This window comes from Tritonibacter horizontis (genome assembly GCF_001518015.1).
Classification (GTDB): domain Bacteria; phylum Pseudomonadota; class Alphaproteobacteria; order Rhodobacterales; family Rhodobacteraceae; genus Epibacterium; species Epibacterium horizontis.
In genome coordinates this window covers 1-56,930 of record NZ_LPUY01000095.1, presented here as the reverse complement: position 1 = coordinate 56,930, position 56,930 = coordinate 1, and the positions used below count along the sequence as shown (strand labels likewise).

At 62.3% G+C, this 56,930-nt stretch carries 49 protein-coding genes (1 of these 49 running past the window's edge); 20 read left to right on the top strand and 29 right to left on the bottom strand.

Annotation, left to right across the window (positions count from 1 at the left end):
* From TRIHO_RS18160 to TRIHO_RS18145, 4 genes are all read right to left on the bottom strand, one after another.
* Positions 1 to 619: the 5' portion of an AbrB family transcriptional regulator gene (locus tag TRIHO_RS18160; protein ID WP_068247032.1), read on the bottom strand. 410 nt of this gene lie to the left of the window's left edge; only the first 619 of its 1,029 coding nucleotides appear in the window; its start codon is at positions 617 to 619; the stop codon falls past the left edge of the window.
* A 100-nt stretch (positions 620 to 719) separates the two neighbouring features.
* Positions 720 to 2,240, bottom strand: a complete 1,521-nt coding sequence (locus TRIHO_RS18155; RefSeq protein WP_068247029.1) for a tripartite tricarboxylate transporter permease — start codon at positions 2,238 to 2,240, stop codon at positions 720 to 722.
* Positions 2,241 to 2,252: 12 nt separating this feature from the next.
* Positions 2,253 to 2,738, bottom strand: a complete 486-nt coding sequence (locus TRIHO_RS18150) for a tripartite tricarboxylate transporter TctB family protein (RefSeq protein WP_068247026.1) — start codon at positions 2,736 to 2,738, stop codon at positions 2,253 to 2,255.
* 89 nt (positions 2,739 to 2,827) lie between these two features.
* Positions 2,828 to 3,814 (bottom strand): tripartite tricarboxylate transporter substrate binding protein, encoded by a 987-nt coding sequence (locus TRIHO_RS18145; RefSeq protein WP_068247023.1) that lies wholly within the window; start codon positions 3,812 to 3,814, stop codon positions 2,828 to 2,830.
* A 102-nt stretch (positions 3,815 to 3,916) separates the two neighbouring features.
* Between TRIHO_RS18145 and TRIHO_RS18140 the strand changes: the two genes are divergently transcribed.
* Genes TRIHO_RS18140 through TRIHO_RS18130 form a run of 3 tightly spaced genes read left to right on the top strand, consistent with a single transcriptional unit; the run spans position 3,917 to position 6,962 of the window.
* Positions 3,917 to 4,582: a response regulator transcription factor gene (locus TRIHO_RS18140; protein WP_068247020.1), complete on the top strand. Its 666-nt coding sequence runs from the start codon at positions 3,917 to 3,919 to the stop codon at positions 4,580 to 4,582.
* Positions 4,579 to 5,964 (top strand): sensor histidine kinase, encoded by a 1,386-nt coding sequence (locus TRIHO_RS18135; protein WP_068247017.1) that lies wholly within the window; start codon positions 4,579 to 4,581, stop codon positions 5,962 to 5,964. Before TRIHO_RS18140 ends, TRIHO_RS18135 begins: the two co-directional genes overlap by 4 nt.
* Positions 5,934 to 6,962, top strand: coding sequence for an ABC transporter substrate-binding protein (locus TRIHO_RS18130; RefSeq protein WP_068247014.1), 1,029 nt, complete (start codon positions 5,934 to 5,936; stop codon positions 6,960 to 6,962). Before TRIHO_RS18135 ends, TRIHO_RS18130 begins: the two co-directional genes overlap by 31 nt.
* A 75-nt stretch (positions 6,963 to 7,037) precedes the next feature.
* Here the strand turns inward: TRIHO_RS18130 and TRIHO_RS18125 are convergent, their stop codons facing one another.
* The 7 genes from TRIHO_RS18125 to TRIHO_RS18095 all read right to left on the bottom strand — a co-directional run bounded on the left by TRIHO_RS18125 (position 7,038) and on the right by TRIHO_RS18095 (position 14,783).
* On the bottom strand, positions 7,038 to 8,921 hold the full coding sequence (locus TRIHO_RS18125) for a beta-N-acetylhexosaminidase (protein ID WP_068247011.1): 1,884 nt from the start codon (positions 8,919 to 8,921) through the stop codon (positions 7,038 to 7,040).
* Between the two features lie 27 nt (positions 8,922 to 8,948).
* On the bottom strand, positions 8,949 to 9,404 hold the full coding sequence (locus tag TRIHO_RS18120) for a GNAT family N-acetyltransferase (RefSeq protein ID WP_068247221.1): 456 nt from the start codon (positions 9,402 to 9,404) through the stop codon (positions 8,949 to 8,951).
* Positions 9,397 to 10,353, bottom strand: a complete 957-nt coding sequence (locus TRIHO_RS18115) for an ABC transporter ATP-binding protein (protein WP_068247008.1) — start codon at positions 10,351 to 10,353, stop codon at positions 9,397 to 9,399. Before TRIHO_RS18115 ends, TRIHO_RS18120 begins: the two co-directional genes overlap by 8 nt.
* Positions 10,343 to 11,158 (bottom strand): ABC transporter ATP-binding protein, encoded by an 816-nt coding sequence (locus TRIHO_RS18110; RefSeq protein WP_068247006.1) that lies wholly within the window; start codon positions 11,156 to 11,158, stop codon positions 10,343 to 10,345. Before TRIHO_RS18110 ends, TRIHO_RS18115 begins: the two co-directional genes overlap by 11 nt.
* Positions 11,155 to 12,063, bottom strand: coding sequence for an ABC transporter permease (locus tag TRIHO_RS18105; protein ID WP_068247004.1), 909 nt, complete (start codon positions 12,061 to 12,063; stop codon positions 11,155 to 11,157). The genes TRIHO_RS18110 and TRIHO_RS18105 overlap by 4 nt, the downstream gene beginning before the upstream one ends.
* Entirely contained in the window at positions 12,063 to 13,040 is a 978-nt protein-coding gene (locus TRIHO_RS18100) for an ABC transporter permease (protein WP_068247001.1), read from the bottom strand. The genes TRIHO_RS18105 and TRIHO_RS18100 overlap by 1 nt, the downstream gene beginning before the upstream one ends.
* Before the next feature lie 81 nt (positions 13,041 to 13,121).
* On the bottom strand, positions 13,122 to 14,783 hold the full coding sequence (locus TRIHO_RS18095) for an ABC transporter substrate-binding protein (protein WP_068246999.1): 1,662 nt from the start codon (positions 14,781 to 14,783) through the stop codon (positions 13,122 to 13,124).
* 344 nt (positions 14,784 to 15,127) lie between these two features.
* Between TRIHO_RS18095 and TRIHO_RS18090 the strand changes: the two genes are divergently transcribed.
* Complete coding sequence (locus tag TRIHO_RS18090) at positions 15,128 to 18,430, top strand: response regulator (RefSeq protein ID WP_068246996.1); 3,303 nt, start codon at positions 15,128 to 15,130, stop codon at positions 18,428 to 18,430.
* A gap of 15 nt (positions 18,431 to 18,445) precedes the next feature.
* Here TRIHO_RS18090 and TRIHO_RS18085 read toward each other — a convergent pair whose 3' ends face one another.
* Positions 18,446 to 19,351, bottom strand: a complete 906-nt coding sequence (locus TRIHO_RS18085; protein ID WP_068246993.1) for a MurR/RpiR family transcriptional regulator — start codon at positions 19,349 to 19,351, stop codon at positions 18,446 to 18,448.
* Positions 19,352 to 19,527: 176 nt separating this feature from the next.
* Between TRIHO_RS18085 and TRIHO_RS18080 the strand changes: the two genes are divergently transcribed.
* The 6 genes from TRIHO_RS18080 (at position 19,528) to TRIHO_RS18055 (ending at position 25,496) form a co-directional block, all read left to right on the top strand.
* Positions 19,528 to 20,043, top strand: coding sequence for a TRAP transporter small permease (locus TRIHO_RS18080; protein WP_068246991.1), 516 nt, complete (start codon positions 19,528 to 19,530; stop codon positions 20,041 to 20,043).
* Entirely contained in the window at positions 20,040 to 21,326 is a 1,287-nt protein-coding gene (locus tag TRIHO_RS18075) for a TRAP transporter large permease (protein ID WP_068246989.1), read from the top strand. Before TRIHO_RS18080 ends, TRIHO_RS18075 begins: the two co-directional genes overlap by 4 nt.
* 42 nt (positions 21,327 to 21,368) lie before the next feature.
* On the top strand, positions 21,369 to 22,412 hold the full coding sequence (locus TRIHO_RS18070; RefSeq protein WP_068246986.1) for a TRAP transporter substrate-binding protein: 1,044 nt from the start codon (positions 21,369 to 21,371) through the stop codon (positions 22,410 to 22,412).
* A gap of 64 nt (positions 22,413 to 22,476) precedes the next feature.
* The gene (locus TRIHO_RS18065; protein ID WP_068246983.1) at positions 22,477 to 23,946 is read left to right on the top strand and encodes a M81 family metallopeptidase; all 1,470 of its coding nucleotides are present in this window, start codon (positions 22,477 to 22,479) and stop codon (positions 23,944 to 23,946) included.
* Entirely contained in the window at positions 23,946 to 25,004 is a 1,059-nt protein-coding gene (locus tag TRIHO_RS18060; protein WP_068246980.1) for a D-TA family PLP-dependent enzyme, read from the top strand. The genes TRIHO_RS18065 and TRIHO_RS18060 overlap by 1 nt, the downstream gene beginning before the upstream one ends.
* Before the next feature lie 102 nt (positions 25,005 to 25,106).
* Positions 25,107 to 25,496 (top strand): RidA family protein, encoded by a 390-nt coding sequence (locus tag TRIHO_RS18055; RefSeq protein ID WP_068246977.1) that lies wholly within the window; start codon positions 25,107 to 25,109, stop codon positions 25,494 to 25,496.
* Between the two features lie 36 nt (positions 25,497 to 25,532).
* Here the strand turns inward: TRIHO_RS18055 and TRIHO_RS18050 are convergent, their stop codons facing one another.
* From TRIHO_RS18050 to TRIHO_RS18030, 5 genes are all read right to left on the bottom strand, one after another.
* Positions 25,533 to 26,273: a proteasome-type protease gene (locus TRIHO_RS18050; protein WP_068246974.1), complete on the bottom strand. Its 741-nt coding sequence runs from the start codon at positions 26,271 to 26,273 to the stop codon at positions 25,533 to 25,535.
* A 34-nt stretch (positions 26,274 to 26,307) separates the two neighbouring features.
* A complete protein-coding gene (locus TRIHO_RS18045) occupies positions 26,308 to 27,126 on the bottom strand; it encodes a transglutaminase family protein (RefSeq protein WP_068246971.1) in 819 nt (272 codons plus the stop codon).
* Positions 27,119 to 28,060 carry an alpha-E domain-containing protein gene (locus TRIHO_RS18040; RefSeq protein ID WP_068247218.1) on the bottom strand — a complete coding sequence of 314 codons (942 nt, stop codon included), beginning with the start codon at positions 28,058 to 28,060 and terminating at the stop codon, positions 27,119 to 27,121. Before TRIHO_RS18040 ends, TRIHO_RS18045 begins: the two co-directional genes overlap by 8 nt.
* A 4-nt stretch (positions 28,061 to 28,064) precedes the next feature.
* Positions 28,065 to 29,492: a circularly permuted type 2 ATP-grasp protein gene (locus tag TRIHO_RS18035; protein ID WP_068247215.1), complete on the bottom strand. Its 1,428-nt coding sequence runs from the start codon at positions 29,490 to 29,492 to the stop codon at positions 28,065 to 28,067.
* Positions 29,493 to 29,774: 282 nt separating this feature from the next.
* Positions 29,775 to 30,620 (bottom strand): flagellin N-terminal helical domain-containing protein, encoded by an 846-nt coding sequence (locus tag TRIHO_RS18030; protein WP_068246968.1) that lies wholly within the window; start codon positions 30,618 to 30,620, stop codon positions 29,775 to 29,777.
* Between the two features lie 572 nt (positions 30,621 to 31,192).
* On the opposite strand from TRIHO_RS18030, the gene TRIHO_RS18025 reads away from it, so the two are divergent.
* Positions 31,193 to 32,203 (top strand): cytochrome-c peroxidase, encoded by a 1,011-nt coding sequence (locus TRIHO_RS18025; RefSeq protein WP_068246965.1) that lies wholly within the window; start codon positions 31,193 to 31,195, stop codon positions 32,201 to 32,203.
* Positions 32,204 to 32,212: 9 nt separating this feature from the next.
* Entirely contained in the window at positions 32,213 to 34,315 is a 2,103-nt protein-coding gene (locus TRIHO_RS18020; protein WP_068246962.1) for a putative bifunctional diguanylate cyclase/phosphodiesterase, read from the top strand.
* A 62-nt stretch (positions 34,316 to 34,377) separates the two neighbouring features.
* On the opposite strand, the gene TRIHO_RS18015 is transcribed toward TRIHO_RS18020, so the two are convergent.
* Positions 34,378 to 36,423: an NADH:flavin oxidoreductase gene (locus TRIHO_RS18015; protein ID WP_068246959.1), complete on the bottom strand. Its 2,046-nt coding sequence runs from the start codon at positions 36,421 to 36,423 to the stop codon at positions 34,378 to 34,380.
* 92 nt (positions 36,424 to 36,515) lie between these two features.
* Between TRIHO_RS18015 and TRIHO_RS18010 the strand changes: the two genes are divergently transcribed.
* Positions 36,516 to 37,157 carry a TetR/AcrR family transcriptional regulator gene (locus tag TRIHO_RS18010; RefSeq protein WP_068246956.1) on the top strand — a complete coding sequence of 214 codons (642 nt, stop codon included), beginning with the start codon at positions 36,516 to 36,518 and terminating at the stop codon, positions 37,155 to 37,157.
* Here TRIHO_RS18010 and TRIHO_RS18005 read toward each other — a convergent pair.
* The 11 genes from TRIHO_RS18005 to TRIHO_RS17955 all read right to left on the bottom strand — a co-directional run bounded on the left by TRIHO_RS18005 (position 37,154) and on the right by TRIHO_RS17955 (position 49,350).
* Entirely contained in the window at positions 37,154 to 37,945 is a 792-nt protein-coding gene (locus TRIHO_RS18005) for a pyrroline-5-carboxylate reductase family protein (RefSeq protein WP_068246954.1), read from the bottom strand. The genes TRIHO_RS18010 and TRIHO_RS18005 overlap by 4 nt on opposite strands.
* 23 nt (positions 37,946 to 37,968) lie before the next feature.
* Positions 37,969 to 38,934, bottom strand: coding sequence for an ABC transporter ATP-binding protein (locus TRIHO_RS18000; protein WP_068246951.1), 966 nt, complete (start codon positions 38,932 to 38,934; stop codon positions 37,969 to 37,971).
* On the bottom strand, positions 38,934 to 39,908 hold the full coding sequence (locus TRIHO_RS17995; protein ID WP_068246949.1) for an ABC transporter ATP-binding protein: 975 nt from the start codon (positions 39,906 to 39,908) through the stop codon (positions 38,934 to 38,936). Before TRIHO_RS17995 ends, TRIHO_RS18000 begins: the two co-directional genes overlap by 1 nt.
* Positions 39,908 to 40,849: an ABC transporter permease gene (locus tag TRIHO_RS17990; RefSeq protein WP_068246946.1), complete on the bottom strand. Its 942-nt coding sequence runs from the start codon at positions 40,847 to 40,849 to the stop codon at positions 39,908 to 39,910. The genes TRIHO_RS17995 and TRIHO_RS17990 overlap by 1 nt, the downstream gene beginning before the upstream one ends.
* Positions 40,850 to 41,830: an ABC transporter permease gene (locus tag TRIHO_RS17985; protein ID WP_068246944.1), complete on the bottom strand. Its 981-nt coding sequence runs from the start codon at positions 41,828 to 41,830 to the stop codon at positions 40,850 to 40,852. It abuts the gene before it with no gap.
* A gap of 63 nt (positions 41,831 to 41,893) precedes the next feature.
* Positions 41,894 to 43,471: an ABC transporter substrate-binding protein gene (locus TRIHO_RS17980; protein ID WP_068246941.1), complete on the bottom strand. Its 1,578-nt coding sequence runs from the start codon at positions 43,469 to 43,471 to the stop codon at positions 41,894 to 41,896.
* A 103-nt stretch (positions 43,472 to 43,574) separates the two neighbouring features.
* Positions 43,575 to 45,155 carry an ABC transporter substrate-binding protein gene (locus TRIHO_RS17975; protein WP_068246938.1) on the bottom strand — a complete coding sequence of 527 codons (1,581 nt, stop codon included), beginning with the start codon at positions 45,153 to 45,155 and terminating at the stop codon, positions 43,575 to 43,577.
* 384 nt (positions 45,156 to 45,539) lie between these two features.
* Positions 45,540 to 46,682 carry an N-acetylglucosamine-6-phosphate deacetylase gene (gene nagA / locus TRIHO_RS17970; RefSeq protein WP_068246935.1) on the bottom strand — a complete coding sequence of 381 codons (1,143 nt, stop codon included), beginning with the start codon at positions 46,680 to 46,682 and terminating at the stop codon, positions 45,540 to 45,542.
* On the bottom strand, positions 46,679 to 47,707 hold the full coding sequence (locus TRIHO_RS17965) for an SIS domain-containing protein (RefSeq protein ID WP_068246932.1): 1,029 nt from the start codon (positions 47,705 to 47,707) through the stop codon (positions 46,679 to 46,681). The genes nagA and TRIHO_RS17965 overlap by 4 nt, the downstream gene beginning before the upstream one ends.
* Before the next feature lie 13 nt (positions 47,708 to 47,720).
* The gene (locus TRIHO_RS17960; RefSeq protein WP_068246929.1) at positions 47,721 to 48,476 is read right to left on the bottom strand and encodes a GntR family transcriptional regulator; all 756 of its coding nucleotides are present in this window, start codon (positions 48,474 to 48,476) and stop codon (positions 47,721 to 47,723) included.
* Entirely contained in the window at positions 48,463 to 49,350 is an 888-nt protein-coding gene (locus tag TRIHO_RS17955) for a BadF/BadG/BcrA/BcrD ATPase family protein (protein WP_068246926.1), read from the bottom strand. The genes TRIHO_RS17960 and TRIHO_RS17955 overlap by 14 nt, the downstream gene beginning before the upstream one ends.
* A 181-nt stretch (positions 49,351 to 49,531) precedes the next feature.
* On the opposite strand from TRIHO_RS17955, the gene TRIHO_RS17950 reads away from it, so the two are divergent.
* The 7 genes from TRIHO_RS17950 (at position 49,532) to betI (ending at position 56,491) form a co-directional block, all read left to right on the top strand.
* Positions 49,532 to 50,422, top strand: coding sequence for an N-acetylmuramic acid 6-phosphate etherase (locus TRIHO_RS17950; protein ID WP_068246923.1), 891 nt, complete (start codon positions 49,532 to 49,534; stop codon positions 50,420 to 50,422).
* 43 nt (positions 50,423 to 50,465) lie between these two features.
* Positions 50,466 to 51,719 carry an ABC transporter substrate-binding protein gene (locus TRIHO_RS17945; protein ID WP_068246920.1) on the top strand — a complete coding sequence of 418 codons (1,254 nt, stop codon included), beginning with the start codon at positions 50,466 to 50,468 and terminating at the stop codon, positions 51,717 to 51,719.
* An 83-nt stretch (positions 51,720 to 51,802) separates the two neighbouring features.
* The gene (locus TRIHO_RS17940; protein WP_068246917.1) at positions 51,803 to 52,717 is read left to right on the top strand and encodes a carbohydrate ABC transporter permease; all 915 of its coding nucleotides are present in this window, start codon (positions 51,803 to 51,805) and stop codon (positions 52,715 to 52,717) included.
* Positions 52,718 to 52,730: 13 nt separating this feature from the next.
* Entirely contained in the window at positions 52,731 to 53,570 is an 840-nt protein-coding gene (locus TRIHO_RS17935; protein WP_068247212.1) for a carbohydrate ABC transporter permease, read from the top strand.
* A gap of 136 nt (positions 53,571 to 53,706) precedes the next feature.
* Positions 53,707 to 54,741 carry a Gfo/Idh/MocA family protein gene (locus TRIHO_RS17930; RefSeq protein WP_068246914.1) on the top strand — a complete coding sequence of 345 codons (1,035 nt, stop codon included), beginning with the start codon at positions 53,707 to 53,709 and terminating at the stop codon, positions 54,739 to 54,741.
* The gene (locus TRIHO_RS17925) at positions 54,738 to 55,733 is read left to right on the top strand and encodes an ABC transporter ATP-binding protein (RefSeq protein WP_068246911.1); all 996 of its coding nucleotides are present in this window, start codon (positions 54,738 to 54,740) and stop codon (positions 55,731 to 55,733) included. Before TRIHO_RS17930 ends, TRIHO_RS17925 begins: the two co-directional genes overlap by 4 nt.
* A gap of 179 nt (positions 55,734 to 55,912) precedes the next feature.
* Complete coding sequence (betI, locus tag TRIHO_RS17920) at positions 55,913 to 56,491, top strand: choline-binding transcriptional repressor BetI (RefSeq protein WP_068246908.1); 579 nt, start codon at positions 55,913 to 55,915, stop codon at positions 56,489 to 56,491.
* Positions 56,492 to 56,930 lie beyond the last annotated feature (439 nt).

Sequence of the window (56,930 nt, the reverse complement as noted above, 5' to 3'; positions counted from 1 at the left end):
GATAGGCCGCCGGAACCTTCAGCCGAGTGAACACCAGGCCCACGGCCAGCGTCACGCCGATCAGGACAAAGAGCTGCCACAGCGGCAGCGGTGCCTCGGCCAACAGCACGAGGCCGCTCGCGCCAAAGACCTTGGCCACCAGCACCGGCACACAGAGGGTCAGAAACAACACGCGAATGCTCTGCACCACCGCGACGCGCGCCGTCTCCCCGCGCGCGCTGAGCGACAGGGCGAGGACATAGCTCAGATGCCCCGGTGCCGCCGCCAGCACCGCATCCCGGCCGCTGAAACCCATCCAGCGCCGCAACCCACTCGCCGAGACCTTCAGCGATACAAACAGTGACAGCGACAGGATCGCGATGGTGACGGGCCAGGTCAGCGCCGTTTGCAGCATCTCATAGGTGACGCTGCTGCCGATATTGATGCCCAGCAGCACAAATGCAGTGGTCCGCAGCCAGACCGGGACATGCACTGGCACCCCGGCCACCGCCGCCAGCGACACCGCCGCCGCAGAACCGGTCAAGGGCGCCGATGGAAATCCGATCGCGTCAAATATCACCGTTCCCAGCAACGCCACTGCAAATGCTGCGACCAGACCTAGACCTTCACGTGCCGTCATGAACCCATCTGCTGTTTGGCGCGTCTGGCTCTGTGTGGCCGCACGCCCGGTTGTTCCTGTTGTGTTGCGTGGGCAAAGCGCCGCCTGCCCACGCAATCGCTCAATCGCCGTCGGCCACACCGGCGGCCCGCGCCCGGGCGCGGCGGGCACGATAGCTTGGCACGATGACCAGCAAAAGCGCCAGCAAAAGCAGCCCCAGGGTCATCGGACGATCCAGAATGAAGGCCGCGCCATCATAGATCTGCATCGAACGGGAGAAGTTGTCCTCCAGCATGCGCCCCAGAATGAACCCGATCAGCAAGGGCGCCAGCGGGTAGTCGGCAAACCGCAGCACCGTGGCGCAAACACCGAAACCCACAAGGATCAGCAGCTCGGTGGCGTTGTTCTGGCCGATGTAGGACCCCATCAGGGTAAAGAACAGGATGAACGGGATCAGATAGGTGCGCGGGATCGTCAGAACCTTGGCGATATAGGGGATCAGCGGCAGGTTCAGCACCAGCAGCACCAGGTTGCCGATATACATCGAAATGATCACCGCCCAGAAGATATCCGGATTGTCGACCATCAGACGCGGCCCCGGCGTCACATTGAGCGCGATCAGCGCGCCCAGCAGGATCGCCGTGGTCCCGGACCCCGGAATGCCCAACGTCAGCAGCGGCACAAACGACCCGGTGCAGGCGGCGTTATTGGCCGTCTCGGGCGCGGCCAGCCCCTTGATAGAGCCTTTGCCGAACTCTTTTTGCTCCTCCTGCGTGGCGATATTGCGCTCCACCGCATATCCAAGGAAGGAGGCGATGGTCGCCCCCGCGCCCGGCAGCACCCCGATGAAAAAGCCCTGAATGGACTGCCGTCCGATCACGGGCGCGATCTGGCGGGCCTCTGCGCGGGTGATCCGAAGACCGGTGATCTTGCCGCCGTCCTCGCCCGCCTGCGCCGACCGGGCCGGGTTCATTACCAGAAAGATCGCTTCTGGCAGGGCAAACATCGCCATCGCCAGAGTGATGAAGCTGAACCCAGATTGCAGATCCATCATCCCCATGGTGAACCGCGGCATGTTGAACAGCGCGCCCTCGCCCACCGTGGCCATCATCAGGCCCAGCAGGGTCATCATCAGCGCCTTGGCCACATTGCCGGTCCCCGCAAAGGCGGCAATGGCCGACAGGCCCACCACCATCAGTGCGAAATATTCGGCCGAATGGAACAGCAGCGCCACCTTCGACAGCATCGGCGCAAAGACCATCAACAGCACCGCCCCGATGGTGCCCCCCATGAAGGACGAGATCGCGGCAATGGTCAGCGCCTTGCCGGCCTTGCCCGCACGCGCCATCGGATAGCCGTCGAAACTGGTGGCCACCGTCCCGGCCACCCCCGGCGCATTCAGCAGGATCGACGAGGTCGACCCGCCGAAGATCGCGCCGTAATAGACCCCGGCCAGCAGGATCAGCGCGGCAGAGGGATCGCCCAGCGTGATGGCAACCGGGATCATGATGGCGATGATCGACATCGGCCCCAGCCCCGGCAGCATGCCGATGAAGGTGCCGATCAGGCAGCCGCCAATCACCATCAGGATATTCGTAATCGAAAAGGCCGTGGACAGGCCGATCATCAAACCGTCAAGCATCGTAGGCTCCGCTTATCCAAGGAAAAATGGCAGGGGCCGCAAGAAGATGCCCAGCACCCCTTCGACCAGATACCAGACAATACCCGTCGCAAGCGCAGCGACAGGAAACAGGACCCAGAGCTTTCGCTCGCCCAGGACCATCGCCCCGATGGTCAGGAACCCGGCGGTGGACACCAAAAACCCCGCCGGTCGCAGCAACAGTGCGTAGGCGACCATCAGCCCGAGCAACACACCCGCCTGACCGATCTTGTAATCGCCAAGACGGCGGTAATCGATATCGGGTGCACGGGAATCGCCGCTCGGCTTTTCCAGTCCCAGAACAATGACCAGCGATGTCAGAATTGCCAGAACGGACAGAACCTTGGGAAAGGTGCTCGGCCAGATTGGGTTGCGCTGCATGAACGGCGGCAAGAGCTGATCCATCGTGAAATACGCCGCATAGCCATAGGCCAGCGCGATCCCGAGGATGATCAGCGCGATCCAGCGGTCAAGTGCCATGATCGCCTCCTGTTTGAAATGGGGACAGTGAAAGAGGGGTCCGGTCCCAATCTATGGCACCGGACCCGCTCGGAAACGGTCGTCAGACCTCAGAGGAAGCCAAGCTGCTTCATCAGGCTGCCGATGGCCTCTTCCTGTTTTTCCAGAAAGGCGCGGAAATCCTCGCCAGAGTTATGGATGTTGACCCAACCGTTGCGCGCACGCACCTCTTCCCATTCCGGGGTGTCGTACATCTTGGCAATCGCGTCCTGATAGGCGGTCAGTTTTTCCTCGCTCAGGCCCGGTGCCGCGAAGAACCCGCGCCAGTTGACAAAGGTCGTGTCCAGACCCTGCTCCGCCATGGTCGGGGCGGTGTCATAGGCCGGAACGCGCTCGTCCGCAGTGACGCCGAGGATCTTGACTTCGCCCGCATCGGCCAGCGCGATGGCTTCGGAAAACCCGGTGGAGAGCGCCTTGATCTCGCCCGAGAGCAACGCCGCCATGGCCTTGCCGCCCGCGTCATAGGGGATGTATTTCAGCGCTGTCGGGTCTTCGCCCGCCGACTGCATCACCATCGCGGCAACCAGGTGATCCATGCCGCCTGGCACCGATCCACCGCCAACTGCGGTGCCACGGGGGTCTTCGCGATAGGCCGCGAGGAACTCTTCCATCGTGTTGATCGGGCTGTCCTTGGACACCACCAGCGCCGCATAGTCGCCGATTGTCCCGGCCACCAATGTCAGGTCCCGGAAACTCTGCGGGAAAACCCCGGTCAGCGAGCGGATCACGATGGGGGTCGAATTGACCATCAGCGTGTCTTCAAGGCTGTCGGCATTCTCGATCAGATAGCCAATCGCCTTGCCGCCGCCACCGCCGGACATGTTTTCATAAGAGGCGCTGCCGACCAGACCGGCCTTGCTCAGCGCCTCGCCGGTGCCGCGTGCAGTGCCGTCCCAGCCGCCACCGGCGCCGCCGGGGATCAGGAAGTGGACCTTTTCAAGAACCTGATGATCGTCCGCCAGAACCGGCGTGCCGAGGGTCAGTGCGGCCGCAGCCGCAGCCATCAGGGCGCGACGGCCCAGTGCAAAAGATGTCATAATGTTCCTCCCATTTGACAAACGCGCCGTTGCGCGCTCATGACTGGGGGTATTCCGGCCCAAGCTGACACAAACCTGACACGGAGCTGAAGTTTCGCCCCAATGCGGTATTTACTTGTCGAAGATAACGATCAGCTCGCCAATGCCGTGGTGGATCGGCTGACGCTGGATGGCCATGTGGTTGACCGGGCAGGCGACCTTGGCACCGCCGAGGATTTCATCGCGACCACCGAATACGACCTCATTCTGTTGGACATCATGCTGCCCGACGGCGATGGCCGCCACTTTCTGCAATCCCATCGCGCGGCACAGCGCGACACGCCGGTGATCGTCCTTACCGCTCGGTCAGAGGTCTCTGATCGCGTCGGTGTGCTGGACCTTGGTGCCGACGATTATATCGTCAAACCCTTTGATTTCTCTGAACTAGAGGCCCGATGCCGGGCGGTGCTGCGGCGGCGCAGCGGCGGCGCCAGCAATGTGCATCGCTATAGTGATGTGGTCTTTGATCCCCTGGCTTGCACCCTCACCGTCGGCGCGCGCGAAATCCACCTGCGCAACCGCGAACTGCGGCTGTTTGAAATCTTCATCTGCGCCCCGGATCAGGTGTTTTCAAAATCCAAACTGGTGGACCGGCTGTTTTCCTACGATGTCGATGCCTCGGAAAACGCGATCGAGGTCTATGTTGGCCGTTTGCGCAAACACCTGGAGGGCGCGGCGGTCCAGATTGTGACCGTCCGGGGGCTCGGCTACCGGCTGAGCCAGTCATGAGCCATCCGATTCTCCTGCGCGGCTCCATCCAGCGGCGGCTCATTGTGCAATTGCTGTCCGGTGCGGCGCTGCTGGCCGGGTTGATGTTCTTTGTGGTGCAGAACTACGCCCGCGACCTCGCCGGTCAAAGCCAGGACGAGATCCTCGCCGCCTCCGTTACCGCAATTCTGGATTCCGCCTCGGTGCGCGATGGCGATCTGACGGTGGACATCCCCTATTTCTCCTTTTCGATGCTGGGCAATATCAGCGAGGATCGGGTGTTTTATGCCATCACCCGCAACGGATCCTTTCTGACCGGATACCCCGACCTGCCGAAACCCGCAGCCGCCACCAGCACCGGGCCGCGCTTTCGCACCGCCACCTATGACGGCGAAAGCATCCGGCTGGTGACCGCCACCCGCCGGATGTCGGTCGGCAACCAGCCGGATTTCATCGAGGTCACCGTGGCCCAGACCCGCTATGGGCTGCGGCGGCAACTGGCCGGGATTTCGCGCACCGTCGCCGGCTTCGGTCTTGGTTTCTTTGCTCTCGCGGCGGTGTTTGGCATCTTTGCCGCGCAATCCGCGATCCAGCCGCTGCGCCAGCTCGCCGGCTCCGTGTCGCGCCGCGGCCTGTCGGATCTGCGCCCGGTCTCGGCCCCGGTTCCGGCGGAAATGGAATCGCTCGTCGGGGCGCTCAACGGGTTCATGAGCCGCCTGAAGACCTCGCTGTCGCGGTCCGAGGATCTGATCGCCGAGGCCGCGCATCGGGTGCGCACCCCGCTGACAACGGTCCGCACCCAGGCCGAAATCACCCTGCGCCGCGTCGACAAGCCGGAAAACCGCCAGGCCGTGCGCGAAATGATCCGCGCCATCGACGAAAGCAGCCGCGCGGCGGGGCAGTTGCTGGATCATGCCATGGTCTCGTTTCGCTCGGACCATCTGGAAACCGAGGAGGTCGAACTGGGCCGCCTGACGCGGGATGCGGTGGCGCGGCTGGTGCCGATGGCGGATCTGCGCGACATCGACATGGACCTGACGATCCCGGAAGAGGCGCTGCAGGTGCGGGGCGACCCGATCCTGATGCAAAGCGCGCTGTTGAATCTCATGGACAATGCGATCAAATATTCGCCCCCCGACAGCCGCGTCCATGTCGCCCTGCGGCGGGTCGGGACCAGCGCCGAAGTTTCAGTCCGGGACGAAGGCGCCGGCTTTCCCAAAGCCGACATGGGGCGGCTGACGCGCCGCTTTGTGCGCGGGGGCAATACCGATACCGTGGTCGGCTCCGGCCTGGGGCTGACCATCGCTCATGAGGTTGCCCGCGCCCATGGCGGCCAGCTCTTTCTGACCAACCACAGCGAGGAAGGTGGCGCATGCGCAAGTTTGTCTTTTCCCTTGTCCTGATCCTCCTGGGCGGTCTGGCCCCTTTGCCGGGGCAGACCTTTGAGATCGAGGACCATATCAGCGTCGGTCCGGGCAACGCCCGGCAGGTGCTGCGGGTGATTTCCAATGGCGACGCTGTGTTCTTTGAACCCACCATTCGCGAATTTCTGGCCGACCGCCCGGACGTGCGGGTGGAGTATACCGTCGCCAGTTCCGCCGAGCTGATGACCGCCATGGGCGACGAAGGGCTGGAGGTCGATCTGGCCATTTCCAGCGCCACCGATCTGCAAACCAAACTGGTGAATGATGGATACTCGCTTGGCTATAGTTCCGAGATCACCCAGCGGATGCCGGAATGGGCGCGCTGGCGCAACCACCTCTTTGCCTTCACGCAGGAACCCGCTGCCATCGTCCTGTCCCGCCGGGCGCTGGTGGGCCTGCCCGTCCCGCAAAGCCGACAGGAGCTGATCGCCCTGATGCGCGACCATCCCGACCGGTTCGAGGGCAAGGTCGGCACCTACGATCTGCGCACCTCCGGCCTCGGGTATCTGTTTGCCACCCAGGACGCGCGCACCTCGGAAACCTACTGGCGCCTGAGCGAGGTCATGGGGTCATTCGGCGTCCGGCTCTATTGCTGTTCCAGCCAGATGATCGACGATGTCTCCTCAGGGGATCTGACCGTCGCCTATAACGTGCTCGGCAGCTATGCCCGCGCCAAGGGCAATCCGAAGGATGTGATCGTCATCCTGCCGCAGGACTACACGATCATCATGTTGCGCACCGCCTTCATTCCCAAAACCAGCAAGGCTCCGACGCTTGCCGGGTCCTTCATCGACCACCTGATTTCACGGGGATGGGAGGCCGCCCCAGGTGCAGTCTCTGTCGCCGAGGAAAACGCCTGGACGCAAGAAGCCCAGGCCCTGCGACGCATTCGCATGGGGCCTGGGTTGCTGGTCTATCTGGACGCGTTGAAAAAGGCCGCGTTTCTCAAGGAATGGAGCAGCGCGGTCCTGCAATGATCGGCCTGTGGCACCGGGCGTCGCCCGCTCCGGCGGACAGCGCCCGGCGCCAGGGTATGTGTCACGGGTTACAAGTCACAGGTCCGGCATCAGCGGTGCCAGCGCCTTGAACCGGTCGAAATCCTTGCGCTCTGCCGCGCTCCAGCCTGCTTCGGCAATGGCGCTGAGCCGCGGAAAGATCATGTGGTTCTTGCGCGCCATCGTGGTCAGATGCTCGCTCCAGACGCAGGCCTGAACCCCCTTCAGCCGCCCCGCCAGCGCCGCCGCGCCATTGTCCGCCTCAAAGCCATAGGTCTTGTCCAGCGGCGTAAACCCGGCCCAGCTCGCCCCCGGTGCATACCAATCGTCCGACAGGGCCATATCAAGGTAATAGGCCTGCCCCGGCGTGCTCACCACGTCATAGCCCTCATCCGCCAGCTCTGCGGTTTTCTCGATGGTGGTCCAGGCGAACAGCAGGCAATGCGCCGGGTTCAGGCCACCGCCGTGGGCGACCTCTTCCCAGCCGCCGAGCCTGCGCCCGAGGCCGATCAGGAACTCCTGAATGTGACGCAGGAAATAGGCCTGCATCTCGTGGGTGTCCTTCAGTCCCGTTTCCCGCATCATCGCCTGCGCCTTGGGCGATTGCATCCAGGCGCCTTCGGCCACCTCGTCGCCGCCGACATGGATGATCTCAAACGGAAAGATCTCGCAGACCTCGGCCAGCACCGTCTCGGCAAAAGTATAAGACCCCTCGATCGCCGGGTTCAGCGCGTTGTTGCCAAATCCCTGCACCGACCAGTAGCTTTCCGGCTCCTCCGCATCGACCAGCTCCGGCAGGGCCCCAAGGACGCAGGCGCAATGGCCCGGCACGTCGATCTCCGGCATCACCTCGACACCGAGACCGGCGGCATGTTTGACCACTTGCCGCGCCTCGGCCTGGGTATAAAACCCGCTCTGCCCGGTGATGTCAGGGCCAAGCTGCGGCAGCACCGGCAGCGCCATCCCGGTATGGGCCGCAACCTCGGTCAGCTGCGGATAGGCCTTGATTTCCAGCCGCCAGCCTTCGTCATCGGTCAGGTGCCAATGGAACCGGTTCATCTTGTGCCAGGCGAGGATATCGACGTAGCGCAGCACCTGGTCCAACGGATAAAACTGGCGTGACACATCCAAATGCGCCCCCCGCCAGCCGTGGCGCGGGGCGTCTTCGACCACACCGGTCAGCGGCACGCCGTATCGGCCGGGGGCGTCATGGGCATGGGTCATCAGCTGCGCCAGCGTGACCAGCCCGTAAAACAGTCCCTGCCCCGTCCCATGGTGCAATCTGGCCTCGCCGTCGTGCCAGACGATGCGATAGGCGTCCTCGCCCAGCGCCGGATCGGCCACCACCACCAGCGGCGACACATCCGCCTTTGCCGTCAGCACGAAGGGCACCGGCGCAAGGGGATGCAGCCGACGGGTCAGTGCCGCCACACGCGACACGGTTTGCAGCACCGCCAGATCCCGACCCTGCAGCGCCAGATGCACCGGTGCCTTTGCCTGCCAGTCCGTGACCGCGACCCGTCGGGGTTCGGGCAGGACACCGCAGGTCAGATCGGCGCGCCCTGCCGGCGCCGCCCGCCCCACGGCCGTGGCGGCCTGCAGATCGCTGGCAAAAGCAGGGACGAGGGTGCCGTCTTCCAGCCGCACGCCCGCCGATTTCGGCCCTTCGTTGGAATGCAGCGCCGGCCGGGTCAGACTGTATTCCGTGAACCGCCAGGTCTCGCCCGGCTGCAGCACAAAACCGTCGGCGCTGGCATATTCGTGAAAATTCGCCTGCCGCCGCAGCAAGGTCGCACCGGTGCAGCGCGACGGCCGCAAGCAGCGCGTCAGCGTGGCATAGACCAGGCGCGGATTGGCCACCGGGCTGGGCCCGCAATTGGTCAGGGCGAACTCCATCGCGTCTTCTTCGGCGTGCCAAAGACTGTCGAGGTGAAACTGCATCTCAATAAATCCTGTTGTGAATGTATGTCAGACCAGCGCGCCGCTGTAGGCGCCCGGATCACTGTCTGGAATGGGGGTAGCGCCGCAGGTCTCCTGGTAAAACGCCACCGGCCCGGCGCCACCGATGATCCCATAGGCGAAGCCATCGTCGCGCAACCGGTGAAGGGCCGCCAGCAGCAGCGCCTTGCCCAGCCCCTTGCCGCGCGCCTCCGGGGCGACACCGGTGGGGCCGAAAAACCCGCGAAAGGTCACGTCATAGCAGGCAAAGCCCAGCAGATGCGTGCCCTCGGTCGCAATCAGGAGGCGGGCGGGGCGCGCCGCCAGCGCCACGGTGCATTCATCGACCCACTTCTGGCCAAAATGCGCCGCGACAAACGCCAGCACCTCATGCGCCTCGAACGGCAGGGCGGGCCGCAGGGTGACCCCCTCCGGCAGCGCCCCCTGCGACGGCAAGCGATAGAGCGGGACCAGCATGTCAGGCATCGGCCCGCTCCGTTTCGGCAGTGGCATGGTCGCCAGCAGCATGATCCGCGATGAAATGCCCGGTGGACACTTCGGTCATGCCGCGAACCGCAGCCGCGCTGGCGGCGCGCACCTGTCGGGCATCCTGGGCAAAGCCGGCATCGCTGCCCGTCAGCCGGATCGACGGATCCGGCACGGCGGCACGCAACAACCGGGTGTAGCCATGCTGCGGTGCGCCGACCACCTGCGCGGTCGGGCCCTTTTCGACCACCTGCCCCCGGAACATCACCGCCGTGTCCTCGGCCAGATACTCTGCCGTGGCAATATCATGGGTGATATAAAGGATCGACAGGCCGTGCTCGGTCTTGAGCCGCTGCATCAGCGCGAGGATCGACTTGCGGATCGACACATCCAGCATCGAGGTCGGTTCATCCGCGACGATCAGCCGTGCCCTGACCGCCAGCGCCCGGGCAAAATTCACCCGCTGGCGCTGCCCACCCGACAGTTCATGCGGGAACTTCGACGGGGTCGAGACCGGGTCCAGATCCACATCGTCAAGGATCTCGCGCAGGGCGGTCTCCGGATCGGCCTCCGGCTGATGCAACGACAGGGCGCGCTGCAAATGATGACGGATCGTATGCGCCGGGTTCAGGGCCGAAAACGGGTCCTGAAACACCATCTGCACCGCCTGACGATAGCGCATCTGATCGCCGCGTCGGGTCAGCTCCGCGATGTCCCGACCCTCGAACAGGATCCGCCCCGAGGTCGGCGCATGGTGGCCGACGATCATCCGGCCCACGGTGCTCTTGCCAGAGCCGCTTTCGCCCACCAGCGCCAGTGCCCGGCCCGGCAACAGGTCGAGCGAGACGGCGCGCAGGGCCTCCACCTGGGTGGCGCGACCAAAGATCGGACGCAGGGTAAAGGTCTTGGTCAGACGGTCCAGCGACAGGATCGGGGGATCAGACAGCATGGGCAGGCCCTTTCTCGGCAGCATTGGCCAGGATCGGCATCGCGTCCCACAGGCTGCGGGTGTAGTCATGCACGGGCGCGGTCACGATCTGCGACGCGGTGCCGATTTCCACAATCTCGCCCGCACGCATGATGCCGATCCGGTCGGAAATCTGTGCCATCAGCGCGATGTCATGGGTGATGAACAGTACCGAAAACCCCAACTTTTCGCGCAGGCGCAGGACCTCTTGCAGGATCTCGCGCTGCACCACCACATCAAGCGCGGTCGTCGGCTCGTCCATGATGATCAACTTGGGCAGCAAAGTCAGCGCCAGGGCCAGCGCCACCCGCTGCCGCATCCCCCCCGACAATTGATGCGGATGGGCCTGCATCCGGTCGGCGGGGATGCCGACCATCTCCAGCATCTCGGCCGTGCGGTCCATCGCGTCGGCGCGGGTAATGGGCCCATGCGCACGCAGCATGTCGTGAAACTGGCGAAAGATGGTCATCACCGGGTTGAGCGAGTTCATCGCGCTTTGAAACACCATGGAGACCTCGGACCAACGCCAGGCGCGCAGTTGCGTGTCGGTGAACGACAGCACATCACGACCCTCGAACAGGATCTGGCCCCGACGCACCAATGCAGGCGGTTTGTGCAGACGCATCAGCGCATAGGCCACGGTGCTCTTGCCGCAACCGGATTCCCCCGCAAGGCCGAGGATTTCATTCGGCTGGATCTGGAACGAGATGTCGCGCACGGCGGTAAAGGGCGCGCCTGCGGTCAGATAGTCCACCCGCAGCCCTTCGACGGTCAGCAGATCGCTCATTGGTTTGCCTCCTGCATGCGCTGGCGCAACAGGCGCTTCTCAATCCGCAACGCCTTGGCGACGTTGCCCAGCGTGCGCATGCGCGGGTTGGCGATCTCGTCCACACCGAAGTTCATCAGCGACAGGCCCACGCCGATCAGCACGATGGCGGCGCAGGGGGCCAGCACCTCCCACCAGGCGCCGACCATGATCGCCGAGGCGGTCTGCGCGTTATAAAGCATGGTGCCCCAGGACAGCGCCAAGGGGCTGCCCAGACCGAGGAATTCCAGCGTCGCCTCGGTGATGATGGTAAAGATGACGGAACCGATAAAGTTGAAGCCGATGATCGACAAAAGGTTCGGCAGCATCTCCACCAGGATCATCCGCCAGGTCGGCTCGCCGATCATCGCGGAGGCCTGAATAAAGTCGCGGGTCTTCAGCGACATCGCCTGCGCACGGGTGACGCGCGCCCCCCAGGCCCAGGAGGTCAGGCCAATGATCAGCGCAATCGCCCAGGGCCCCACCTGCCCCAGAAAGGCGGCGAGCACCAGCAACAGCGGCAGTTGCGGCAGCACCAGCACGACATTGGTGAAAAAGTTCAGCACATTATCCACCAGACCGCCGAAATAGGCCGCCGTGATGCCGATGGCGGTGCCGATCGCGGTCACGATCAACCCGGCCACAATCCCCACCATCAGGGAGGTGCGGGTGCCCCAGATCAGCTGGCTGAACACGTCCCGCCCCATGCGGGTGGTGCCCAGCCAATGTTCAGCCGAGGGTGCCTGGTGCGGTCGGCCCACGCGGGCGATGGGGTCAAAGGGCGCAATCAGCGGCGCCACCAGCGCGACGACCACATAGGCCAGCACGATGGCCAGTCCGATGGCGGCCTTGCGGTTGCGCAAAAAGGTACGGAGGAGATCTGGCATCAGGCCCTCTTCAGTCTGGGATCAAGAAAGACATAGGCCAGATCCACCGCGAGGTTCGCGAGCAGCATGGCGAGTGTCATGATAAGAAGCTGACCCTGGATCAGTGGGAAATCGCGCCCGACGATGCCAAGGTACAACAGGTTGCCGACGCCGGGATAATTGAACACCACCTCGGTGATCAGCGAGCCACCGAACAGCGCCCCGAAGCTGAGCGCCAGCGCGGTCACCGACGGCAACAGCGCATTGCGCGCCGCATAGGCATAGCGCACGCGGGCATCACTCAGCCCCTTGGCTTCGGCCATGGCAAGGTAGTCCTCGCCCAGCTGGCCGATCATGTTGTTGCGCATGGTGATCAGATAGCCGCCCACCAGCACCACGCTCAGCGTCACCACCGGCAGAAAACCGTGGTAGGCAACAGAGGCGGCGAATTCCCAGCTGAAGGCCGGGTCCAGTTTCGGGTCATAGGCATAAGAGGTCGGAAACACCCGGTTGCGCACCGACAGAAAATAGAGACCACACAGGGCCACCACCACGGCCGGTACCGATTGCAGCGCCAGCGCGGTGGGCGAGGCGATCACATCCGTCAGCTGCCCGCGCCGCCAGGCGGCCAGAATACCCAGGAGCGTGCCTGTCGAGAAAGCGATCAACAGCGCCGCGCCGGTCAGGAACAGCGTCCACGGCAGGGCCTGCGTCAGCACATCGGCGACTGGCATCGGGTAGAATTTGATCGACAGGCCAAAATCCCAGGTGAAGATCGAACCGAGATAGGCGAAATACTGTTCATGCAGCGGCGCGTCGATGAACCCGAAGGTCGCCATCAGCGCATCGCGGGCTTCGGGCGCGATCATGCCGCCGGAATTGGCCAGCATGATGTCCGCCGGGTTGCCGGGCAACAGCCGCGGAATCATGAAGTTGAACGTCGCAGCCACGAGAAAGGCAACGGCATAAAAACTCAGCCGCTTCAGAAGAAAACGCATCGGGTCAGACCATCTGTCGAGGAAAAGGGGCGCCAAGGCGGGACCGCCCCGATTGGGGCGGCCCCTTCGCTTTGCGGGAGGTTATTCCACCGGGCGCAGCGCCAGGAGGTGCAGCAGCCGCGCCGGGTTGGTCTTATGCACCACCGGGTTGGCGACCGGGTTGTCCGCGTTGAAGAACCCGGTGAACCGTTTGGTGTTGTACTGATACCAGCGCGGGTTGTTGAAAACCGTCACCAGCGGCATGTCCGCCCCGACGATTTCCTGCACGTCAGACATGATCGCCATCTGCTTTTCCGTGTCGCTGGTCTGGGTAAATGCATCCAGCAGGCCGCTGAGTTCGGCGTTATAGTAGCGCGACGCGGCAAAGCGCGATTTGGCCTGGTTCGATTCGTGCAGAGAGTCGAGATACTGGTTGAACGGCGTCGCCCCGACGCGGACGGAGTTGATCGCCATGTCATAATCGCCGTTGATCAGCTTTTCCGTCCAGACGGCGGATTCCGGGGTGGAGACATTGGCCCTGATGCCAACCGCGTTCAGCCCCTCGACCGCGATCTGGCAGCTGTTGACCCAATCGGTCCAGCCGTTGGGGACGATCACCTCCAGGTCGATCTGCGCACCCTCCGGGGTTTCGACAAAACCGTCGCCGTCGATGTCCTTGAACCCGGCCTCTGCCAACAGGGCCCGCGCGCCGTCCAGGTCATATTGGGTGAAGGCGCCGAATTTCTCGTCAACCTCGGGGTTGTTCCAGGAATGGAACGCGCGGCCCAGGCCCGACGGATACTGGTTGATGGTGGGATAGCCATAGCCGGCGATTTCCACCATCGCCTCGCGGTCAAACGCCATCGACACCGCACGGCGGAAATCGACGTTGTTAAAGGCGGCGCGGTCACCCTCTTCCGGGGCTTCGAAGTTCATGTAGAACGCCACAAGAGAGCCGCCGGGCAGCCAGTAGCTGTGATGTTCCGGGTCCTTGGCAACATAAGTGTTTTCGATGTCCGGCAGGAACGATCCCATCCAGTCCAGCTCGCCGTTGGAGGCCGCGGCAAGGGCCTGATCGTTGTTGGCAATCTGCGGGAAGCGCATGCAATCGACGTGCAGGCTCTCAGCGTCCCAATAGTTGTCGTTGCGGCACTGGATGTATTCCTGCGGCGTGAACCGGCGAATTTCCGTCAGCGGACCGGAACCGACAGGGTCGGGGTTGGTGAAGGTGACCGGATCGTCGATCTTGCTCCAGATGTGATCCGGCACGATCGGCACCCGCACGATCTGATACATTGCCTGGCTCGACGGGGTAGAGAGGTTGAAGCGCACGGTTTGCGCGTCGATTTTCTCGACCCCCGACAACATCTGCGCCATGCCGACACTGTCGAGCGCCGGATTGCCCAGCGCCAGTTCGAAGGAGGTGACGACGTCATCGGCGTCAAAAGCCTCGCCATCGGACCATTCGACACCCTCGCGCAGGGTCACGGTGATGCTGCTGAGATCCTCGGAGTAGTCATGCCCGGTAGCCAGACGGTACACCGGCTTGCCGCCATCCAGCGCGTTGAAGATGATCAGCGGTTCATACATGAAATGCAGCACCGAAGGCGCGGTAGTGGTCTGGTTGAACGGGTTGAAGTTCTCGACCCAGGCGGTGACCTGCTCCGGCAGCGCGCTCAATACGGTTTCTTCGGCCTGTGCCGTCGTCGCCCAGAGCGCGGCCGAAGCCGAGGCCAGCAATCCGGCAGTTACAGTCAATTTCATTTGGTAATCTCCCTGTGGCAGCGGGTTTGCCCCGCCTGATGTCATCCGTCAATTTCCGCCCGGTGGCGGCCTGGATCCTGTGGTGGGCCCAGTCTCCTCCCGAGCGCCTTGGATGCCCCCCAATGAAGTCCGCGCAGCCCCCCGAATGGTACCCGAAAAATCGGAAATTTCGTCAAAACAGGGCGCGCGGCGGGTTCACCGGTGGAGATACATAAACATTTTCAATCGCTTACTGTGTTTTCCCGAATACGCCCCACAGCCCGAGAATGACCAACTGCCCTTGCTTCACCCGCAAGCAGGCCGCAGGATCGTGCCCAGACAAAACCAGAAAAACCGGAGCCACCGTGCTGCTACAGGGAATTCGCTCTCGCCTCTTGCTGACCTTTCTGCTGGCATCGGTGCTGCCGCTGACCCTGGGGGGATTGGTGTTTTACCGGCTGGTGAACCAGACCGTCACCACCGAGACGTTTCAAAAGGTGGCTTTTGTGCGCGATGCCAAGGCCAGCGAGATCACCCAGTATATGACCTATGCGCGTCGGCAGGCAGAGAACCTCGCGCAATCTTCCAACGTGCGCTACTCGGTCGGCGAATTCTACGGTTTCAGCCACGCGCTACGCCAGATCGACGCCACGCCCGAAGAGGCCGGCGCGCGGCTGCGCGACATCTTTGGTGTCGACACCACCCCCCTGCCCCCGGCAGGAATTGGCAGCGAGGACCGTCTCTTGCGCGAAGCGTTGGAGTATTCCAACACCCATCGCCGGTTCCACGCCGGGTTCCTGGAATTTCTGGACGAGGCGGAATTTGACAATCTCTACCTCGCCGACCGTCACGGGCAAGTGGTCTATTCGGTGCACAAGGATGCCTATCTCGGCCAGATCCTCGACCCGGCGGTGACCGGTCTGGGCCAGGCCTATCACCGGGCGACCACCCAGACGGGGTTCGAGCCGGTGTTTCAGGACTATGCCCGCGATGCGGTCACCGGTGCGCTGTCGGCCTATCTGGCGGTGCCGGTGCGGCTGCATGGCCGCCACAAGGGTGCCATGATCCTGCGGGTGCCGCCCAACAGCCTGCAAAGCCTGATGACAGAGAGCGAAACCGCGCTCTCGGTGATCTCCTCCGGCGGCATCGTCATTGCCTCCAGCGGCGCGCCGGTGCCGGGCACGGCGGTTGCGCTGCCCCCGGCGATGACCAGCCACGAGGGGGTCAGCGTGCTGTCGGCCGGCCTGGCGGGCCTTGCGTCCCTGTCGGCCTGGCGGGTGCTTGATGCGCCCTTTCCGACCTGGACCATCATTGCCGAGGCCAGCCAGACCGCAGCCTTTGAAACCAGCCACCGGCTGCGCAACGCGTTACTGCTGATCGGGGCGGTGGCGGTCACCGGGCTGGCGCTTCTGTCGTTTCTGTTCGCCAACGCGCTGACCCGCCCGGTCCGGCGCCTGTCCGAGGCCGCCAGCGCCGTGGCCACCGGCAGCCTGAACGACGCGCTGCCGGAATACGACCGGCCGGTCGAATACGCGCGCCTGTCGCGGGCGGTGAACCAGATGCGGCGAGCGCTGCGGGATCAGCTTGACCTGATCCGCGACAAGAACGCCGAATTGCAGGAGAACCTGCGCCAGATCGGCGAGAAAAATGCCAAGCTGGAAGAGGCGGACCGGATGAAGGACCGGTTTCTGGCCAATACCTCGCACGAGTTGCGGACGCCGCTGAACGGCATCATCGGGATCCTCGAAACCCTCGAAGGCGGCGCGATGGGGGACATGCTGCCCGCCCAGACCAGCCAGCTGCGGCTGATCACCTTTTCCGCGCGGCGGTTGTCGCGGCTGGTGGATGACCTGCTGGACATCTACCGCATCCGGGAGGGTCGGATGCGGCTGGATCTGCAACCGGTCGATGTGTCCCATGCGGTGCGCAATGTGTTGCACCTGCTGCAACCGACCTTCCGCATTGACCCGGCCAAGGTGCGACTGGCGATCCCGGACGACCTGCCGGCCGTGACCGCCGACCCGGTCCGGTTTGAACAGATCCTGTTCAACCTGCTATCGAACGCCGTCAAATACGGCGGTGGCAGCGCGGTCGACATCTCTGCAGCGCCCCGCGCGGACGGGCGCATCGCAGTTTCGATCCGCGATCATGGCCCCGGGATCGCCGCCGACAACATGGAACGGATCTTTCACCCGCTGGAACAACTGACCCCGGACGGGGCCGGACAACCCGGCGGCACCGGCCTTGGCTTGACCATCGCGCGCCATCTGGCGGCCCTGATGTCCGGCACCATCGACGTTCTGTCCCCAGCCGGCGCGGGCGCGGAGTTTCAGGTGTTGCTGCCGCAATCCGACCTGCCCGCCCTCGGCGGTGAGGACTGGACCGCAGCCCCCCTGATCGAAGAGGCATCAGACGCAACGCCGGCCCCCGGCCCCGCTGCCGACGGCCGGTCCGGGACCGACCCCGACGGCGCGCCGGTGATCCTTGCCGTGGATGACGAACCGATCAATCTGCAAGTGCTGCAGAACGTATTGCAGCCGCAGGGCTACCGCGTCACCACCGCCGCAAATGGCGCCGAAGCGTTGCGCAGTGTCGCGGAGCGGCGTCCCGACCTTATCGTGCTGGATGTGATGATGGGTGGCCTCAGCGGGCTGGACGTTGCGCGCAACCTGCGGCGGCGGCACGGGTTGCACGAACTGCCGATCATCCTGCTGACCGCCCGGGGCCGCACCAGCGACCTGCTCGCCGGGTTCGAAGCCGGCGCCAACGACTATGTCGTCAAACCCTTCGTGCGGGACGAATTGCTCAGCCGGATCCGCACCCTGCTGGAGGCCAGCCGCGCCCGCAGCCGGGCCGAGGAAAACCGCGCCCTGAAGGACGAGATCGAACGCCGCATCCAGATCGAGGATGCCCTGCGCCTGTCCCAGCGGCGCATGGCGCAATTGCTCGATACGCTGGAGGATGGGCTGATCTGCGTCAACGCGCGGGGCGTGGTCACCTATGTGAACGAGGCGGCGCAGCAACTGCTCGACCAGCGTGTCACCGCCAACCGAAGCCGCCTTGACGCGGTGATGCCCGAGGCGGCGCTGGCGGCCCTGGCCGAGATCGACGTGGAGGACGAACCGATCCATATCGAGATCACCCTGAACGCGCGGCTGTTGCAGGTCAGCCTGTTCGCGATGCTGCCAGAGGCGGGCGGCGGCCGCGCCGTCCTGTTCAGTCAGGCGGCTGCCCCGCGCGAAGACTTCGTGCATTCGCTGCGCGATCTGGTGGATACCTCGCTGCCCTCGCTGATTTCGGACGATCCGGCGGAGGAGTTGCAGCAGACGCCGGGCGACAGCTATCGTGACACCATCGTCGATCTGATGTCCGACTCGCTGGAGATCTGGACCGCGGCCACCGGCAAGGGCAAGATCGACTTTGCCGAGACCAGCGGCATCTGGCGGGTGAACCTCGACAAGACCTCGCTGCAGACCCGGACCCTGGACAAATACCTGCTGATCGAGACGCTGCCCGACAATCCACGCTGGCGCGATGTGCTCAAGACCGTCAGTTTTGTGCTGGCGCTGGCGGCGCGTGACACGGCGGATGCCGAGCTTCGGGCGCGGTTTGATGCGCTGGAGCTCCGGCTAGAGGCCTTTCGCAACCTGATTGCCCAGCGCGGCTGACAGGCGGCCGCGCCGTCAATCCCCCAGCGGTTGCGGTCCCGTGCGGCCATGATAGGCCGTCAAGGAGGCCCGGATGCGCCGCAGGTTCTCTGTCGTGACGGCGCTGCGGGTCTGGGCAACCGACATCGCCAGCGCATCGACAATCACCAGATGGGCATAGCGCGAGGCGGTGGGTTTCAGGATGTCGGGATCTTCTGGCAGGTTGGCCTCGATCACGATGGCGGCCTCCTGCGCCAATCGGCTGTCTGGCCGGGTGATCGCGATGGTCGTCGCCCCATACCCCCCGGCAATGCCCGCTGCATTCGCGATCTCCGCTGCCTCGCCGCTGGCGGATATCATCAGCAGCACATCACCGGGTGCCAGCGTCGCCGCCCGCATCTGCAACAGATAGCTGTCCGACACGGCAACGGCGGGAATACCAAGGCGAAACATCCGATTGGCCGCCTCTTGCGCCACCATGGTGGAGCCACCGCCAACCCCGGCCACAACGATCTGACCGGCCTGCGACAGCGCGGTCACCGCCGCTTCCATCCGCGTCGGGTCGAGCTGTTCCCGCATCACATTGACCGTCGCATAAAGCGCGCCAAGCACCTGATCCACCGCGCTGGTGCCATCGCCCGGCGTGTCGCGATGGCTGGGGGCGAGGTATTGCAGGCTGACCGCAAGGTTCTGCGCCAGCCGCAGCTTGAACGCCCGGAACCCATCGCAGCCCATGGTGCGGCAAAACCGGACCACGGTGGGCGTACTGACGCCACAGGCGCCGGCCAGTTCGGCGATTGTCATGCTGGTGACGTCTTCCAGATGGGCAGACACGTAATCCGCAACCTTCTGCTCCCGCGCGGCGAGGCTGCCACTCAGATGTTTGAGGTTCGAGATCAGATCGACCGCCCCCTTGCCTGCCTCAAACTCCGCATTGGTCATCTGTCTCTCCTGCCGCTCGGCCGTCCGATTCTGTACCTAAGATACATCCAGAGATCAAATGCGGAGCCATTTTCTGTAGCATTTCCCATTATTTGTACCTTAGTAACAAATTTATCTTGACCAATGTCCTGTTTGGTCGTGAAAATATACCTAAGTTACAAAACAGGGATCACATCATGCTTGCCGAATTTTCCGACCGGCTCAGTCGGCAGATCAACCGGGGGACAGAGGTTGTCCTCGCTGCGCTGATGGTTGCGCTGGTGCTGGATGTCTGGATCGGGGTCGTGGACCGGTACTTTTTCCACTGGCAACTGCCCTGGCCCGAGGTGTTGGCCCGCTATCTGATGATCTGGGCGGCGATGCTTGCGGTGTCTTGCGGCATTGCCCGACGCGAACATATCGGCCTGACGGTCCTGCTGATGTCGCTGCCGCAGGGCGGACGCCGGGGCCTGTTGGTGCTGATCGACGTGATAACCTTTGCGCTGTTTTTCTACGTCTTGTGGTTTGGCATCGGCTTTGCCGAAAGCGGCGCCAAACGTCAGGCGATGATTCTCGGCGCCACCCTGCAGCCCTTCTACAGCGCGATCCCGGCGGCCGCTCTGCTGGCCTGCGTGCAAGTGGTGCTGGTGATGATCCGCGACATGGGCCGGCAGCTCGACACCGTCACCCCCAACGAAGGATCAGGCGCATGATTGTCGGTTTCAGTTTTGTTCTGCTCCTTGCGGTGGGCATGCCCATCGGGTTCGCCATCGGGTTGGCCGGGGTGATCGGGATTTTCAGCATGGGCGGCGGCGTCACGTTTCTCGCCATCGGACCAAGCAAGATCTTCAACGGTCTCAACGTGTTTCCCTTTCTGGCGATGCCGTTTTTCATTCTGGCCGGCGAGATCATGAACAGCACTGGCATCACCGGGCGACTGGTGAAGCTGGCCGAGGTGCTGGTGGGGCGTTTTCGCGGCGGGCTGGCCCATACCAATATGCTGGCCTCAGTGTTTTTTGCCGGGCTTACCGGATCCGCGACTGCCGACGCCGCCGCCTTTGGCCGCACCTTGGTGCCCGCGATGGTGAAACAGGGCTACAAGCGCGACTATGCCTGCGCTGTCACCGCGGCCGGGTCGATCATCGGGCCGACCATCCCGCCCTCGGGGCTGATGGTGGTCTATGGGTCGCTGATGGGGGTCTCCATCGGTGGGCTGTTCGCCGCCGGATTGCTGCCCGGACTGGTGATCTGCATCGTCTGCATGGGCGTGATTGCCATCGGCGGCAAGCGCGAGAACCTGCCCAAGGCCGAGCGCGGCGCCACCCTGGGCGAGATCTGGCAGACATTCCTGTCCTCGATCACCGCGCTTTTGATGCCCGTGATCATTCTCGGCGGCATCCTCGGCGGCATCGTCACCCCGACCGAGGCGGCCTCCATCGCCGTGGCCTATGCGCTGTTCATTGGCGTGTTTGTCTACCGCTCGCTGACCTTTCGCGACCTGTATGCGATGCTGGTGCGCACTGCGCGCATCACCGGCGTGATCTTTGTCATCATCGCCTTTGCCAGCATTCTGGGCTGGTGGATGAGCTTTGAGCGCATCCCACAGGCGATTGCCGGCAGCGTTCTGGGCCTGTCGGAAAACCCCTATGCGGTCATTGCCATCATCATCTGCATCCTGCTGGTGGTGGGCATGGTGATGGATATCACCGCGATCCTGATCATCCTTGGCCCGGTCCTGGTGCCGCTTACGGAACAGATCGGACTGGAACCGATCCACGCCGGGATCATCTTTGTGCTGGCCCTGAACATCTCGTTGATGACACCGCCAGTGGGAGCCTGCCTCTTTGTTCTGTCTTCGGTCACCGGCGAAAAGATCGAGCGGATCTCGGTCAAACTCGCGCCCTTTCTGGTCGCCGAAATCATCATCCTTTTTGTCTTCGCATTCTGGGAGGACGCGGCCCTGATGCTGCCGCGTGCGCTCGGATTTGCCCCCTAGGGGCCCATCAAACCAACCAAAACCAACAGTGAGGAAAACACAATGAAAACAGCACTCAAGTCCGCATCGGTCGGCGCGCTCGCCGCTCTGGTCGCAAGCTCTGCCATGGCCGGTGGCACCATCCGCTTTGGCCATGACAACAAGACCGATCCATTCGAGAACCCGGCCCATGCCTGCACCGCCGTCTTCCAGAACATCGTCACCGCCGACACCAACGGCAGCGTCACGGTCGAGGTTTTCGGCTCCAACCAGCTCGGCACCGCCGCCGAACATGTCCAGCAGGTGCGCGATGGCGTCATCCAGGCGACGCTGACCTCGACCGGCGCGCTGGCCAGCTATTACCCGCGCATCGACGTGCTAAACCTGCCGTTTGCCTTCGCCAACAATGCCTCCACCTATTCGGTTTTTGACGGTGAATTCGGTGCCACCCTGGCCGCAGACATCGAGGCCGAACTGGGCGATGTGGTTGTGCTCGGCTTCCCGGATACCGGCGGCTTCTTTGCGGTCACCAACTCCCAACGCCAGATCGCCAACCTTGAGGATTTTGACGGCATCCGCATCCGCACCATGACCCTGCCCAGCCACCAGAAAATCGTGCAGGCGCTTGGCGCAGAGGCCTATCCGCTCAGCTGGGGCGAGGTTTACTCCGGCCTGCAGACCGGCGTGATCGACGGACAGATGAACCCGGTGCCGATCATCTCATTCGCGAATTTCGCCGAGGTGCAGAAACACATGACGCTGACCAATCACCTGTTCTCGCCCTATACCTTCATGGTCAACAAGGCGTTTTACGACGATCTGACAGAGGCGGAACAGGCGACACTGCACACCGCCGCCGAAAGCTGCGTCACGGCCAGCCGTGGCCTGTCCCGCATCATCGAAGCCTCGGATCGCGGACTGGCTGGCCTGATGGACAAGATCGAAGTGACCGCCCTGTCGGATGAGCAACGCGCCGCGATGGCCGCTGCCACACAGCCCGCGTTCGAGGCCCATGTCGGCGAAAACCTTGACGAAAAAGCGGGCGAGCTGCTGACCCTCTTCAAGGCCGAAGTCGAGACCGCAAACGCGTCAACCTACATCGACTGATACCGACCGGATCGGGGCGCGGCCTGTGTCGCGCCCCGATAGCAAACACTCAAGGATATGCCCCATGCGCGTTTTCTGCGCTTCTGTTGCCACTGAAACCAATACGTTTTCTCCGCTACGCAGCGATTTCTCGGATTTTGCCGAGAGCTTCTACGCCCCTCCGGGAGAGCACCCGGAGACCCCGACGCTCTGTTCGGCGGTGTTTCCCGCGCTGCGTCGGCGCGCCCGCGCGAACCCGGACATCACGCTGATCGAGGGCACCGCCACATGGGCAGAGCCGGGCGGGCTGGTCAGCGCGGCCACATGGGCGCGGTTGCGGGACGAGGTGCTGGACCAGTTGCGCGCGGCGCTGCCCGTCGATGCGGTTGTGCTGGGCCTGCATGGTGCGATGATCGCGGAGGGCTGCGTCGATTGCGAGGGGGAGCTGATCGCCGCCGCCCGCCGGCTGGCCGGTCCAGCGGCAAAAATCGGTGTCAGTTTTGATCCCCACAGCCACCTGAGCGCACAGCGGGTCGAAAACGCTGACATCATCACCGTGTTCAAGGAATTCCCCCATACCGATTTTGTCGAGACGGGCGAGGCCTGCGTCGATCTGACCCTGCGCGCGGTGCGCGGCGAGATCGCGCCGCAGATCTCCGTCTTTGATGTGCGGATGATGGACGTGTTGCCGACCAGCATCCAGCCCATGCGCGGATTTGTGGACAAAATCATGGGCTTGGAGGCCCGTGGCGAGATCCTCTCCGGTTCTGTCATCCACGGGTTCATGGCCGGCGACAGCCCCGACCTTGGTGCCAAGATCATTGTCGTCACCGATGGCGACGCGCCTCGCGGCCAGGCGCTGGCCCGCGATCTGGGGATGGAACTGTTCAGTTTTCGCGGCCGCACCAAGCCCGATTTCCTGCCCCCGGCCGAGGCCCTGCGCCGCGCCGATACCAGCCAGAAGACCCCCGTGGTGGTGGCCGATGTCTGGGACAATCCCGGCGGCGGCGCGGCTGGAGATTCGACCATCCTGCTGCGCGAAGTTCTGGCCCAGCAGCTGAGCGGCGTCGCCTTTGGCACCATCTGGGACCCGATGGCGGTGCGGCTGTGCTTTGCCGCCGGCGAAGGGGCGACGCTGGACCTGCGCTTTGGCGGCAAGACCTCGGCCCATGCCGGCGCGCCTTTGGACGCGCGGGTTACGGTCCAGCGTCTGCAACGGCAGGCGGTGCAGAGTTTCGGGGCCTCCGTGGTGCCGCTGGGCGATTGCGCCGTGATCCGCATCGGCGATCTGGATATTGTGCTGAACACCAATCGCAGCCAGACTTTTTCGCCCGACCTGTTCACCAACCTCGGCATCGACATCCGTCAGAAACGGATCCTGGTTGTGAAATCGACCAACCATTTTCACGGAGCCTTTGCGCCAGTTGCGGGTGAAATCCTCTATGCCTCGGTCGACGGTCCCTACCCGAACGACCCGACGCGCACCCCCTACACCCGGCTCACCCGCGCCCTTTGGCCGCGCGTCGAGTCCCCCCATGCCGAGGAACCCGCCTGATGCCAGCCCTTGCCATCGACACGCCCGCCGTATTGGTCGATCTCGACATTGCCGAAGCCAACGTGCGCGATTTTCAGAGCTATTGCGACCGTCACGGACTGGCGCTGCGGCCCCATATCAAGACCCACAAACTGCCCCGGCTGGCGCAATATCAGCTGCAACAGGGCGCCATCGGCATCACCTGCCAAAAGATCACCGAGGCCGAAGCCATGGTCGCGGGCGGTGATATGCGGGACATCCTGATCACCTATAACATCCTTGGCGCCGAGAAGGTCGCGCGTCTGCGCAGCCTGGCTCAGCAAGTCAAACTGTCGGTCGTGGCCGACAGCATGGTGGTGGCCCAAGGGCTAAGCGCGGGCTTTGCGGATGCACAATCGCCGCTGCCCGTGCTGGTGGAATGCGACACCGGCGCACATCGCTGCGGCGTCGCCACCCCCGAAGAGGCCGCTCATTTGGCGCGCGATATCAACGCCTTGCCTGGCCTTCGCTTCGCTGGGTTGATGACCTATCCGCCCACCGGCGGCGCGGCCCATGTGGCCGATTGGCTGGGTCGGGCCAAACAGTTGATCGAGGCTGAGGGCCTGGCGGTGCCGGTCATTTCCTCAGGTGGGTCGCCGGATATGTGGCAGGCCCATGACATGCCCCTGGCGACCGAATATCGCATCGGCACCTATATCTACAACGACCGCTCGCTTGTGTCCCGTGGCACCTGCAACTGGGCCGACTGCGCCCTGACCGTGCTGGCCACCGTTGTCTCGACCCCGACAGAGAACCGCGCTGTGATTGATGCCGGATCAAAGGTTCTGACCTCGGATCTGCTTGGTCTGGCGGGGTATGGCCATGTGTGCGACCGACCGGACCTCTGCATTGACCAGCTGAGCGAGGAACACGGGCGGATCACCTGCGCCGGTCCCACTGGCCTCAAGGTCGGGGACCAACTGCGCATCGTACCAAACCATGCCTGCGTCGTTTCCAATATGTTGGAACATGTTGTGTTGATGCGCGGAAATCACATTCTTGGGCGCGAACCGGTCTCGGCCCGCGGCCAGGTCTGGTAGAGGCGCGCGCCACACGGCGCGCCCCCTTTTCACCCCTCCCCCCTGCCGTCGGCCGCAACAGGCGGCGCGGCGGATGACCCACACCAAACCAGGAGACTACCCATGACTATTGAACGGATCGGCGCGGAACGGACCGGCGCCGGCGGACAGAACCTGCCCTTTTCCCCGGCCACGCGCGCTGGTGATTTTGTCTTTATCTCGGGCCAGGTTGCGATGAACGACCGCGGCGAAATTGAACCCGGCGGCATCGAGGCCCAGACCAAACGCACCATGGAAAACGTGATCGCCGTGCTGGCCAAGGCGGACTGCACACTGGAAGATTTGGCCAAGGTCAATGTCTGGCTGGACGATCCGCGCGATTTCTGGACCTTCAACCGGGTCTATGCGACCTATTTCCCAAATGGCGCCCCGGCACGGTCGACCGTACGGTCACAACTGATGGTCGACGCCAAGATCGAGATCGACGTCACCGCCTACAAACCGCTCGGCTAAACGCGCCGGCCGCATGCCAAATTGTTCTGCCCGACCTCAGGTTTCGGGCAGAACAAAGTCCGGCAACTGACCAAAAGCTTCGCGCAGGGCGATCCCCCAGCCGGTCGAGACGCTTTCATAATAGGGATCATCGGTCGCGATGCGGAAAATCCTGCCGTTTTTCAGGCTGCCCGCCTTGTAGATATGCACATCCAGCGGCAGGCTGACCGAGAGATTGGCCTTGATGGTCGAGTCAAAGGACACCAACAGCAGCTTTACCGCGTCCTCAAAACTCATCTCCGGATCATAGGCGCGCACCAGAATGGGACGGCCATATTTGGTTTCGCCAATCTGGAAATAGGGCGTGTCAAAGCTGGCCTCGATAAAGTTCCCCTCCGGATAGATCAGGAACATGCAAGGCGCGCCATCGCCGATCTGCCCGCCCAGCACGATCGTCGCATTGAAGGCGGAATCGGCCCGCTGCCCCGCTTCGGCATGGGTCGAAATCACTTCTTTCAGAAGGTTACCGACCAGCGTTGCCACCTGAAACATCGACGGCATTTGCAAGATACCCGGATTGCGCTCGCTCGGTTGCTTGCTGCGTTCTTCGAGCAGGCTGATAACGGATTGGGTCGTCGCCAGATTGCCGGCGGTCATCAGCGTGATGGACCGTTCCCCCGGGACCTCCCAGGTGAACATTTTCTGGAACGTCGAGATATTGTCGACACCGGAATTGGTCCTGGTGTCGGACATAAAAACGAGCCCCTTTTTCAGCATGAGGCCCACACAATAGGTCATGAACGCATCTCCTTTACCAGAGCCTTCAATCAGCCTACTGCTGAACCTGCAAGGAAACTGTTAGCGCTTCGTCACCGTGGCCTTGCCGAATACCGACAATTGGCGCCGCATCGCCATAATCCCGTCCGACGGCGACCCGGACATAGCGTCCATCGGGGCAAATCCGGTTCGACACGTCAAAGCCAACCCAGCCCAGGGTATCCAGGTGGATCTCGCACCAGGCGTGGCTGGCATCCTGGCTGATTTGCCCGTCCATCAACAGATACCCGCTGATATAGCGCGCCGGATAGCCCAGATGCCGGGCGGCGGCGATCATGATATGCGCGTGATCCTGACAGACCCCATGGCCGGCCGCCAAAGCGACTTCGGCGGTGGTGTCGGGATCGGTCTGGCCGATCTCGTATTGCACGGTATCGCTGATTTCCGCCGCGAGATGATGCATCCGGGGGATTTCGTCCATCTCTTCGGTCTCTTGGCGAACCCGCGCCGCCAGATGGCGCACCTGGTTGCCCGCAGCCGTCAGGGGCGTCGCCGCTTCATACAGCCAAAGCGGTGCAAAACCAGTATGTTGGCCGACAACGCCGTTGCGGTTTTCGACTTCGACGATGCCTTCGCTCACGATTTCGACTTGGGTGGCGTTACTGTCGACCTTCACCAGTTCGGTGTGGTTCATCAGCGGATCGTTATAGACAAGTTGCTTGCTGCCGCCGGTCACGGTCGAGCGCCATTCCACCACGTTTTGCCCCGGCCCGGACAGCGGTGTCAGCCGCAGTTTCTGCAGGGCATAATGCACCGGTTGTTCGTAACTATATGTGGTGACGTGCCGAATGGAGAGCCGCGTGACATCAGCCATTGAACCGGAAATCCTTCTCTATCTGGTTGGCGAGACGAACCGTTTCCAGGAGGAAATCCCCAAGGAACTCGTGCAACCCTTGTTGAAAGATAGTGTCAATTGCCGTGTCTTGCACCCTTTCAGCGATACATTTTGCGATCACCTGACTTTCGTGCCTGACCTGATAGTCGTTTTCCAGATGCCGCAGGTATTGCGCCACCTTCATGGAACAAAACGCCAGCGACCGGGGCATGCGTTCGTCAAGGATCAGGAATTCCGCGATCTTTTGCGGCGAGGCCGCGCCGCCATGCAGCCAGGAAAACGACCGTTCCGCCGAAACCGAGCGCAGGATGACCTCCCACTGGACGTTGTCCATGCTGCTGCCGACAAAGGCGGCAGAGGGCAGCAGCACATAGTATTTCACATCAAGGATGCGCGCCGTGCTGTCGGACCGTTCGATAAAGGTACCGAGCCGCGCAAAGGAGAAAATATCGTTGCGCAGCATCGTCCCATGCAGCGCGCCACGCACGACCGAAGCCCGATTGCGGATCAGGGCCAGGGTCTCGTGCAGATTGCGTTCGCTCACCGGCCGGGCCAGCGCTTTTTTCAGCGCCATCCAGCATTCATTGGTGGCTTCCCAGACCTCGCCCGACAGAGCCGTGCGCACCTCGCGGGCGTTTGACCGCGCCAGCTCGACCGAGGCCATGACGCTGGAGGGGTTTTCCAGGTCCCGCAACAGGAAGTTGATGACCGACTGGGGGGAGTATTCCTCGTGTTTCGCTTCAAAAGCCACCGTCTGGCCGGCGGTCCGCACGATGGATTCCCATTCGTTGGTGCTGCCATCCGAATGGGTCAGCGCGATATGCCAGCCCGCCTCAAGCAGCCGGGCCGTGTTTTCGGCCCGCTCAAGGTAGCGGAACATCCAGAAAAGGCCGCCTGCAGTTCTTCCAAGCACAGTATCAGTCCCCCAGAACCCAGGTGTCTTTGGTGCCGCCACCCTGCGAGGAGTTCACCACCAGCGACCCCTTTTTCAACGCCACGCGCGTCAACCCGCCCGGCGTGATGTCGATCCGGTTCGGCGACACCAGAACAAACGGGCGCAGGTCCACATGGCGCGGGGCCAGGCCAGACTTGGCAAGGATCGGAACCGTCGACAGGGCCAGCGTCGGCTGGGCAATATAGTTGGCCGGCTTGGCCCGCAGTTTTGCCTCAAAGGCCGCCAGTTCCTTCTTGCTCGCAGCGGGACCGACCAACATGCCGTAGCCGCCGGAGCCATGGACTTCCTTGACCACCAGATCCGCGAGATTGTCGAGGACGTAGCCCAGGGAGTCCGGTTCCGAACACCGCCAGGTCGGCACGTTCTTCAGGATCGCCCGCTCACCGGTGTAGAATTCGATGATATCCGGCATATAGGAATAAAGCGCCTTATCATCCGCAATACCGGAACCGGGCGCATTGGCGATGGTAATATTACCGGCCCGGTAAACATCCATGATCCCCGGCACGCCCAAAAGGCTGGTGGGGTTGAAGGTCAATGGATCAAGATAGTCATCATCGACCCGCCGGTACAAAACATCAATCGGCTGATAGCCCTGCGTCGTGCGCATCGCGACATAGCCATCTTCGATCCGCAGATCGTGGCTTTCGACCAGCTCGGCCCCCATCTGATCCGCCAGGAAAGCGTGTTCGAAATAGGCCGAATTGTGGATCCCCGGCGTCAGCACCGCCACAACGGGGCTGCTGTTGCGACTGCCCCGTGGCACGCTGGCGGCAAGGGATCGCCGCAAAAGCTGCGGATAGGACGACACCGGGCGCACCTTCATTTGCGCGAACAATTCCGGGAACATCTGCAACATGGTTTCGCGGTTCTCCAGCATATAGGAGACCCCCGAGGGCGTGCGCACATTGTCCTCGAGCACGTAAAAATCGTCTTCGCCGGTGCGGACAAGATCGACGCCGGCAATATGGGTATAGACCCCGCCCGCCGGATCGACGCCGATCATTTCCGGGGTAAAGGCTTCGTTGCCGGAAATCAGTTCGTAGGGTATTCGCCCGGCCCGCAGAATTTCCTGCCGGTGGTAAATGTCATGCAAGAACGCATTGATCGCCCGCACCCGTTGTTCGATGCCACGTTCAAGCTTGTTCCATTCCTTGCCGGAAATGATGCGGGGCACAATGTCGAAGGGAATCAGCCGTTCGTCGGCCTCCTCCTGCCCGTAGACATTGAATGTGATCCCGATGCGCCGAAAGAAAGCTTCGGCCTCCCGCGACTTGCGACGCAGTCGTTTGATGTCATCCTGGCTGAACCACTCGTAATAGACCTTGTAGGGATCGCGTACCGACCCCGGGTCGCTCAGCATCTCGTCGAAGAATGGCGGTGTATTCATAAAAAAAGCCTGCATCATCGCGCGGCTTTCACAAAGCCATCACCGACAAAAGGGGTCATTTTCTATGCAGACAGGCTGTCCATGTCCCGGGAACCCCTCGAATTTGCCTAAAAAACAGGCATATTATGGGAATCGCACCCTGGCGGCGACTATGGGGATTTTGCGCACGTACCTCAGGTCAGGCCATGCGGCAGCCGCGGAGAGACAAAAACAGGCGCACCGCGCAGTGCAAAAAGGGGCGCCAATGGCGCCCCTTTGACATCCCTGTCATTGCGTCGATGTTTAGTTGAACAGCTGCAGCAGTCGCTGCGGCGCTTCGTTTGCGATCCCCAGCGATTGCACCGCCAGTTCCTGTTGCGTTTGAAGCGCGCTCAATCGAGCGGAGGATTCTTCCATATTGGTGTCGGTCATCGTCGAAACACCCAGGGTCATGGAGTCCACCAGATTGGCGACAAACATGGCCTGGTCGTCGATCCGCGCCGAGGCGGCACCAAGTGCTGCGGCACCCGAGATGGCCGTCTGCAGGAAGGCCTCGATTTCTTCCAGTGCGGACGCTGCAGTATCCGTATCCGAGATGCTGGTCAGGTCCGAAGCAAGGTCAAGACTGGAGTCAAAGCCCTGCGCGGAAATGGTGATGTCAGTCGACGTGACGGTACCGCCGGCCCCAACACGATCAAGCGAGGCAAGAATGCCCATTTCGGTCGATGTGCCATCAATGGTGGTCGTCAAAAGGTTCGCGCCGTTGAATTGCGCAGCAGAGATAATGGATTCGATCTGATCAACCTTGGAGTCAATGTCGGTCTGGATCTTGTCATGGTCAACGTTTTCGGCCTGGGCCGAAACAATCAATTCCTTGATTTCAACAAGTTTTTCAACGATCTGTTCGGCACCTGCAGAAGCAACGGCGACGGTGGCGTCGCCCATTGCCAGGCCTTCTTCGATTGCTTCGAAGCTGGCAATGTCGGATTCCATGGTCTTAGAAATCGCCCAGACAGCCGCGTTATCCTTGGCTGTTTCGATTTCCTTGCCGGTTGAAATCGCGTTCTGTGTATCGGTGAGGTTCTGGTTCACAGACTGTAGAGTCTGCAGGGCGACCATAGCACCGTTGTTTGTCAAAATGCTGGACATAGCATGAGTTCCTTTGAGCAAGGAGCACTTTGGCCCCGGTGTATTTCCTTGCCCCGTTATGGGGTTTCTCTCTCGTCTTTCTGAACGTGTGGAGCACTTCAGCCGCCACAACCAACTCAATAAGATGCACGCCAACTCTTGCCGTGAGGATGCTAATGAAGAGCTAAAATGTAAGCGTATATATCTAAAATGTGAGTCAAATTGGATTCCACACCGGCCGGCACCGGCTATTGGAATCAGGGCAAAACCCGCAACGCTCCCTCGCGCCAACAGTTTGATTAAACACTGCGGCGAAGTTGCAAGGCTCCCGCCGCCAAAGAAAAATGGACGCGGTCGGGACACAAATCACGGCGCGGTCCAGGGGCGATGCAGAGGTCCGAACCGGATGCGGGACAGGTCGCGACGCGCTCATTGCGGTGGGTACAAACGCGCCCAAAAGCAGAGCCGGCACAAATTGCCTACAAAATTTACTCCATTTTTCAATGAAGTAGCTCAACTTCCGGAAGGGGAATAAACTGTTTTTTCACGCCAGAACGCCAATCTTTGACTGCTGACACCGCTCAGCTATCGAAATGGGAAATCTGGACGTGCGATCACTGAGACCTTTATTGCTGGGCCTGTTTTGTTTCTTCCTGTTGGGAGCAGCGGCGCCATCTGTCGATCTCAGGACATCTTTCAGCCGCCCCGCGCGCATCCCCTTCCCGGACGAGTCGCCCTATTCGCCGCAAAAAGCCGCATTGGGGAAAATGCTGTTTTTTGATGCCCGCTTGTCAGGAACACAGAATTTCAGCTGTGCAACCTGTCATAATCCATCTTTTGGCTGGGAGACGCCGGCCGAACGGGCAATAGGCGCGCAGGGGCATGAGCTGGACCGCCATACGCCCACAATTGAAAACCTCGCGGAATCGGAACATTTCTTTTGGGATGGTCGGGTGGCAACGCTGGAGCAACAGGCGCTGGGGCCGATCACCCATCCGCAGGAAATGAATTCCAGCATGAAACAGGTGCTTGGGCGGCTGAATGCGCTGTCGGGGTATCGACGTTATTTCGAAATCGCTTTTCCGCAGGAGGGGCTGACCGGAGACAACGTCCTGGCCGCGCTGGCGACCTATCAACGGACGCTTCGGTCCGGCTGGTCACCCTTTGACGATTGGATCGAAGGGGACGAAGACGCCATTTCACCCTCTGCCAAGCGGGGATTCGCGATTTTCACCGGCGTTGCCCAATGCAGTTCGTGCCATATGGGCTGGGCCTTTACCGACCATGAGTTTCATCGCGTCGGCATTCTGAACGGGGACATTGGCCGGGGGTTCCTGGATGCGGATATGGAGTATCGGTTCAAAACGCCCGGCCTGCGCAACATCGCCCTGCGTCCGCCCTATATGCATGACGGCAGCCTGACTTCGCTGCGCAACGTCGTCGACCATTATCGGCGCGGCGGCAGTTCCTCACAGAGCGCGCCCAGCGACCTGCACGCGCTTGAGACGCTGACTGACGGCGATGCGTATGATCTCGTTGAATTTCTTGAAACCCTGACCGCCTATGAGCCGCATGTTTCGGCCCCAGCGCTGCCGGTCGACTGAGGACACAGCATGTCGATCAAACGCCGCATCCTTGGCCCCATTATATTTCTAATGCTGATTGGCGTTGTCGGTGCCTCGTGGATTTCCCTTGCCGCCGTCCAGACGCAGAATGAAATCGAACATGCCGATTCGGAGACATTGCGGACCCTGCGGGCCACCGAACGCGCCCAGCGGATTCTTGAGGAGTCCAAGGTCCAGCTGCATCGGTTCCTCGAATTCAACAGCGTGACGCACCCCTCCGCGATTGCAATGCAGCAACAGAAATTTGTCGCCGCCTTCGAAGACGTCTGGGCAGAGGTGCGGGCCGCCGAGGGATCCCAGCGCCAGAAAGAGATGGTCGCGCGGGTCGAACAACAGTTCAATGTTTGGAACACCGAAGCGTCGATCGCGCTGGGGCTGATCCCCGATTCCCAGGTTCCGTCCCACAGCAGGCTCAATCAATTGGCCGAAAGACTGGAACTTTCCCTGGTCGCGCTGGAACAGCAGGTCCGCCTGAGCGCGGCCCAGGCCAACCAGACCGCCCGCAGAGGCTATATTCGCCAGGTTGCGGTGGTCTTTGTGTCGATGATTGCGATTTTCCTTCTGGCAGGATCCGCCTTTCTCGGTTTTGGCAGCCAGCTCGCGGCCTCCCTCACCCGACTCGGCACCGCGATGGAGCGCATCCGGTCCGGCGACTACGACACCACGGTGCGGGACCTCTGCCGCCAGGACGAGGTGGGGCAAATCGCGCGTGGTGTGTCTGCCTTTTGCCATACGCTGCGGGACCTGAGCACCGCGAAATCCCGGATCGAGCATCTGGCCTTGCACGATCAGCTGACAAACCTGCCCAACCGGCGCGCCTTGCAGGAACATCTGAGCGACTGCCTCGACGCTGATCACAAGGCCAAACACCGCACCGCGGTTCTGCATGTGGATCTCGACAGGTTCAAACAGATCAACGATCTGCTTGGCCATGCGGCAGGGGACGAGGTGCTGCGCCACGCGGCCAGGGCGATGCTGGCCGAGATCCGCGAAGGCGACATGACCGCGCGCGTCGGCGGGGATGAGTTCGTCATCGTGCTGCAGGACACCAAGGACGCCGCCCAGGTCGAGGCGCTGGCCCTGCGGATCATCGAGGCCATCACCCAACCCATCGAGCTCTGGGGGGAGTTTGTCAACGTGGGCGCCAGCATCGGCATCGCCTTTGTCGAAGACACTGAAAAGGACCCGGCCCGCGTCCTGTCCAACGCCGATATCGCACTTTATGTTGCCAAGAGCGAAGGTCGCGGCCGCGCCTCCTTTTACAACGATGCCACCCGCGCCCGGTTCGAAGGTAATATGGCGCTGTTGAAAGACCTGCGTGCCGGGCTGGACAACGGCGAGATCATGGCCTTTTACCAACCCCAGGTGGACGGCCGAACCGGAGAGATCCTGGGGTTTGAGGCATTGGCGCGCTGGCAGCATCCCGAACGCGGCATGCTGGACCCCGGTGTGTTCATCACCCTGGCGTTTGAACATGGGCTGGGCGACCGGCTGACCGCCACGATCGTGACACAGGCCATTGCCGCGATGCAGGACTGGCGCAAACGTGGCCTGCCCGCCCCCAACGTCAGCGTCAATTTCTCGGCCAAGCAGTTGCGCGACGGCGGGCTGGTGGAATTCCTCGACGACGCGCTCTTTGCGGCGGCGCTGCAGCCTGAGGATCTCAATATCGAGGTACTGGAAAGCGTGCTGTTTGGCGACGGGGTGGATCCGGCGCTCAATACCATCGCGAAACTGCAAAAACGCGGCTACAAGATCGAGTTGGACGACTTTGGCACCGGCCATGCGTCGATTTCCAACCTGCGACGGTTCAAGGTTGATGGCGTCAAGATCGACCGCGACTTTATCTCTGGGGTCGATCAGGATGCGGAACAGGAAATGATCCTGCGGACCCTGATCGACCTCTGCCGCAACCTCGATATCGAATGCCTGGCCGAAGGTGTGGAGACCGAGGCCGAGATGGACAAGCTGTTGCAGCTTGGGTGCCACAAATTCCAGGGCTACGGCATTGCCCGACCGATGCCAAAGTCAGCGGTCGAGGACTGGCTGGAAGACCGGCGCGACACGACATCCATGGCCCGTGCCCTCTGACCTCATCGCGCACCATCACCAGGGCGGGCCGCGATGGGTCTGCCAAGGGCCTGCGGCGCAGATCAGAGATCCTTGACCAGGCGCAATGCATCATAAATCGCAGCATGGGTGTTGCGGGACGACACTGCATCGCCGATGCGAAACAGCTGAAAACCACCGTCGGGATTGCGCACCACATTCTGCGGGTCCCCGGCGATCAGTGCGGTGTGATCCAGCTCGCCCGCGTTGCTGCTGAGAGGTTTCAGCGCGTGGTAAAGATCGTCGTTCGGCAGCACGCCATAGTTGACGACGATCTGATCATAGCGCTGCTCGGCAGTGTGATCACTGTAATCGGTGCCAATCGTGGCAACCAGTTCATTGCCCTGCCGGGTCACATCGAGCAGCCGGCGGGTCACCGTAAAGGTAACGTCCTTATCCTGCAGCGCCCGCATATAGGGCACCAGGTTCATCGCCATGATGTCGGGTGAAAAGGTCCGGTCGGGCGTCATGATTTCCACCTGTGCGCCCGCCCCGGCCGCAAGCTCTGCCGCCTGAAGCGCCGGGTGATCGCCGCTTTCGTCATAGATCAGCACACGCTGCGCCGGTTTCACGTCGCCCGCGATCAGATCCCAGGCGGTGACCACATGCGGCGCCTCCTGCCCTGTTTCAAACAGTTCCGTATTCGGCAGGCCGCCGGTCGCCACGATGACCACATCCGGGTTTTCCGCCAGAATATCGGCCTCTTCTGCCCAGGTGTTGAACTGGAACCGCACATCGCGGGCAGCGCATTGCGCCATGCGCCAGTCGATGATGGAGATCATCTCGCGGCGGCGTGGAGACTGTGCTGTCAGACGCACCTGACCGCCGGGGTCCGGCTGCGCTTCGAACACGACGACAGAATGGCCCCGCTCTGCAGCGACCCGCGCCGCCTCAAGCCCCGCAGGGCCCGCACCCACAATCACCACCTTGCGCGGAGCGTGTGCGGGCGGGATGTCATGCGGCATCGACAGCTCGCGGCCGGTCGCGGCGTTGTGAATGCAGAGCGCATCGCCCGCCTGATAAATCCGGTCCAGACAATAGGTGGCGCCTACGCAGGGGCGAATGTCGTCCTCACGGCCCGCGATGATCTTGCGCACCACATGCGGGTCGGCCATATGCGCGCGTGTCATGCCGACCATATCCAGCAGTCCCGCCTGGATCGCATGGCGCGCGGTGGCCACATCGGGAATGCGCGCTGCGTGAAACACCGGCAGGTCGGTGGCTGTCTTGACCGTGCCGGCAAAATCCAGGTGCGGCGCGGCCTTCATCCCCTGCACCGGGATCACATCGGTCATCGCCGGATCGGTGTGGATGCGACCGCGAATGACGTTGAGAAAATCGACCTGACCGCTCTCGCTCAGGATGCGGGTGATCTGCAGGCCTTCCTCTGGCGTGATGCCCCCTTTTTGCACTTCATCTGCGGTAAACCGCATGCCGACGATAAAGTCCGAGCCGACCCGTTTGCGGATCGCCGCCAGCACATCGAGCGGAAACCGCATCCGGTTTTCAAGCGTATCCGCCCCATAGGGCCCGGTCAGATCGTTGCTGAGCGGTGACCAGAACTGATCAATCAGGTGGCCATAGGCCTGCAGCTCGATCCCATCCATGCCACCGGCCTGCATCCGTTCGGCGGCATCGGCGAACTGGGTGATGATGCGTTCGATGTCCCAGTCTTCGGCCAGTTTGGGAAAGGCCCGGTGGGCGGGTTCGCGATGTTTCGACGACGACACCGACGGCAGCCAGTCGCCCTTGTTCCAGGTGGTCCGCTTGCCAAGATGGGTCAGCTGGATCATCACCGCGCAGCCATGTTCGTGGCAGCCATCGGTCAGGTTCCGGATCCACGGCACCACCTCGTCCCGGTAGGCGAGGATATTGTTGAAAACGGGCGGGCTGTCCTTTGAAACCGTTGCTGACCCGGCGGTCATCGCCAAGGCAACACCGGCCTTGGCGCGTTCGGCGTGATAGGCGCGATAGCGATCCTTGGGCATGCCGTCCTCGGGGTAGGCAGGTTCATGACTGGTGGTCATGATCCGGTTGCGAAGCGTGAGGTGTTTCAGCTGAAAGGGTTGCAACAGGGGGTCGCTGGACATGGCGCTGCCTTCTGGAATCACGTTATTGACACAGGTGTAAAGTGAGCCTGACTCCGACTTGACACCCCTGTCAATAATTTTAAGGTACCCGCATGCCCAACCCTGCCCCATCCCGCATGCGCGGCTCTCGTGATCTCTGGCTTGATGCTGCGCTCGACCTGTTGGTGACGGGCGGCATAGAGGCGGTCAAGATCATGCCGCTGGCAAAGTCGATTGGGCAGACCCGCACCGGATTTTACTGGTATTTCAAGAACCTGAGCGCCCTGCACGATGCCATGATCGCCACCTGGGAGACGCGCAACACTGGCCAGATCCAGGCCCGTTGCGCCGCGCCGGCCGCCACGGTCACCGAGGCGCTGTTCAACCTGATGGACTGTTGGCTGCTGCCGGCGCTTTTTGATACGCGGCTTGATCTGGCGATCCGGAACTGGGCGCGCACCGATGCTGGTTTGGCCAAGCGCCTGCAGGCGGCGGACGACGCCCGCATCAGGGCGGTGCGCGACATGTTTATCCGCTTTGGGTATAGCGCAGCGCAGGCGGAGGTGCGCAGCCTCACCGTGATCTATACCCAGATCGGCTATATTTCACTTGAGGTGAAAGAAGACCCCCGCACCCGGCTGGCGCGGGTGCCGCATTACGTCGAAATGTTCTCAGGCCTGCCGCCAACGTCGGCGGAGGTCGCCGGCTTCATGGTGCGCCACGAAGGGGACGGGTCGCCAGCGAACCCAGACTAGCCGATGGTACGACACCGCGCCACGGAGGCATCCAACCCCTGCGCGAGCACGCGCCCGAACTCGGAGGCCCGCAGAACCTCCAGCCCGGCGGCGGTGGTCCCGGCATAGTCGATCATGCCCTGCACATGTTCGGCCGGGCGCGCATCGCTCTGTGCCATTGCCTGCCCGGCCCCGAGAAAGAGCTGTCGCACCGCCCGGTCCGCAATTTCCGGTGCGATTCCTTGGCTCTGAGCGTATTGCGCCATGGTCTCGGCAAAGAAGGCGACGAACCCCGGCACCGGGCCGGTCATCGCGGTGAAGACATCCAGCTGAGCCTCGGAGGTGATTTCATCAGCCTTGCCACAGGCTTCGAACAGGGCCTGGGCGAAATCCCGGTCGGCTGCGGTCACGGCATCGGCCGCCACCCAGGGAGAGTAGGCCCGCGCATCAGCGGCAGCCGGGCTGCTCATGGCGCGGATAATGTGTTCGGCGCCGGTCGTTTGGGTGATCCGGGCAACGGTCACCCCAGCCATCACCGAAATCACCAGCTTGTCCGCAAGCGCCACCTTGATGTCCGCCAGCGCGGCCGGCGGCACGCAGAGCAGCACCACGTCACAGGCCGCAACCAGTTCCGCGTTGTCCGCGGTGACCGTCAGGCCAGTCTGCGCCTCAAAGCCCTGTAGCTGCCCGCTGCGGCTGGATACCCAGATCTGGTGATCCGGCAAGATCCGGGATGTCAGGATCGCCCTCAGGAGGGCGGTGCCAAGCATGCCCGCACCGCCGATCAATCCAAGTTTGAGGTCTGTCATGGTTCTGGCCCCTTTTGCGTTGGTTATTCCTCTGCCATGTGGCAGGCAACGCGGGTGTTGCCCAGGCGGCGCATGACCGGGCGCTCCTTGTGACAGACCTCTGCCGCCAAGGGGCAGCGCGGGTGGAAGGCGCAGCCGGACGGCGGGTTGATCGGGTCGGGGATTTCGCCCTCCGGCGGGGTCGCCTCGCGTCCGAACCCGTCCATGCGCGGCGCGGCGTCCAGCAACATCTGCGTGTAGGGATGTTTGGGCGCGTCGAACAGATCCTCCGGCGCCCCCTCTTCGACGAGGCGGCCAAGGTAAAGCACCCCGATGCGATCCGCCATATGCTGCACCACCGTCAGGTCATGGGTGATCAGCACGTAGGTCAGGCCAAAGTTGTCTTTCAGATCGCTCATCAGGTTCAGCACCTGCGACTGAACGGAGACATCCAGCGCCGAGGTCGGCTCGTCACAGACGATCAGGCGCGGTTCGGAGGCCAGCGCCCGCGCGATACAGATCCGCTGGCGCTGACCGCCAGAGAATTCATGCGGGAATTTGCCGGCGTCCTTGACCGAAAGCCCGACCTGTTCCAGCAGCTTTTCCGCCAACCCGTCGGTCTTGCCGCCGCGGGCAGCCACCGGTTCAGCGATGATATCGCGCACCCGCCACCGTGGATTGAGCGAGGCATAGGGATCCTGAAAGATCATCTGGATGTCAGAGCGGATCGCGTCGATCTTGGCAGCATCCGTTTCGTTGGCCAGATCGACCCCGTCGATGTCGACATTGCCGCCCGAAGGTTTCAATAGCCCAACCAGCATCCGCCCAATGGTGGATTTCCCCGAACCGGACTCCCCCACCAGCGCATAGGTTGTTTGCGGTTCGACCTCGAAATCCACCTCAGATACGGCGGTCAAAAAGGCCTTTGGTTCGCGTTCCAGGACGCGGTTCAGCCAGGGTTTGGAAACATCGAAAACCCGGCTGAGGTTCTTTACGGACACCAGGGCCATCAGGACAGCTCCTCTTGAACAAGGGGAAACCAGCAGGCGGCGGCGTTGCCTTCTGCGGTTGGCCCAGGGGCGTGACGGCATTTGTCCTGCACATAAGGACAGCGCGGATTGAAGGCACAGCCATCCGGCACTGCATCCAGACGCGGCATGGCGCCGGGGATCTGATGCAGCCGTTTCTGCCCCTTGGAGGCCAGCGGCGTCGAGGCCATCAGCCCGTGCGTATAGGGATGGCGCGGCGCAGTGATGACTTCGCGCACCGGGCCCAGCTCGGCCAGGCGGCCCGCATACATCACCGCAACACGATCAGCGGCTTCGGCAATCACCCCCATGTCGTGGGTAATCAGCATCACCGCAGTGCCCCGGTCACGGCACAGCCGTTTCAGCAACGCCATGATCTGCGCCTGCACCGAGACATCCAGCGCGGTAGTTGGCTCATCCGCGATGATCAAGGAAGGCTCGGCACAGAGCGCCAGCGCGATCACAACCCGCTGACGCATGCCGCCAGAGAATTCGTGCGGATAGCTGTTGACGCGCTTTGCCGCGCCCGGAATGCCGACCTCTTCAAGCGCGGCGATGGCCCGTTTTTCCGCCTCTGCATGCGAAATCGGCAGGTGGGTCAGCATGGTTTCGACCAATTGATCGCCGATCCGCAACAGCGGATTGAGCGAGGTCAGCGGGTCCTGAAACACCATGCCGATTTCCTTGCCACGGATGCGGCGCATGGCCTCACCCTTCAGCTGATCGACACGCGCCCCATTGAGCCAGATTTCACCTTTGGCGATATGCGCGGGCGGGCTGAGGAGGCCAATGACCGCATTGCCGGCCATGGATTTGCCGGCGCCGCTTTCACCAACGATGCCGAGGATTTCGCCGCCGACAATGTCATAGCTGACGCCATCGACGGGTTTCAGGATGCCGTGGCGGGTGGGAATTTCAACCGTCAGGTTGCGGATGGACAGAACAGGCGCAGCCATTAGCGAAGCCTCGGATTTAGAGCGTCACGCAGCCAGTCGCCCAGCAGGTTGACGCTGAGCGCCAGCGCCAGAAGCGTGGTCGCGGGGAACAGAAGAATCCACCACTCGCCCGAGAACAAGAAACCCTGTCCGATGCGGATCAGAGTCCCGAGCGAGGGCTGGGTGGGAGGCGCGCCGACGCCAAGAAAGCTCAGCGTTGCTTCGGCGATGATCGCCAGCGCGAGAGAGATGGTGGCGATCACCAGAACCGGCGACAGCACGTTGGGCAGGATGTGGCGCAGCATGATCGCACCGGAGCCGCGCCCGATCAGCCGGGCGGCCTCGACATATTCCTTGTTCTTTTCCACAAGGGTCGCGCCGCGCACCACACGGGCAAATTGCACCCAATCCGACAGGCCGATGGCCAGGATCAACACCCAGATCGCCATCTGATCGCGGTATTCCACGGGGGTAATGCCCTTGGCGATCCCGAAGATCAGCATTGCAACCAGGATCGACGGAAAGGTCAGCTGCACATCCGCCGTGCGCATGATGATCGTCTCGACCCAGCCGCCAAGATAGCCCGACAGCAGCCCCAGCGTGATCCCGAGCACCATGGCAAAGAGCACAGCCGAAACCCCGACAAACAGCGAGATCCGCATGCCGTAAAGGATGGTCGAGAAAACATCGCGTCCCTGATCGTCCGTCCCGAGGAGGAACACATCCCCAGTGAAGTCATTGGCCGCCATGGGGGCGGTGAAACCGTTCATCAGGTTCAGCGACGCCGGATCAAACGGATTGGTGGGCGCGATCAATGGGGCAAAGACCGATGCCAACAGCATCAGCAACACCACAAACGCCGCCACAACCGCGACCGGCGACCGGGTAAAGGTGTAGAACAGATCGCTTTCAAGCGCCGCGCGCAGCCGCGATTTTTGCGCAGGAATGGGAGTCTCGGACATTCAGTGACCTCCGGTGCGATCAACGCGCAGACGCGGATCAATGAAGAAATAGAGGATATCGACGATCAGGTTGATGCCGACGAACATCACCGAAATCAGCATCAGGTAGGCCGCCATCACGGGGATGTCGACGAACTGGATCGCGTTGATGAACAACAGCCCCACGCCCGGCCATTGGAACACCGTTTCGGTGATGATGGCAAAGGCGATGATGGAGCCGAGTTGCAGGCCAATTACCGTAATGACCGGCACCATCGTGTTTTTCAACGCGTGGCGGAAATGCACGTTGCGGTCGCGCAACCCGCGCGCGCGCGCGAACCGGATATAATCCTGGCGCAGCACCTCCAGCATTTCGGAGCGCACCAGCCGCATGATCAGCGTCATCTGGTAAAGCCCGAGCGTAATCGACGGCAGGATCAGCGCCTTGAGACCGCTGGTGGTCAGGAACCCTGTGCTCCATCCGCCAAGGTCAACCACATTGCCGCGCCCGAAGCTTGGCAACCAACCCAGCTCGACCGAGAAGAGATAGATCAGCAGGATACCGATCAGGAAGGTCGGCAGGGAAACCCCGATCAGCGACACCGACATGATCGCATTGGCGGCAAAGCCCTTGCGCTTGATCGCGGTAAAGACGCCCAGCGCGATGCCAAAGACAATCGCCAGAATGCCGGATACCGCCGCCAGTTCCAACGTTGCGGGCGCGCGTTCGAGCAGAATGTCGATCACCGGCCGCCCCTGACGGTAGCTCATGCCGAAATTGCCCTGCACGGCGTTTTCGAGGAACTTGAAATACTGCACGACAAAGGGCCGGTCGAGGCCAAGCTGCTTGCGCAGACGCTCGATGTCGTCTGCGGTGCGTTCCTGCCCCAGCATGTTGTCGATCGGGTCGCCGACAAAGTGGAACATCGCAAAGGCAACAAGCCCGACGATGAGAAGAACCAACGCCGACTGTGCCATGCGCCGGATGATATAAGCGAGCATGGGTGTGCTCTCCTGTGGGTGGATGATGGGGGCAACGGCCCCCGTCTGCCTGAATGAGTGGCGCTAGTTAACGGAGACCCAACGCAAGATAAAGAAGTTATCCGGCCGCTGAGTAAGGGTGACGTTGCTGCGGGTGCCCCAGATCAGGGGCTGCACATAGAGCGGCACATAGGCCATTTCGTCCTGAAGGATCTGCGCCACTTCGTCGAGCATGGCCTGACGGGCGTCTTCGTCGATTTCGGACTGGATCTGCGGCAGCAGTTCGTCAACGCGCGCGTTGGAGAAGCCGCCAAAGTTCCACGATCCCAGCTTTTGCGCCTCGTTCGGCGTTGCCGCAAGGAACCGGATCGGGTGTTCGGCGTCAAACGTGCCCGGCGACCAGCCCAGAAGGAACATGTCGTAGTTGCCCGCGCGCAGTTCCGGCCAGTAATTCTGCACCGGCATCGCGTCCAGGCTCGCGGTCATGCCGGCCTGCGCCAGCATCGCGGTGATCGCCTGGCAGACCGCTTCGTCGTTGAGGTAGCGGTTGTTGGGGCATTTGAACCCGAAGGAGAACCCATCCGGATAACCAGCCTCGGCCAGCAGCGCCCGCGCCGCGTCGGGATCATAGGCCGGACCATCGCCCAGCGCATTCGAATAGCCGCGCATTGCCGCGCTGACCAACTGGTTCACCGGCTCGGCATTGTCGCGCATGATCGTCTTTAGGATCGCGGGGACGTTGATCGCATGGGCGACCGCCTGCCGGACGCGCGCATCCGCAAAGGGGTTTTCGTCCGTATCGGTCGAGAATTTCAGCGCCTCGGCCTGATGCGGGAAGCCAAGCATGATGACCCGTGCCTCGATCCCTTGCGTCACCGTGACGTCCGGATTGTCCTGCAGCCGCGCCACGTCCTGGATCGGAACCGGGTTGATCATGTCCACATCACCGGACAGAAGCGCCGCAAGCGCGGTCGCCGGGTTCTGGATCGGCGTCATTTCGGCGCGGGTGATGTTGTGTTCAACCTCGCCCCACCAGCCCTCGAAAGGCTCAAGCACGGTCCGCAGGCCAGGCTCCCGGCTGGTTACCTGAAAGGCACCGGTGCCATTGGCATTCAGCGTCGCATAGTTGCCGCTTTCCTTGTCGGGACGTTCGGCGGCGTTGGCCTCGGCCCAGCCGCTGTCCATGATCATCCAGTTCGCGATACTGTCGGGAAAGATCGGATTGGGCGATGTGGTCAGGAAATCCACGGTAAACTCATCGACGATTTTCACGTCGGACACCGGCGAGAACCAGCTTGCGGTATCCGCCTCCGGGCTGGCGGCCCGCTGGTAGGAAAACAGCACATCCTCGGCCGTGAAGGCACTGCCATCCTGAAAGGTCACGCCCTCGCGCAGGTGAAAGCGCCAGCCCTCGCCCGCGCCGATGGGCTCCCAGCTGGTCGCCAGCGCCGGTTCGATGCGCATGTCCTTGTTCCGCCGGACCAGGCCCTCGTAGGTGTTGTTCAGAAACCCGAGCACCGCCGCCGTATTCACCGCATGCGGGTCGAGCGTTTGGGGGTCGGTTGTCACCGCCCAGGAAAACTCCTCTGCCTGCGCAGTCGAAGCCAAGATCGCCGGAGCGAGAGCCGCGGCACAGGCGGCAGAACGTAACAAGCGGAGCATTCGTGATCCTTTCCCGTCAATGCATATGTCGCCGGAGTGCGGACTGCGCCCCGGCGACCTCAGGTCTGTCAGCAGCGCACACCTGCTGCGCGCTGCATGCTCATCAGTTGATCTTGAAGTATTTGACCTTGGGCTGATCTTCGGGATCGACTGCGATGTCGACGCTTTCGGACATGCCCCAGTTCAGAACCTGGTGGTGGATCGGGATATAGAGCTGCTCGTCCTGAACCACGCGCCAGATGTCGGCGATGTCCTGGTTGCGGGCTTCCAGATCGGTGTTCGACGCCAGCGATTTGATCTTCGCGTCCAGTTCATCGTTGTCGTAGCCGGTCCCGTTCCAGGTGCCGATATCGCTTTCACGACCGTGAACGAGGAAGTTGAAGACATACTCGGAATCATAGGTCGGAACACCCCAGCCAAGCATGTAGAAGTCAGTCTTGCTGTCGGTGATCAGCGGGAAGTGCTGCGCCTTGGGTTTCGCGTCGAGGTTCACCGTGATGCCGATCTGACCAAGCATGCCGACAGCCGCCTGACAGATCGCCTCGTCGTTGACATAGCGATCGTTCGGGCAATCCAGACGCAGGGAGAAGCCATCGGCGTAGCCTGCTTCTTCCATCAGGGCCTTGGCACCTTCGATGTCGGTCGAGGACTCTGCGTCCATTTCAGCGGTCCAACCGTTGACGAAGGGCGGCGCGATCATGCCGGCGGGCTGGGATTGACCGCGCATCACGACCTTCTGGATCGCATCGCGGTTGATCGCCATCGACATCGCCTTGCGCACGCGCACATCAGCCAGAGGGTTCTTGCCGTCGATGTTGTCCGCTTCGATATCGTCCGCGCCCATGTTCATGCCAAAGAAGATAACGCGGTTCTGCGGCGCCTGACGCACCATCAGGCCCTCGGCGCTATCCACGCGTTCCAGATCCTGAACCGGCATGTCCTGCAAAAAGTCGATCTCCCCCGACAGCATCGCGGCGACGCGGGTCGCGGCGTTCTGGATCGGGGTATAGACGATCTCGGTCACTTCCAGCGGGAACTGACCGGTGCCCCAGTAGGACTCGTTCAGGGTCATGACCGTCTTGACGTCGGGTTCGCGGCTTTGCAGCACATAGGGGCCGGTGCCGTTTGCGTTGGTCGTCGCATAGGTGATCTCGCCACCTTCGAAATCCTGCACGTTCACGGTGTTGTTCGCCTCGGCCCAGCCCTTGTCCATGATGAACAGGTTGGTGAGGTTCGACGGCAGGATCGGGTTCGGCCCGTCGGTTTCGATTTCAACCGTCAGGTCATCAACCGCGCGCACTTCGGTGATAGAGCCGATCAGCTCTTTCATGTCGGAGTTCGGCTGCTTGGCGCGCTCGAAAGAGAACACCACGTCTTCGGCGGTGAAATCCGCGCCGTCGTGGAATTTCACACCTTCGCGGAGCTTGAACACCCAGACGTTCGGATTGTCCTCTTTGGGGGCCCATTCGGTTGCCAGCGCCGGTTCAAACGCACCGGTCACATCGCGGATGATCAGCGGTTCGTACATCTGGTGGCGGATGGTGTGGGTCGGCCCTTCGTTCTGCGCATGCGGATCGAGCGTCAGCGCATCGCCGGAGCGCGCCCAGCGCAGCGTCTCGGCGCTCAGCGGTGCCGCCGAGGCCAAAAGGATCGACGTGAGTGTCAGTGCAGTTGTGGTCTTCATAGGACCTCCCCTTGTCTTTTTTTGATCTGTTTTAGATTTGATCAGCCCGCAAGCCGACAGATTGGTGGCCGCAGTCTTGGCGAACATTCCGGGTTTGACAAGACCGCGCAACCGGATTGGATAAAATATATTCCACCTCTGCCACTTGTCGCGCCAGCTGACCTGACGTCACGGTTTTCAAGGGAAACGGCGGCGGAATCGCACGGATGTCACCGATAGGTCAGACTATCCTCGCACTCCTTGGAAAGGTCCACATACCGCCAGAGGATCACGTGCCGGAGAGTGGCACGCGACCAAAAATTTCTTGCTGACAAATGGCCCGACCGGGCGCGCGCCGACGCTCAGCCCCCCCCCAGTGCGGCGGGTCTGCCCAGCGCCGCGCGGTCACGCGATCAGGGGCGTTGCCGCACTGAGATCAGACCGGATACGGATCATGTCGGCCAGGGGATATCCCGGCCTGCCGAGGTCGATGCTGCGCCCGATCAAACCCGCAGGAATGCGGGTCGCGGCGGCGAGCGCCTCGGTGAGCGCGACGCCACATTGCCCGGTCAACACCGCCAGCGCGGTGGTCAGATCCAGGTCCGCCCCGGCCAGCGTTCCATCCGCCAGACAGAGGCGGCCCGCGCGGCGGGTGATCTTGCGGCCTTCCAGCTCGAACTCACTGTCCGTGGTCCCGGCCACCGCCATTGCATCGCTGACCAGAAAGATCTGCCCGGCGCCACGCCGTTTGGCGACCCAGGCCGCGCGCAGGGTCGCCGGGTGCACATGGATGCCATCCGCAATGATGCCCGCTGACAGGTCCCCCCGTTCCAGCACCGCCCCAACCAGCCCCGGCGCCCGGTTTCCAAGCTGGCTCATGGCATTGAACAAATGGGTCGCGCAGCGCGCGCCCGCCTCGACATAGGCAACACAGGTTTCAAAGGGCGCGTCGGTATGGCCCAGCGAAACCAGCACCCCCGCCGCCACCAGCTGGCGCACCTGCGCCACAGTGACGGATTCCGGGGCGATGGTCATCTTCAGTTTCGGCAGTTGCGGAGCGGCGGCACAGACCCGTTCCAGATCGGAGACCTCCATCGGGCGGATCAGAGCCGCGTCATGGGCGCCCTTGCGCGCCACCGACAAATGCGGCCCCTCCAGATGCAGCCCCCCAAAGCCCCGCACGCCGGCCTGAGCAGCAGCCACCCCTGCCGCAAGGGTCGCGGCGGTCTTTTCCGCCGTGTCGGTGATCAGGGTCGGCAGGATCGTCGTCGCCCCCAGACTGCGGTGGGCCGCGGTGATCCGCTGGATGTCCTCAAGGCTCGGCGCATCGTTGAGCATGACGCCGCCGCCCCCATTGACCTGCAGGTCGACATAGCCGGGCGACAGAATATCGCCGCCCAGATCCACCTCTTCGCCCCGCGCGCCGGTCTCGGCCTCGGGCACCAGGGCCACGAGACACCCGTCCCGGAACTGGGCTGCGTATCCGTCCCGTAGCCCGTGCCCATCAAAGATGGGACCGCCGGAATAGGTGCAGAGCGACTGGGTCATACGGTTTCCGTCACTTTGTTGAGGTGCCGGGGCGCATCCGGGTTGACCCCACGACGTGCCGCGACCGCTTCGACCATGCCGTAAAAGGACACGATGGATGCAATCGGGTCGGTGATCCAGTGATCGGTGCGCACATGCGGCAGCACCTCGGCGCCGGTGGCCCGTTCAGTGGTGGCAAAGACCTGCGCGCCCTTGGCGACCAGCGCCTCGGCCATCTCCGCAACGCTGGCTTCGGCCGCGTCCCCGGCGGCAAAAGCGATCACCGGAAAATCCTGCCCGACAATAGAGACAGGCCCGTGCAGAACCTCTGCCGCCGAATAGCTCTCGGCGTGGATCTGGCAGGTTTCCTTGAACTTCAGGGCCGCCTCGTTCGCCACCGCCCAGCTGGGACCGCGCCCAAGCGTATAGAGCGAGTTGCCGTCAATCGCCTCGACAGCGGCGGACCAATCACAGTCCTTGGCCTTGGCCAGATGGTCCGGCAGCTTGCGAATGGCAGCCAGAAGCGCGGCGTCCTGTTTGACCTCCGCCAGCATCCACAGCCCGGTCACCAGCGAGGTGACAAAGGTCTTGGTGGCGGCAACGCTCAGTTCCGGGCCGGCGTGGATCGGCAGGATCGCGGCAGAGGCTGCGGCCAGCGGCGAGGCAGCATCATTGGTGATCGCAACCGTATAGGCGCCCTTGGCAGCAAAGGCAGAGGTCAGCTGGACGATGTCGGGGCTTTTACCGGACTGCGACACGGAAATACTCAACGCGCCCTTGCAGGACAGATCGACGCCGTAGATGGATTTCACCGAAGGCCCGACAGAGGCCATGGGCAGACCCAGCAACAGCTCGCTGGCGTATTTCAGATAGGTGCAGGCATGATCGGAGGACCCTCGGGCCACCGACAATAGGTAACTCGGCGCAAGATCACGCACCTCTCGGGCGGTTGCGGACACAGCCTCCGCCCCTTGGGTCAACAGCCGCTCGACCGCCTCGGGGATCTCGTCGATTTCACGTCGCATCTGGGTCTGAGGAGCGCTCATGGTTCAAAACCTTTCAATTGGACAGCCGCAGTTCCGCGACAAAATCATAGGCGTCACCGCGGTAGATGGACCGGGTCAGCTCGGCCACGCGCCCATCTTCGAGATAGGACAAACGCTGGATGCGCAGCCCTGCCGTGCCCTCGGCCACATTCAGCAATCTGGCTTCGGTCGGTTCGAGGTTGATCGCGGAAATCTTCTGGATCGCACGGACAGGTCGATGCCCCAGGCGATCCAGCGTTGCATAGAGCGAGGTCGTGACCTCCAGCGGGTTGGGAAGGATCGTCAACGGCAGCGCGGCGCGTTCCAGCGCCATCGGCTGTGCACCTGCCTCGCGCAGGCGATAGATCCGGGCCACAGAGGCATCCGGCTCCAGGTGCAGCACACCGATTTCCTCGTCGGTGGGCAAAAAGATGCCGCGCTCCAGCCACTTCGACGTGGTGTCCAGGCCGCGGCGCTGCATGTCTTCGGTAAAGGAGGTCAATTGCGACAGCGACTGTTCGACCCGGGCGGGGTTTTCCCGCACAAAGGACCCGGACCCCTGACGCTGTTCGATTGTGCCCTGCTGGACCAGCTCCTGCATCGCCTTGCGCACCGTCACCCGCGACAGATCGGTGATGTCTGCGATCTCGCGTTCAGGCGGGAGTGAGCTGTTGGGCGGCAGAACGCCGGAGCTGATGGCCTCTTCAAGACGGCGGCGCAACTGAACATAGCGCGGGCCTGCGCCCTGATCGAACCAGCCGTCGGGCTGCAGGAACTCAGTGATGCTCATGCCGGACCTCTCTTGCAAAGTCATGCGCCAGGGCAATCGCCCCATCAAGCGGCGTGCCCACCGGAGCTACGCAGGCTTCTTGCATCTCAGTCGGCAGCCAGGGGTGGAATTCCGGCGCAATGCCACCTGTCAGACACAACGGCAATGCGGTGCGCCAGCCGATCCGGCGCAACGTGGCGGCTATCTCCTCCCCGGCTTGCGCCAGAACGGCCTGCGCCAGTGGATCGTCAGCGGCGGCGAAATCCGTCACCACCGGCGCGAGCCGTCCGAAATCCACCGGCTTTGCCGCACCCGCAAAGGCCACGATCCCCGCCGAGCCACCAAAGCGTTCCAGCATCTGCGTGCCCAAGCCCGAGACCGCCCGCAGGCCGTCGACCTCCTCCAGGGTGCAGGCCAGCGCGCGCCGCCCAACCCACTGCGCCGAGGCCGGATCGCCAAGCACCGCCCCCCAGCCGCCCGCGAATCGGGTGTTGCCGTCGATCTGCGCCGCAAAAAAGGACCCCGTCCCACAATGCGCGATCACCCCGTCGCGCGGACCAAGCGCGCCGCGCAGGGCCGTGGGACGGTCATCGGTCACCCGTGCCTTGCGAAAGGGCAGCGCCGCGGCAAATCGCTCTGCGATCTCCGCACCGGTCACCCCGGCAATTCCGATATAGATCGGACAGTTCGCCAGCGTTTCGGCCGATTGGCCCGTCGCGGAGGAAAGCCGCGCCAGACCATCGACAACCTGCGCCACCGCGCCGGCAAAGTCGGTCGAAATATTCGCTGGTCCCGTCTCTGCCATGATCACTTCCGACCCGCGCGACAGCGCCAGCCGACACCGCGTGCCGCCGCCATCGAGAGCCAGAACAGAGGTTTCCAATGTATCCATCATGGAAATACCATTACGATACCAAACCGCCTTTTGGAAGACGAAATCAAAACCAACCCTGCAGTAAATGTCGGCAAACGCGACGAAATCGAAATTTTCCAGGACCAAAACCAGACATACCGGATCGAATAGTAGACAAAAGGTATCATATGGGTATTGTTGCTTTAAACTTGGAGGGAATCACGTGCCGACCGCAGCCACGGAACAACTACATGCACAGGCCAAGGATCTGGATGCGCGCCCCCTGGCCGAGGTGGCCGCGATTCTGGCACAGTCCCAGCACGATGCCGCCCTGTCCCCACAAGGCACGCTTGGCGCGATCTGCTCGGGCGCTCAGGCGATGGCCGATGCCATTCGCTCTGGCGGGACGCTGCATTATACGGCGGCCGGGTCATCGGGATTGATGGCCGCCGCGGATGCGCTGGAACTGGGCGGCACCTTCTCGATCCCAGCCGCCCAGCTGCGGGTCCATATCGCCGGCGGCATGCCCACCGGCGTCGAAATGCCCGGCGGGACCGAGGACGAAACGGCCGAGCTCGAATCCGCACTGCAAGATCTGTCGGCGAAGGATGTCCTGATCGGCGTGTCCGCCAGCGGGACCACCCCCTACACGGTTGCAGGCGCCCGGCTGGCCAAGGCCCGTGGCGCGACAGTGATCGGCATCACCAACAATCCAGACGTCGCGCTTTTGACCCTGGCGGACCATCCGGTCCTGCTTGCGACGCCGCCAGAGGTCATCTCCGGCTCCACCCGGATGGGGGCGGCAACGGCGCAGAAAATCGCGCTGAACATGCTGTCCACGCTGATGGCGATGGAGCTGGGGCACGTGCATGACGGCATGATGGTGAACCTCAGGGCAGACAATATCAAACTGCGCGCCCGCGCGCGCCAGATCGTCACCCGCATCGCCAAGGTGTCGAACGAGATCGCCGACCGCGCCATCCTGGCCGCAGACGGCAACGTGAAATGCGCCGTGCTGATTGCAGCCGGCGCCACCGACCTCACGGACGCCACCGCGCGTCTGGGGACCACAGGTGGCAAGCTGCGTCCCGCGCTGCTGTCACTCGAAGAATAACAACAAGAAGAACACGATCATTTTCCAATAGGAGGAAGACCCCATGAAACGCAATTTTATGATGGCAGCCCTGACCGGCACGGCGCTGGTCGCAACCTCGGCTTTGGCCGAAGATGCCACGCTGACCGTTGAAAGCTGGCGCAACGATGACCTGACCCTGTGGCAGGACAAGATCATCCCGGCGTTCGAAGCGACGCACCCCGGCATCAAGATCAAATTCAGCCCCAGCGCGCCGACCGAATACAACGCGGTTCTGAACTCCAAACTGGATGCGGGCTCTGCTGGCGATCTGATCACCTGCCGTCCGTTCGACGCCTCGCTCGCGCTTTACGAGGCCGGCCACCTGGCCGCACTGGATGACATGACCGCGATGGGCAACTTCTCTGACGTTGCGAAATCCGCATGGCAGACCGACGATGGGTCCGCCAGCTTCTGCGTGCCGATGGCCTCCGTGATCCACGGGTTCATCTACAACAAAGACGCCTTCGCAGAGCTGGGCCTGGACGTTCCCACCACCGAGGACGAATTCTTTGCCGCGCTTGAAACCATCAAGGAAGACGGCAACTACATCCCGATGGCGATGGGCACCAACGACCAGTGGGAAGCCGCGACGATGGGCTACAACAACATCGGTCCAAACTACTGGAAGGGCGAAGAAGGCCGCAAGGCACTGATCGCCGGCGAGCAGAAACTGACCGAAGAACAGTGGGTTGCCCCCTATGCGACGCTCGCCAAATGGGCCGATTACCTGGGCGACGGCTTTGAGGCGCAGACCTATCCCGACAGCCAGAACCTCTTCACGCTGGGCCGTGCCGCCATCTATCCGGCCGGCAGCTGGGAAATCTCCGGCTTCAACGCGCAGGCCGATTTCGAAATGGGCGCGTTCAAGCCGCCAGTCCGGGCTGCGGGTGACACCTGCTATATCTCGGATCACACCGATATCGGCATCGGCATGAATGCCTCCACCGCGCACCCCGAAGCGGCCAAGGCGTTCCTGAGCTGGGTCGCATCGCCGGAATTCGCCGAAATCTTTGGCAACGCGCTGCCGGGTTTCTTCCCGCTGTCGAACGCCCCGGTCGAGCTGGAAGATCCGCTTGCCAAGGAATTCGTAAGCTGGCGTGGCGAGTGTGAGAGCACCATCCGCTCCACCTATCAGATCCTGTCGCGTGGCACGCCGAACCTCGAAAACGAAACCTGGGGTGCTTCTGCCGCGGCGATCAAGGGCACCGAAACCCCGGAAGCCCTGGCTGAGGAACTGCAGTCCGGTCTTGCCAGCTGGTACGAACCGCAACAGTAAGTCCCCGAAACGACAAACGACTGCTGTCTTACCCTTCCCGGACGCGCCATTCCGTGCGTCCGGGATCTGGACCGGAGGTTCCCATGCATAAGCCCCGCATCCGCTGGCATATCGCCATTTTTCTGGCCCCTGCCGTGCTGATCTACACCTCGGTTATGATCTTCCCCTTGTTCAACACGTTGCGCCTCGCCCTTTTTTCCAAGGTCGATCAGGAACGCGTGTATGTCGGGCTGGAAAATTTCCGTACCCTGTTCTTTGATCCGATCTGGTCGGAACAATTCTGGAATGCCCTGGGCAACAACTTCTGGTTCTTCCTGGTCCACATGCTGGTGCAGAACCCGATCGGGATCGCGCTGGCCGCGCTTCTCAGCCACCCGCGCCTGCGGTTTGCAGCACTCTATCGTTCGGCCATCTTCATTCCGACAATCCTGAGTTTTGTGATCGTCGGCTTCGCCTGGAAGCTGATCCTGTCGCCGATCTGGGGCATTGCCCCCTCGATGCTGGACGCTGTGGGGCTGAAGTCGCTGTTTGCCCCCTGGCTCGGCAAGGAAGAATATGCGCTGACGACGCTGGCAATGATCTCCGTCTGGCAATTCGTCGGTATCCCGATGATGCTGATCTATGCCGCATTGCTGTCGATCCCCGAAGAGATGCTGGAGGCCGGCGAGATTGACGGTGTCACCGGATTTGCCGCCTTCTGGAAAATCAAACTGCCACTGATCCTGCCCTCTATCGGGATCATCTCGATCCTGACATTTGTGGGCAATTTCAACGCGTTTGACCTGATCTATGCGTCCCAAGGCGCGCTGGCCGGACCGGATTTTTCCACCGATATCCTGGGCACCTTCATGTATCGGACATTCTTTGGCTTCCAGCTGCAACTTGGCGATCCGCATATGGGGTCTGCCATCGCCGGCGCCATGTTCGCGATCATCCTCGTCGGCGTCTGTCTCTACCTCTTCGGCATCCAGACCCGGATGCGTCGCTACCAGCTTTGACGGGAGGCACATGATGAATACGGCACGATCCAATCCGATCAATGCGATTGCCATGCATGGCGCCTTGATCCTCTACACGCTGATAGCGCTGTTCCCGGTCTTTGTGATCCTGATCAACAGCTTCAAGACCCGCAAGAAGATCTTTCGCGAACCGCTCGCCCTGCCGGACGCCGAGAGTTTCTCGTTGGTTGGCTATCAGACCGTTCTGAAGCAGGGGGATTTCTTCCTCTACTTTCAGAACTCCTTCATCGTCACGGTCGGCTCGCTCACCCTGATCCTGCTGTTCGGGGCCATGGCAGCCTTTGCGCTGAGCGAATATCGTTTTCGCGGCAACATGATCATGGGGCTCTATCTGGCGCTCGGGATCATGATCCCGATCCGCATCGGCACCGTCGCCATCCTTGAGATGATGGTCTCCACCGGGTTGGTGAACACCCTCTGGGCGCTGATCCTTGTCTACACGGCGCAGGGCCTGCCGCTGGCCGTCTTCATCCTGTCGGAATTCATGCGACAGGTCAGCGACGACCTGAAAAACGCCGGGCGCATCGACGGGTTGAGCGAATATACCATCTTTTTCAAACTGGTACTGCCTTTGGTGCGGCCCGCCATGGCCACTGTGGCCGTGTTCAACATGATCCCGATCTGGAACGATCTGTGGTTCCCGCTGATCCTTGCCCCGGCCGAGGAGACCAAGACACTGACCCTGGGCAGCCAGGTTTTCATCGGCCAGTTCGTAACAGACTGGAACGCGGTTCTGTCGGCCCTGTCGATGGCGATCCTGCCGGTGCTGGTGCTTTATGTCATCTTCTCGCGTCAGCTTATTCGCGGCATTACATCGGGAGCGGTGAAATGATGGCGGATATCGTGCTCTTCAAAGGGCAGCCCCCGGCCGCGGGAGGGGATGAAGCCCCCGCCCGGGGCGGCGGCGGGGGGCTGTCCGGACGGCAAGCCGTCCGGGCTGATGGAACTCACATTTTGGGAGGTCTGGCATGACCCGCATTCTGATCGCCGGCCTTGGCAACATGGGCCTGTCCCACGCGCTTGCCCACCACAACCATGACTCCGCCGAAATCGTCGGCCTTGTGAACCGCTCCGGCACCGTCAGCCACCCGGATCTGCAGGGCTATCCGACCTTCACCGACTTTCACGCGGCACTGGAGGAAACCCAGCCCGACCTCGTGATTGTCGCCACCTATTCCGACAGCCACGCCGACTATGCCGTGGCCGCGATGGAGGCCGGCGCGCATGTGTTTGTCGAAAAGCCCCTCGCGACCACGCTCGCGGATGCCCAACGCGTTGTCGCCTGCGCCGAGGCCACGGGTCGCAAGCTGGTCGTCGGTTATATCCTGCGCCATCACCCGTCCTGGGTGCGGCTGATCGAGGAGGCGCGCGCCCTTGGCGGGCCTTATGTGTTCCGCATGAACCTCAACCAGCAAAGCACCGGCGCCGAATGGGAAACCCACAAGGCCCTGATGCAGACCACCGCGCCCATCGTCGATTGCGGCGTCCACTACGTGGATGTCTGGTGCCAGATCACCGACGCAAAACCCGTTCAGGTCAACGCCATGGGCCTGCGCCTGTCGGATGAGATCGCGCCGGATATGTACAACTACGGCCAGTTTCAGGTCACCTTCGACGATGGTTCCGTCGGTTGGTACGAGGCCGGCTGGGGGCCGATGATGTCGGAAACCGCCTTTTTCGTCAAAGACGTGATTTCGCCAAAGGGGTCTGTCTCGATCACCGAGGCCGACAAGGCCGGATCATCGGATGTGGATGGCCACACCCGCGTTGGCGGTCTGCTGGTGCATCGTGCCGAGGGGGACCAGCTTATCAACCTGCCCGACGAGCCGGGCCATCAGGCCCTATGCGATGCGGAACAGGCCTATATGCTGCGCGCCATCCGCGATGATCTCGATCTTTCCCGTCACGCGCGCGACGCCGTGCAATCGCTCGCCATCTGCCTTGCCGCCGATGAAAGCGTTCGAACCGGGACCCCTGTCAAACTGAATGAGGTAACGCCATGACTGCGCTGACCCTGACCAATGTGAACAAATCCTTTGGCACCGTGCATGTCCTCAAGGACATCAATATCGAAGTGAACGAGGGCGAGTTTGTTGTTTTTGTCGGCCCCTCCGGCTGCGGTAAATCCACGCTTTTGCGGACCATCGCTGGGCTGGAGGACGTGACCTCTGGCGAAGTCCGGATCGCCGGAGAGGTGGTGAACCAGACACCACCCTCCAAACGCGGCATCGCCATGGTGTTCCAGTCCTATGCGCTCTATCCGCACCTGAATGTGCGGGGCAACATGTCGCTGGCGTTGAAACAGGCCAAGGAAAGCAAAGCCACCATCGAGGCCCGCGTGGCCGAGGCAAGCCGGATGCTCAGCCTTGGCGACTATCTCGATCGCTTCCCGTCGGAACTGTCGGGCGGTCAGCGCCAGCGCGTGGCGATTGGTCGTGCCATCGTGCGCCACCCCAAGCTGTTTCTGTTCGACGAACCCCTCTCGAACCTCGACGCGGCCCTGCGGATGAACACCCGGCTGGAAATCGCCAACCTGCATGAACAACTCGGCGCGACAATGGTCTATGTAACCCATGACCAGACCGAGGCGATGACCCTTGCAGACAAGATCGTGGTGCTGCGCGATGGCTGCGTCGAGCAGATCGGGAGCCCGATGGAGCTGTACAACAACCCTGCCAACCAGTTCGTGGCCGGGTTCCTCGGGTCTCCCGCGATGAACTTTCTGCCCGCAAATTTGCTGGAGGACGGCAGCCCCAACACCCTTGGCGTGCGGCCCGAGGATCTGATGCTCGATCCGGCCGGCCCGTTGGAGATCACCACCAAACATGTTGAACATCTTGGCGGCGACACCAATGTGATCGCGGATTGCCATGGGCACCAGATCACGCTGCGACTGTTTGGCCAACACGCGATCCACAGTGGCGCGGCACTGCGTCTTGGTGTTGCAGAGGGGAAATCGTTCTTCTTTGACGCAAAGGGCAACCGCCTGCGCTGACGCTCTCGCGCCCCCTGCCCCAGCCCCGCCCTTGGCCCACAGTCTGACGAAAGGGGCCAGAAGCCCCAGACGATCCCTGCGGCTGCGGCCCTTCCGGGCGCGCTCTGGCTTTTGGGATTTTTGTTGACCTTTCGGACGTTGGTTGTCATTTGCAATTAAGCTGACGTCAGGAGTGATCAATGCCCAAGCTGGGGATGGAACCCAAGCGCCGCGCCGCACTGGTCTCCGCCGTGATCGACGAGATCGGCGAAACCCGGTCTTTGGACGTCACGGTTGCCAAGATCGCGCGCCGCGCAGGCATGAGCAGCGGACTGGCGCATCACTACTTTGGCAGCAAGGAACAGATGTTGATTGCCGCGATGCGGCACATCCTGGCAGAGTTTTCGTCCAAAGTACGCGCGGGCCTGCGCGGCGCGGAGGGTCCCAGGGCGCGCCTTGACGCGATCCTGCGGGCGAATTTCGCGCCGCATGTGTTTGAACCGCGCAAAACTTCGGCATGGCTGAGTTTCTATTCGCTGGCCCAGTCCAAACCGGATGCCGCCCATCTGATGCAAATCTACCAGCGACGCCTGCATAGCAACCTTGTCCACGACCTGCGCAAACTCACCGATCGCCCGGAGGAGGTCGCCACGACACTGGCGGCCCTGATCGACGGCGTCTACCTGCGCGCCGCGCTGACCGATGGAGCACAAAGCGACCGGGCCTTCGCCACCGTTTCCTCTGCCTTGGACACATTTCTAAACCGCGATCCGCGCTGAGACATCACCGGACCAATTCGAGGACGATACGTTTCGAGGCTTCCGCGGAAAGACGGTGTATGAAGTTGCAACTTCAATCGGCCCGACCTTGCAAACGGCCCCTGTTCGAATGGAAATTTCATCGTTTTGAACGAGGCTCAACCATAGAATTCAGGCAGCTGTTTTCAGTTCACTGCGGGTGGCAGTCCGCCGATAGGCCGCTAATCTGACTGCCTCAGCACCCGTGTCTGAGAGCTGGTGGCTACGCTGAGCAATCCCCAGAGCCCCCGGATTCAAAGGAAGCGCGAGATGAGGTGTGAGGTTCCCCTCCCAACGTTTCCGTCGACGGGTGCGAGGTGGGTGTTAAACGACGAAAGCGCCCTATTGGGCGCTTTGTATTGTATTTTTGGTTGCGGGAGTAGGATTTGAACCTACGACCTTCAGGTTATGAGCCTGACGA

Excerpts from the sequence above, each read along its gene's own strand:
- TRIHO_RS18035 (WP_068247215.1), bottom strand. The coding sequence starts at position 29,492 with ATGAATACACCGCCATTCTTCGACGAGATGCTGAGCGACCCGGGGTCG.
- TRIHO_RS17940 (WP_068246917.1), top strand. The coding sequence starts at position 51,803 with ATGCATAAGCCCCGCATCCGCTGGCATATCGCCATTTTTCTGGCCCCT.
- TRIHO_RS18105 (WP_068247004.1), bottom strand. The coding sequence starts at position 12,063 with ATGCCAGATCTCCTCCGTACCTTTTTGCGCAACCGCAAGGCCGCCATC.
- TRIHO_RS18065 (WP_068246983.1), top strand. The coding sequence starts at position 22,477 with ATGCGCGTTTTCTGCGCTTCTGTTGCCACTGAAACCAATACGTTTTCT.
- TRIHO_RS18050 (WP_068246974.1), bottom strand. The coding sequence starts at position 26,273 with ATGACCTATTGTGTGGGCCTCATGCTGAAAAAGGGGCTCGTTTTTATG.
- TRIHO_RS17975 (WP_068246938.1), bottom strand. The coding sequence starts at position 45,155 with ATGAAGACCACAACTGCACTGACACTCACGTCGATCCTTTTGGCCTCG.
- TRIHO_RS18100 (WP_068247001.1), bottom strand. The coding sequence starts at position 13,040 with ATGCGTTTTCTTCTGAAGCGGCTGAGTTTTTATGCCGTTGCCTTTCTC.
- betI (WP_068246908.1), top strand. The coding sequence starts at position 55,913 with ATGCCCAAGCTGGGGATGGAACCCAAGCGCCGCGCCGCACTGGTCTCC.
- TRIHO_RS18005 (WP_068246954.1), bottom strand. The coding sequence starts at position 37,945 with ATGACAGACCTCAAACTTGGATTGATCGGCGGTGCGGGCATGCTTGGC.
- TRIHO_RS18155 (WP_068247029.1), bottom strand. The coding sequence starts at position 2,240 with ATGCTTGACGGTTTGATGATCGGCCTGTCCACGGCCTTTTCGATTACG.
- TRIHO_RS18060 (WP_068246980.1), top strand. The coding sequence starts at position 23,946 with ATGCCAGCCCTTGCCATCGACACGCCCGCCGTATTGGTCGATCTCGAC.
- TRIHO_RS18075 (WP_068246989.1), top strand. The coding sequence starts at position 20,040 with ATGATTGTCGGTTTCAGTTTTGTTCTGCTCCTTGCGGTGGGCATGCCC.
- TRIHO_RS18010 (WP_068246956.1), top strand. The coding sequence starts at position 36,516 with ATGCCCAACCCTGCCCCATCCCGCATGCGCGGCTCTCGTGATCTCTGG.
- TRIHO_RS18000 (WP_068246951.1), bottom strand. The coding sequence starts at position 38,934 with ATGGCCCTGGTGTCCGTAAAGAACCTCAGCCGGGTTTTCGATGTTTCC.
- TRIHO_RS18140 (WP_068247020.1), top strand. The coding sequence starts at position 3,917 with ATGCGGTATTTACTTGTCGAAGATAACGATCAGCTCGCCAATGCCGTG.
- TRIHO_RS18120 (WP_068247221.1), bottom strand. The coding sequence starts at position 9,404 with ATGCCTGACATGCTGGTCCCGCTCTATCGCTTGCCGTCGCAGGGGGCG.
- TRIHO_RS18055 (WP_068246977.1), top strand. The coding sequence starts at position 25,107 with ATGACTATTGAACGGATCGGCGCGGAACGGACCGGCGCCGGCGGACAG.
- TRIHO_RS18045 (WP_068246971.1), bottom strand. The coding sequence starts at position 27,126 with ATGGCTGATGTCACGCGGCTCTCCATTCGGCACGTCACCACATATAGT.
- TRIHO_RS18085 (WP_068246993.1), bottom strand. The coding sequence starts at position 19,351 with ATGACCAATGCGGAGTTTGAGGCAGGCAAGGGGGCGGTCGATCTGATC.
- TRIHO_RS18025 (WP_068246965.1), top strand. The coding sequence starts at position 31,193 with ATGGGAAATCTGGACGTGCGATCACTGAGACCTTTATTGCTGGGCCTG.
- TRIHO_RS17930 (WP_068246914.1), top strand. The coding sequence starts at position 53,707 with ATGACCCGCATTCTGATCGCCGGCCTTGGCAACATGGGCCTGTCCCAC.
- TRIHO_RS17960 (WP_068246929.1), bottom strand. The coding sequence starts at position 48,476 with ATGAGCATCACTGAGTTCCTGCAGCCCGACGGCTGGTTCGATCAGGGC.
- TRIHO_RS18145 (WP_068247023.1), bottom strand. The coding sequence starts at position 3,814 with ATGACATCTTTTGCACTGGGCCGTCGCGCCCTGATGGCTGCGGCTGCG.
- TRIHO_RS18095 (WP_068246999.1), bottom strand. The coding sequence starts at position 14,783 with ATGAAATTGACTGTAACTGCCGGATTGCTGGCCTCGGCTTCGGCCGCG.
- TRIHO_RS18020 (WP_068246962.1), top strand. The coding sequence starts at position 32,213 with ATGTCGATCAAACGCCGCATCCTTGGCCCCATTATATTTCTAATGCTG.
- TRIHO_RS18115 (WP_068247008.1), bottom strand. The coding sequence starts at position 10,353 with ATGCTGTCTGATCCCCCGATCCTGTCGCTGGACCGTCTGACCAAGACC.
- TRIHO_RS18110 (WP_068247006.1), bottom strand. The coding sequence starts at position 11,158 with ATGAGCGATCTGCTGACCGTCGAAGGGCTGCGGGTGGACTATCTGACC.
- TRIHO_RS18070 (WP_068246986.1), top strand. The coding sequence starts at position 21,369 with ATGAAAACAGCACTCAAGTCCGCATCGGTCGGCGCGCTCGCCGCTCTG.
- TRIHO_RS17980 (WP_068246941.1), bottom strand. The coding sequence starts at position 43,471 with ATGCTCCGCTTGTTACGTTCTGCCGCCTGTGCCGCGGCTCTCGCTCCG.
- TRIHO_RS18130 (WP_068247014.1), top strand. The coding sequence starts at position 5,934 with ATGCGCAAGTTTGTCTTTTCCCTTGTCCTGATCCTCCTGGGCGGTCTG.
- TRIHO_RS17995 (WP_068246949.1), bottom strand. The coding sequence starts at position 39,908 with ATGGCTGCGCCTGTTCTGTCCATCCGCAACCTGACGGTTGAAATTCCC.
- TRIHO_RS18150 (WP_068247026.1), bottom strand. The coding sequence starts at position 2,738 with ATGGCACTTGACCGCTGGATCGCGCTGATCATCCTCGGGATCGCGCTG.
- TRIHO_RS17985 (WP_068246944.1), bottom strand. The coding sequence starts at position 41,830 with ATGCTCGCTTATATCATCCGGCGCATGGCACAGTCGGCGTTGGTTCTT.
- TRIHO_RS17945 (WP_068246920.1), top strand. The coding sequence starts at position 50,466 with ATGAAACGCAATTTTATGATGGCAGCCCTGACCGGCACGGCGCTGGTC.
- TRIHO_RS18015 (WP_068246959.1), bottom strand. The coding sequence starts at position 36,423 with ATGTCCAGCGACCCCCTGTTGCAACCCTTTCAGCTGAAACACCTCACG.
- TRIHO_RS17935 (WP_068247212.1), top strand. The coding sequence starts at position 52,731 with ATGAATACGGCACGATCCAATCCGATCAATGCGATTGCCATGCATGGC.
- TRIHO_RS17990 (WP_068246946.1), bottom strand. The coding sequence starts at position 40,849 with ATGTCCGAGACTCCCATTCCTGCGCAAAAATCGCGGCTGCGCGCGGCG.
- nagA (WP_068246935.1), bottom strand. The coding sequence starts at position 46,682 with ATGACCCAGTCGCTCTGCACCTATTCCGGCGGTCCCATCTTTGATGGG.
- TRIHO_RS18080 (WP_068246991.1), top strand. The coding sequence starts at position 19,528 with ATGCTTGCCGAATTTTCCGACCGGCTCAGTCGGCAGATCAACCGGGGG.
- TRIHO_RS18030 (WP_068246968.1), bottom strand. The coding sequence starts at position 30,620 with ATGTCCAGCATTTTGACAAACAACGGTGCTATGGTCGCCCTGCAGACT.
- TRIHO_RS17965 (WP_068246932.1), bottom strand. The coding sequence starts at position 47,707 with ATGAGCGCTCCTCAGACCCAGATGCGACGTGAAATCGACGAGATCCCC.
- TRIHO_RS17955 (WP_068246926.1), bottom strand. The coding sequence starts at position 49,350 with ATGATGGATACATTGGAAACCTCTGTTCTGGCTCTCGATGGCGGCGGC.
- TRIHO_RS18125 (WP_068247011.1), bottom strand. The coding sequence starts at position 8,921 with ATGCAGTTTCACCTCGACAGTCTTTGGCACGCCGAAGAAGACGCGATG.
- TRIHO_RS18135 (WP_068247017.1), top strand. The coding sequence starts at position 4,579 with ATGAGCCATCCGATTCTCCTGCGCGGCTCCATCCAGCGGCGGCTCATT.
- TRIHO_RS17925 (WP_068246911.1), top strand. The coding sequence starts at position 54,738 with ATGACTGCGCTGACCCTGACCAATGTGAACAAATCCTTTGGCACCGTG.